We start from the raw sequence: 57,671 nt of genomic DNA, 5'->3' as shown, positions 1-57,671 counted from the left end.
TACAAGGTCGCTCACGTGCACATCGTTTTATGCATTTGTTACAAAATGAGATTATACCGAATTGTGACATTGTCACTGAAGATATGATTGCGAAATGTATCGTTAATGCTGGTCTTGATTATGATGTTTTCCAAGAAGATATCAACAATGGTAAGTTGCGTGATAGTTTGAAAGTAGACTTACACATCGCTCGTGAAATGGATATTGATATGGCACCATCACTCGTCTTTTTTAATGAAGATGTTCACGAAGAAGGTTTGAAAGTTGAAGGGTTATATCCATATCATATTTACACGTACATCATTAATGAAATGATTGGGACAACGATTGAAAAAAGTTTACCCCCCACACTTGCTGATTACATTCAGCAAAAGCAGTTAGTAACAGAAGAAGAACTTTTAACGATCTATGAATGGCCTGAACGTACTTTACGTAAAGAACTGAAAAAGCTTGCTTTACAACGCAAAATAGAAAAACTTAAATATCCTGAGGGTGAATACTGGAAGTCTCGTATATAAACACGCTCGTTATGATTAAAACCTCACCACAATCTTTAAAACTGATTGTGGTGAGGTTTTTTAAGCGTTAAAAAAGCATAAAAAAAACGCCGTGCTCTAACACGGCGCTAAACAAAGGGGATGGGAGAAATTTTTCACTTCAAACAAAGGGGTATGTTTGTTATGTGATTAATTTCATGTTCATAATATATCATGCTCATACCAAGGTTTCAACCCTTTAACTTGCAAAAATTAAACTTTTCACAAATCCGTCAAATTGTAAACGAATTCATTTTATAATGATTCCATCAATGCTTCAAAGGCATCTAATTTTTGTTCAAATACGTGCAATGCATCTTCAATTGGCTGTGGTGTTGTCATATCCACACCTGCATTTTTCAATAGTTCGATTGGATAGTTTGAGCTACCTTTTTTCAAGAACTCATTGACATATCTTTCTACTGCTGGCTCACCTTCTGTTAAGATTTGATGGCTTAAACTTTGCGCTGCACTATACCCTGTCGCATATTGGTAAACATAATAGTTCATGTAGAAGTGTGGAATACGTGACCACTCTTTGCTGATAAAGTCATCTGTTTCTACTACATCACCAAAATATTGACGATTTAATTGTGCATATTCTTGATTCATACGGTGTGCAGTTAAAGGCTCTCCTGCTTCTTCAATCGTATGAATTTTATGTTCAAACTCCGCAAACATTGTTTGACGGAATAACGTTGCTCTGAAGCGTTCTAACTCTTGGTTTAGTAACAATAAGCGACGTTTGTCGTCAAGATGCTGTTCCATATAATGACTTAATAATGCTTCGTTACAAGTAGAAGCAACTTCAGCAACAAAGATTGAATAGCCACTATATGTTGAAGATTGGTTTTCTCTACTGAAATAGCTATGCGCTGAGTGACCAAATTCATGTACCAATGTAAATAAATCCGAAACTGTATCTGACCAGTTTAATAAGATAAACGGGTTTGTTTGATGAGACCCTGAAGAGTATGCACCTGAACGCTTCCCTTTATTTTCATACACATCTACCCAGCCGTTATCCAAACCTTCTTTGATGACTTTTAAGTAGTTTTCACCCATTGGTGCTAATCCTTTTAACATCCACTCAACTGCTTCTTCATAGGGCATATCAAACTTAATATCCTTCACAAGTGGTGTATACATATCGTACATTTTCAAGTCATCAATACCTAATAACTTTTTGCGCAACTCAGTATATCTGTGAAGTAATGGCAAGTATTTGTGTACAGTTTTTACAAGATTATCGTATACTTCTTCTGGTATGTAATTGTTGCTAAGTGCCTGTTCACGGGCTGTTTTATAGTTATGAGCACGTGCATTGAAAACATGCTTTTTCACTTCTCCAGCTAATGTTGCACTTAAAGTATTATTATATGCTCCATATGCTTTATAGACGTTTTCATATGCTGACTGACGTAATTGGCGGTCATCTGACTCTAGATATTTAATGAATGTTCCTTGAGTTAATGAGTGTTTGTTTCCATCTTTGTCTGTTACATCTTCAAATGTTAAGTCTGCATTATCGAACATACTGTATACATTGCTTGGTGTTGATAGCGCATCTTGTGCTTCCGTCAATAATTTTTCTTTATCCGCATCTAAGACATGTGGACGTTTATGATTAATCATTTCTAGTGCAAAGGCATAATGTTTTAATCCTTCATGTGATGCTAAAAATGATTGAATCTTCTCTTCTTCAATTTGTAACAACTCAGGAACTAAGAAACTCCACGCCGAACTGAATCGGATGATTAATTGGTGCGCACGTGATTCTAATCCAGTATAGTGATCATTCCCTGTATCTTGGTCTTGTTTTAAATGTGCATAAACATAGACAGCTTCCAAATCCACTTCAATTTCATCTTGTAATCTCAGTGCCGCATAAAGTGTTTCCGCATCATCACCGAGATGTCCTTTGAATTGTTCTTCTTCACCGATACGGTTTGCTACTTGATCATAGGCTACTTCCCAAGCCGCATCATCTTTAAAAATCGTTGTTAAGTCCCATGTGTGCTGTGGAAATTTTTGTTCTTGTTCTGTACGTGTTCTTTGGTTCGTCATACTTTTCCTCCTTGATTTATGAGATGAGTTATACTATTTTCTCATTTTAAGTTTATTTTTGTCAAAAAATAGACATAATTTTCTTATAATTTTATAATCTTTCTATATCGCTCTACTAATTGTGTAATGATTTCGAGCGATGAATAGTTTCCTATTGCAAATTGACGCAGCTTAATACAACGCGCTAGTACATGGCATGGATCACGTTGATATCTCAGAGCTTCAAAAACTTTCAACTGCCATAACACTGGATGCGTATACACATGAATTTGTTCTGGAAATATAAACCCTGTCAGTTGAATAACTTGTGCTTCGGTCAATTTCATCTGATAGACCAGTGACAACACTGGGTCATGGACACTTCTTTTACGTCGACATTGTACTAAATATTGCATAATACGTGCCGTTGCGAGTTTGCGCACTGTTATCATCCCTACACTATTTCGTATGTCATCTGAAAGCAACTGTTCATATGCAATTGGCTCACAATCTGCATGAAATTGACGTGCGGTAAGACTCACCATATTGTTCAAACGATATAATTGATAGTTAATTGGATGAATCCCGTACATCTCACAGTGCAATGGATCAATACAATTTTGTTGTAGCTGGTTTAAATAGTAAACACCATGTCGATATCTTGGTAATGTTGTCAACCAGATAACACGATAACCAGCACGCACCAACCCTTCCGTTCTTTTATGCATTTGTTGGATAGGCAATGGACTCAATTGGACTTCAATCGCATATTTACCTACAACAATATCCGGTATTTGTTGAATATCCGATAAGTAAGGTTCGAGTTGTACATCATTATCATAATTTGACATTATATGAAATAGCAATAATTTTAACTTACAATGTAATAAAGTCTCGCCATTGGCATGATGCGCACACTGACGTCCATGCGCAAAATGTGCAATATTTTTATTGCCTTGCTTGAGAATCAGTTGTTCATGACATACAGGACAGTAATACGATGCATCTTTATGCGCATTACGTGCAAGCACACGTTCTTGTTTTTCGTTATAAGCTGTTAACATCCAATCACCTCAACTTATAACACGCATAGATTCCGTTATTTACTCATCACACTTTTTAACAAATAAAAAGCACACTGCTCCACTTTGATAAAAAAGCGGGTTGCAATGTGCTACTTTTTAAGATACTTATAATGTGAAATAACGTTTGACTTGTTCTGTCACGTTATAGCTCATTACAATCTTACCGTAATCATTAAGATATAATTCTGTTTTGTCACTCAATGATGCAAATTCTAACATTTGGCTGTAAAAGTCATGAATTTCATCTTCTGTCACACGTGCATCAAAATGAACAACGTAATAATATTGTTGGTCTAACATGTACAGTAAATCTTCAAACTGCGTCAATTGCTGATTATGACGATGTGCATATGCAATGACTGACTCTAAGTCGTCAAATTTGAAAATAGCTGTTGGTGTTAATGGTACATTACCACTTGATACACTTCTTTGTGCTTTTTGTTCTTTCTTTGTCGCATGATTTTGTGGTTCAGCTTCGTCATGCTCTTTGAATGACTGAGATAAAAGATCACTTAAATGGTTGTCGATTTCCTCAAAGGCGTTCATGTCCTCTGACATACCCATTTCTGATTCATTTTTAGATTTTGAAATCGTCACTTCCACACCTTTTTCAAAAGCATGAACTTGGATCCATAACGGACCTTCGACAACGAAGTCTTCTTCTTCATTGACTTCTTCCATAACTGACCAGAAGAACTCTTCTCCACGTTTACGATTCGTCCACAAATCTTCTCTTCTGAAGCCACGTGCCTCAATATCCGTATATGTGATAAATAATTTAACAGTCATATCATCAATGCGCTCTATTCTCATATCATCACACTCCCTTACAGTTGATGAATAGTATCCCTATTGTATGAAATCAACTTCAAAAATACAATTTTTTTGTTTACTACTTATTTATGATACTCATTTTTACATCTTTATTATAACATATTGTATTTTTTTCTAAATGATAATGCTTGCGTGTTCAACCTTAGAAACATCGCTCTAAAACGAGTCTCAACACGTGATTTTATAAAAGAAGATACAAAAAAACAGCACGCATGCGACGCACTGTTTCGTGTCTATTCACGGACGCAATCAACCATGAACAGTCAAATATTTAAATTAAAAAAGTGTCTTCAAAATTGAATTAGTCTACCATACGTTGTGCTTCAAGCAATTGGAACGTACGCACTTTGCGTGGTAGGAATCGGCGAATTTCATCTTCGTTGTAACCAACTTGTAATCTCTTCTCGTCTAGGATGATTGGACGACGTAAGATACCTGGGTTATCTTGAATGATTGTGTATAAATCTTGAAGTGGTAATGAATCGATATCCACATTCAACTTTTGATAAGTTTTTGAACGTGTTGAGATAATCTCATCTGTTCCATCTTCAGTCATTTTTAGAATCTCTTTGATTTCATCTAATGTTAAATGCTCAGAGAAAATATTTCGCTCCGTATACGGAATGTCATGTTCTTGTAACCATGCTTTCGCTTTACGGCAAGATGTGCAACTTGGTGAAGTAAATAATGTTACCATACATCTCACTCTCCTAGTTTAATGAATTTACATTCATCATCATTTTTAACGTTTCATGTTTGACTGCACAATATATGTCAAAACGTTTTAAAACTTTAGCCCTTGTCTTCTAACGTTATGATTTTATTATATGTGGTCAACATTAAAATTAAATGAGAAAATGCAATTAAAATATTTTTATTCAAATAATCAGACTTTAGTCGTATGAACTTGTCTAACCAATTGATATTTATACCTTATCACAAATTACAAACAATTAAAATACTGTTATAATAGGAAAAAGAATATACATGATAGAAAGTAGGCTTTTTAATGATGAAAACTTTATTTTCCGGCATTCAACCAAGCGGTATTCCTACATTAGGAAATTATATCGGCGCACTGAAACAATTTGCAGAAATTCAAGATGATTATAATTGCTTCTTCTGTATTGTTGATCAACATGCCATCACAGTCCCTCAAGACCGTTTGAAATTACGCAAACAAATTCGTCAATTAGCAGCAATTTATCTTGCATCAGGACTTAATCCAGATAAGATTACTTTATTTATTCAGTCAGAAGTCCCTGCTCACGTACAAGCAGGATGGATGTTAACAACGATTTCATCCATCGGTGAGTTAGAACGTATGACGCAATATAAAGATAAAGCACAAAAACAAAATGATGGGATCCCAGCCGGTCTTCTCACATATCCACCACTCATGGCAGCTGATATCGTCTTGTATAATACAGACATCGTACCAGTTGGCGATGACCAAAAACAACATATTGAGTTAACGCGTAACCTCGTTGATCGCTTTAACAGTCGCTATAATGATGTGCTTGTTAAACCTGAAATTCAAATGCCTAAAGTCGGTGGCCGTGTCATGAGTTTACAAGACCCTACTAAAAAAATGAGTAAGAGTGATGACAATCAGAAAAACTTTATCTCATTATTAGATGAACCACGCCTTGCTGCGAAAAAAATCAGAAGTGCAGTTACAGACTCTGACGGAATCATTAAATATGATAAAGAAAATAAACCTGGTATCTCTAACTTGTTGACCATTTATTCAAGCTTGACGGATAAATCAATCGCTACATTAGAGTCACAATATGAAGGTCAAGGATACGGTGCTTTCAAAGGTGATTTAGCAGATATCGTTGAGAAATTCTTAATCGACTTCCAAGAAAAGTTCAATACATTCTATGAATCAGATCGATTAGATGAAATTTTAGATGAAGGCCGTGATAAAGCACAACGCGCATCATTCAAAACATTGAAAAAGATGGAAAAAGCGATGGGCTTAGGCCGTAAAACAAAATAGAAAATAATCATAAAAGAGAGGTTAACTGTCACATTTCGACAGTCAACCTCTCTTTTTATATTTTAACCATACTTCGAAATCCTCTGGCCCCATAATAAGATTCTGCACCATTATGATATGTGAACACAGTACCGTATCTGTAATCACAGAACAATGCCCCACCTAAGTCACGAATATGATCAGGTGTCACAATCCAACTCGATGTTTTCTTATCAAAGATACCAAATGTCTGAAGATGTCGATATTGAGATTCTGTTAACATCTCAACCCCCATCTCTTCTGCCATTGCGATAGCACTTGTTTCAGGTTTATACTTCTTACGTGATTCCCATGCAGCTTGATCATAGCAAACACTTCTACGCCCTTTAGGACTTTCTGCTGAGCAATCTACAAATGCGTACTGACCATCTTCTAGCACAATAACATCTGGTTCTCCTTCAGTACGTTCCATTTCACTCACTGACCATAACTTTGTGTCAGATGCCAACAATTTTTGTTCTACCTCATCCCAAGTGATTGCTTCATGACGTTCTGGATATTTTTCAAAACGTGTTTTTAATATAACTAATAAAGCTTCTTTCTCTGTTTCTGTTATTTTAGTCATTTAGTTTCTCCTTAAACAATGATATTCATATGATAACAAGTCTTCCTTCAAATGGCGACACATTAAAGCAGAGCCCTTATATCTCAAAGGACTCTGTTCTCAATTGTTATTTCTCTTTCTTTTTACCTGTTTCTCGATCAATACTTTTATCAATATACACATATTTCAATGTCGTATCGCCACCGATATTATGATACTGCAAGTTTTTCACTTGTGGGTTTGTCAAATGGGCTTCCCCTTTTTGATAAATCGGCGTGATTGGTGCATTGTTCAATAGAAGTTCTTCCGCATCAATTAATGTTTGATTGCGCTCTTCTTCTTTTTGTAGTAATGCGCCATTAGAATCTTTCAACATCTTATCGTACTCTTTGTTGCCCCAACCAGTATTGTTTGATGAGTTACCAGTTGTCATGATGTTTAAGAATGTTAATGGGTCAGGATAGTCTGGACCCCAACCAGAAAGTGAAATATCATAGTTTTCACTTTGTTCTCGTGCAATACGCTGTTTGAATGGTAACTGTTGAATTTTAATCGTTACACCCGGTAAGTTTTTCTCAATTTGTGCTTTAATAAATTCGGCTGATACTTTTGATGCAGGTGTATCTTCAGTATTTAACTTAAATGTAAATGTATCTTCACCTAATGCTTCCTTCGCTTTTTCATAGTTTTCTTTCGCTTTTTCAGGATTATAAACTAGTGGTGAATCGATTTGATCCGCAAAGTCTGAATCATCCGGTGCTTTGGCAGTTGCTTTTGATGTAAAACCATCACTCGGTTCCGAACCGTTGTTTAACACGGCATTCACGTAAGCTTCCTTATCAACAGCTTGACCTAAAGCCAATCGCATATGCTTATCTTTAAATGCAGGCACAGTCCCTTGATTCAACTTCAAGAAAAATGTTGCCGCAAGAAGACGTTTCTTTAAAGCTGGATCATCTTTATATTTTTCAACTTGTTCTGCCGTAATTAATGTATCATCAACAGACTTCGTATCATACAATGACGCACCAGCTTGTTGATCTTTCAAGACTTTGTAGTTAATCTTGTCTAACTTCACAACATCTTTATCCCAATATTTATCATTTTTAACTAATAAAATTTTATCTTCTACTGCCCATTCTTTTACTTTAAATGGTCCATTGTATACTGCTTTATCTTCATTTGTACCATAGCGTTCGCCATATTTTTTCACGACTTTTTCATTTTGTGGCATAAATGTTCCAAAAGCGAGCATCTCTTTAAAGTATGGCAATGGTTTCGTTAATTCAAATTGTAACGTATGATCATCTAACGCTTTCACACCAAGTTCGTTTGGTTTCTTTTCACCTATGTTAATGTCTTCTGCATTTTTTAAGTCATACATAATATAAGCATACTCTGAAGCTGTATCTGGATCGACAACACGTTTCCATGCGAATTCAAAGTCATGTGCCGTTACTGGGTCACCGTTTGACCATTTCGCATCTTCTCTTAACTTCACAGTCCATGTCTTACCATCTTCAGAAATTTTCGGTTTCCCTTTGGCTACACCTGGCTGTGCTTTATCATTTCCATCCAAGACATACAATCCTTCATACACTTGGTTGAACGTGTCAAAGCTAACAGCATCTGTTACTTTCGCCGTATCTAGTGATGACATATCTTGTGGAATTACTTTACGAAAGACTTGTCCTTTATCATCATAAATCCCTTCGCCACTTCCACATGCTGACAGGACAAGTACGGCAGCTAAAAGTGGCGCAAATATTTTCAATGTTCTCCGTGTCTTCACTTGACATTCCCCTTTCAAAAATTATACACGTTCTTTTTGATAATCTGCCTGAAACTTTTCGAGTTCCTCTTCAGTCGCAAACACTAAATGATCAGGCGCCACTTCATGTAACTTACGCGCATCATTTTTGCTTGGATCATGCTTATAGGCAATACGCTTTCTTGTTCGCTCTGTTTCTGGATCAGGCTGTGGTACGGCTGATAACAATGATTGTGTATATGGATGCACTGGATTGTTGTAGATTTGATCTGCGGTACCAATCTCAACAATACGGCCAAGGTGCATAACCGCAATACGATCTGATATGTACTTCACCATTGAGAGATCATGTGCGATGAATAAAAACGTAATATTGCGTTCACGTTTTAACTTCTGCATCAAATTGACAACTTGTGCTTGAATCGATACGTCTAGTGCAGAAATGGGTTCATCGGCAATGATAAACTCTGGTTCAACAGCAAGGGCACGCGCAATACCGATACGTTGACGTTGTCCTCCTGAGAACTCATGTGGATAACGGTTGGCGTGACTTTTTCGTAATCCTACCGTTTCTAATAAGTCATACACACGCTTTTTTCGGTCTCGACGATCAGATGCAAGTCCGTGTATATCAATTCCTTCTGCAACAATATCCATTACTTTTAAACGTGGATTCAATGATGCGTATGGATCTTGGAAAATCATTTGAATCTTTTTATTAAACTTCAATAACTCTTTGCGGTTTTTGATTTCTTGTATATTAACCCCTTCGTAAAGCACCTTACCATCTGTCACAACGTTTAATTTAATAATTGCTTTTCCTGTTGTTGATTTCCCCGAGCCTGATTCGCCAACAAGGCCAAACGTTTCTCCTTTATAAATATCAAATGAAATATCGTCAATCGCACGTACTTCATTCGACTTACCAACATTAAAGTATTGTTTCAAGTTTTGTACTTCTACAAGTTTCTCCCTGTTTCCCATTTAAAACGACACCCTTTCTACACGTTCTGGTTTGTCGAAATTATTCGGCATCTCACGCTGTTTTCGTTTTACAATCGGTGGTGGATCAACGACTGGTGCGCGCTCATCCAGCAACCATGAACGTACAAAATGTGTTGGAGAAACACTAAACCATGGTGGCGCCTCTTTAAAGTCAATCGCTAATGCGTATTCACTTCTCGCTGCGAATGCGTCTCCCTTAGGTGGATGCACTAAGTCAGGCGGCGTCCCAGGAATCGCTAATAATTCCGTGTCCCCTTCTGTTTCTAAATCAGGCATCGATGATAATAAACCCCAAGTGTATGGATGACGTGGATCATAGAAAACCTCATCCACATTACCTGTTTCAATCATTTGTCCACCATACATGACAGCGACACGATCGGCTACATTCGCAACGACACCTAAGTCATGCGTGATGAATATAATCGCTGTATCAATTTTTTGCTGTAACTCTTTCATCAAATCTAAAATTTGAGCCTGCATCGTTACGTCAAGTGCTGTTGTCGGCTCATCTGCAATTAAAACCTTAGGCTCACATGCTAATGCTAAAGCAATAACAATACGTTGACGTTGTCCACCCGAAAATTGATGTGGATATGCATTGAATCGTTTTTCAACATTTTTTAAACCTACTAACTTCAACAATTCAATTGCACGTTTTTTAGCGTCTGCTTTACTGAGACCAATATGCTTAACAATCGGCTCCATCACTTGTTTGCCAATTTTCATTGTAGGGTTTAATGACGTCATCGGATCTTGGAAAATCATCGAAATTTCTTTACCACGTAATTTCATCAGTTCTTTTTCTGATTTCTGCGTTAAATCTTCCCCATCAAAAATAATTTGTCCTTTTTTAATTTTGCCAGTTGGCCCTTGAAATAGCTTTGTAATTGCTTTTGTTGTCACTGACTTACCTGAGCCAGATTCACCTACAATGGCTAGCGTTTCCCCTTTATTTAAATAAAAATCCACACCACGAACCGCTTGCACTTCCCCTGCCGTAATATCAAAGGAAACATGCAAGTCCTTCACTTCTAAAATATGTTCAGACATGGTATCATCCTCCTCTTGTCAGTGTTCTGGGAGCAGGGCTTTCGACAGAATTTCTCAGCTTTCCAAAATTTGAAAATCAACTTTGTTCATTGCTTACATTCTGCTCAATCCCTAAACGTTCCCTTCATACCTTCGTTTATTTACGCATTTTAGGGTCGAATGCATCGCGTAGACCGTCACTGAATAAATAGAAAAATAAAATTAATAAGCTTAAAACAAGTGCTGGAATAAATAATTCATGAGGGTGAATCAATAACATCGCACGACCTTCATTTACTAATGAACCTAGTGAAGATTGCGGTGCCGGTACCCCAATACCGATAAAGCTCAAGAATGCCTCGAAGAAGATCGCATTGGGTACTGTGAACATTGATGTTACGATAATCGCTCCTAATGTATTCGGTAAAATGTGTTTGAAAATCAATTTTAAGTCTGATGTTCCAAGTGTGCGTGATGCTAATACAAATTCTTGGTTTTTCAATTTCAAAAATTCTCCACGAACAACACGACTCATACCAATCCATCCAGTAATCGTCATCGCCAAAATAATTGTCCAAATTGACGGTTCGAAAATTAATACAAAGAGAATGACGACAATCAATGTCGGAATAGATGAAATAATTTCGATAATACGTTGCATGACATTATCTACACGCCCACCGAAATATCCCGAAATCGCCCCGTAAATTACACCAATAAAAATATCAAGTACTGCTGCTACAAAACCGATAAATAATGACACTTGTGCACCTTTCCATGTACGTGTCCATAAATCTCGACCCAATTGGTCTGTCCCGAACCAGAAGTTTTCTTTTACATTTGCTTTCTCGTAAGCATTCCCTTCAACTCCGGCACCGTCAAATGGTAAGAACGGTACTTTATCGAGTACTGCTACTTTTGGTGGTAAATTACGACGTTCTACATCTTGTTCAGCATACGTATAACTATTCATAAGAGGCCCAACTAATGCGAGAAATAAAATAAGTAGTAACCCAACCAAACCAACAACTGCCAGTTTATTATGTGTCAGTTGCGTCCATGCATCTTGCCAAAATGTACGTCCTTCCCGCTGTAATGCTTGTTGGTCAAGATCCGGTCTTCCTGTGCGAACAAAGTCTTCGTGCATAACGCCCGTCGTTTGAGCCATTGTTGCACCTGACGGATCGTCTTTTGGTAAACGGTGTAAGTCTTTCGTCATTATTTTTTACCCCCTTGTACACGAATACGTGGATCAATCAATCCATACAGTACATCGACAAGGAATATCGATACAATGAACAATGTACTAAACAATAATGTAATCGCCATAATGACAGAGAAGTCATTTGTTGTGATTGATCGTACGAATTGATCCCCTAATCCTGGCACACCGAAAATATTTTCGATTGTTAATGTACCTGTTAAGATACTTGCCAACATAGGAACAAGAATTGTAATCACTGGAATCAAGGCATTTCTCAATGCATGTCTAAACAAAACTGTATAAGTTGAATTCCCCTTTGCGCGTGCTAATAATATGTAATCTGAACTCAACACTTCAATCATCTCTGCTCGAATATAACGTGCCACTGTTGCCAGAACAACGGCTGACAATGCGAGTGACGGTAATACCGTTGTAGATAGACCTTCCCATCCTGCAACAGGAAACCATTGCAACTTCACTGCAAATACATATTGCAATAAGACTGCCAATACGAATGATGGGACAGATATCGCAATGACTGAGATAAGCGTAGCTAAATAGTCGACCCATGTGTTCTGCTTTGTTGCAGCAATCACTCCCAATATCACACCAAGTACAACTCCAATAGCCATCGCAATAAGTCCCATTTGAAATGATGGAATCAATCTCGGTTGAATCAATTCCCAAACAGGTTGCCCATCATATTGGAAAGAGTTTCCGAAATCTCCCTTCACAACATTTGTCATGTAGTTAATATATTGCACTGGTAATGGATCATTCAGTCCATATTTTTCATTAAGGACAATTTTTTGCTCTTCACTCAACTTTTCATCATTGAATGGAGAACCTGGCATTAATTTCATTAGGAAAAAAGTTATGGAAATAATAATCACTAATGAAATAACCATGTACAGCAAACGCTTAAGTGTGTATTTAAGCATATGTAGCTTCCCCCTTTGTTCAATTAACATTCCCTTCTAAATTTTCAGAAATATTAATGTTATTATAATCTTTCAATATTTTATATTCAATAAGTTTTTTTAATATAAATATTTTGAAGTATAAAGAATGTTATTGTAGCAACATTTCAAGCAATTTATTTTTAACATAAAACTTTTGAATTGTTGATGATTATAAAAAGTTAGCTTAAAATATTGTATAATTAGATTGACATTCTAACGATGGAGGAAACCAATGAATCGTATTAATTTGAACACGATAATATATATTTTTCTGACGCCTATCATCACTTTTTTTGTTTGGCTAGCAGGCGCTCACTCATGGATTAATTTCATCAATATCTTTTTTACAGTATCCATTATTATGATCATCATGCTCTTTATGTTATTACTCGTTCAAGAAGGCATATTTGATGTGACAAGTTACGGTTTTAGGAAGTTTCGTTATCAATTAATGCGTAAAAAGAACCGCGAAATGTATGAAGAAGATGAATTTTACAACCCTAAAACTCCAAAACGTGATAGTTATTTCGTTCAACCGTGGATTAAACCATCATTACTTATCAACGTTATATATCTTATTATTTCCTTTATATTTGCATTTATCGCAGCATAAAAAAGCGCGTACTTTCATAAACATTCAAACATGTTTACGAGAGTACGCGCTTTGTATATTACTTATTGTTCAAACTTTTTAAATACTAATACTGCATTATGACCGCCAAATCCTAAACTATTACTCATCGCATAAGTAATGTCATGGTCTACCGCTTCATTCGGTGTAATATCTAAGTCAATCTCTGGATCCATCGCATCTGCATGAATCGTTGGTGCAATCTTGCCATCACGTATAGACAACACAGAAAAGATTGTTTCAATCCCTCCTGTCGCACCTAGTAAATGACCCGTCATTGATTTCGTAGAACTAATTTTCAACTGATACGCTGCATCACCGAAAGTCGATTTAATCGCTTTAATTTCAAATAAATCACCAATCGGCGTACTTGTACCATGTGCATTTAAATACTGCACTTGATCCGGTGTGATGTTTGCATCATCCAATGCCATTTTCATCGCACGAGCGCCACCTTCACCGTCTGGACCCGGTGCTGTAATGTGATGTGCATCACCCGTTGAACCATAACCAACAACTTCAGCATAAATTTGTGCACCACGTGCTTGTGCCGACTCTAATGATTCCAATACAACGATACCCGCACCTTCACTCATAATAAAGCCATCACGTCCTTCTTGGAATGGACGACATGCAGTTTCTGGATCGTTATTTGTTGATAACGCACGGCTCGCACTGAAGCCAGCAATGGACATATTCGTAATCGGTGCCTCCGTACCTCCTGCAATCATTGCATCTGCATCACCACGTTCGATGAATTTAAATGCCTCTCCAATAGAGTTTGTCGCTGTGGCACATGCTGTTACAGTAGAACCATTCGGCCCTTTAGCACCTAAATCAATCGACACTTGCCCTGTTGCCATATCAGGAATTAACATCGGTACAAAAAACGGGCTAACACGTCTTGGCCCACGTTTTTTCAACTGTTCATATGACTCTTCGAACGTCTCCATACCACCGATACCTGAACCAATCCAAACACCAATACGGTCAGCGTTTGACTCATTAATGTCTAGCTGTGCATCCGCCACAGCTTGTCGTGCTGCCACAACTGCATATTGTGTAAAGCGAGACATTTTGCGTGCTTCTTTTTTAGGAATATGGTCTTCAATGTTAAAATCTTTCAGTTCCCCACCGATATGAACTTGAAATGGTTCAGTATCAATACGTGTAATCTTATCAATACCGTTCATACCATTTAATGCATTTTGCCACATTGTAGGAACATCATTTCCGATAGGTGATAACGCACCAAGTCCTGTGATTACCACTCGTTGTTTCTTTGTCATTGCGTTTCCTCCTCATTTATTTCCCCCAGCGAATAACCATTGAACCCCATGTAAGTCCGCCACCAAATCCAACTAGAACTAAAATATCATCGTCTTTAATACGATTATTCTTTAATTCTAAATCAATGCTAAGTGGAATTGATGCAGCAGAGGTATTTCCATATTTATCCACTGATACGCTCATTTTTTCTTTTGGTAAACCTAATCGTTGACGTGCTGATTCCATAATACGAATATTCGCTTGATGTGGAATAAACATATCAATATCGTCCGCAGTAAGTTCTGCCTTTTCTACTACTCGTGCTGAAGACTCTCCCATCACACGTACAGCAAATTTAAAAACTTCACGTCCATTCATACGAATCATGTCTGTTTCTTGTTCTTGATATAAGTACTTTCCGCCAATACCATCTGAACCCACTTCATAGCTTAGAATACCACGATTTCCAGACACTTCGCCAATAATAGCAGCCCCTGCACCATCTCCAAATAAAATGGCAGTGCCACGATCATTCAAATCTGTAATTTTAGATAACTTTTCTGCACCTACAACTAAAATATTTTTATAATCTCCTGATAGTATAAACGCTCTTGCAGTCACAATGCTATACATAAAGCCTGTACACGCAGCAAGTTGGTCCATAGACGCTACTTTAGATAATCCTAAGCGTTCTTGTAACTTATTTGCAACTGTTGGAAAGCGATGATCCCCCGTTGATGTTGCAACAATAACCATGTCCACATCTTCCGGTTGTATACCTGCATCTTTTATTGCCCTCACACTCGCTTCATATGCGAGATCTGATGTATCTTGTTCTTTATCCGCCCAGCGACGTTCTTTAATACCAGTCATTTGTGAAATCCATTCATCTGATGTATCAAGATATGCTTCAAAATAACGATTATCAACCACACGTTCTGGAACATAAGCGCCAAATCCTTTAATTCCTACATTCATGGTTTGAACACCTTCTTTTATTTTTTAATACCAGGTATTAATTTAACACAAGGTACTAAAAGTTGACAAGCGATACACATGGCGACACTATACAATTGCACAAAAGAGCTTTATAATAACACTATCAGCAAAAATGGAGGCGTGTACATAATGAAATATATCATTACGTTTATCTGGGCTGTTGTATTATTTGAGATGGTGAACTTCGTACTAAATAGCTTAGGCGGTGGCGGACCACTTAATGTAGTCACACCTATCGCATTAGCAGCTTTTGTTTTTGTCATTATCTTAATCTTAGATACAGTCGGATCAACACCAACGAATCAAGTAACCGACTCACATTAATGTTAAAAGCCATTGCGTTTTTCTCAACGCAATGGCTTTTTTAATAAATTATTTAACTGCACCTTGTTTCAACTGTTGTGTTTCTGGGTCAAAGTAAGTAATGGATGATTGACGTAATTCAGATTTTTGCTCAGCGCTGATGCTGTAGTCGTTGTTGTATAAAGTGGCTTCCCAACTACCGTACATTGGATTCGGGAAGATGATATATCTGCTACCAAAATCATCTTCATGTTGTTTTACGAATGTTTCACGTCCTTCAAGTGTCGCTACTTTCGGCTCATCAAAATCTAACAAGTTGTCACCGAATAATTGTACAAGGCGATATTCTGTTTTAATGCGATCACGGCGTTCTGTTTTGCCATGTTCCCCTTCTTTTTTAAGCAATACATGTGCTTCATCAGATTGTGGTAAACCTTGTTGTTTTAAGTTTTTAATCGTTGCTTGAAGGTCTTCTTCATGAGAACGATCTGAGACATAAAAAATTTCTACATCGTGCTCATCTGCATATTTCAAGAAATCTTTTGCCCCATAAACAGGTTTTGCTTGCGCTGATTGTACCCATTCATGCCAACCATCAGGGAATGATGCACCTTGCAATGTATTATATGCTTGATATGGTGAGTTATCTAATACCGTTTCATCAATATCTAAAGCAATGGCTAGCTTTTTCCCGCCTTTATGTTTTTTAATTTGTTCATCTAGTGCTTCTTTCGCTGAATTGTAACCTTGTGCATATAGTGCCTTAGCTTCAGCAGAATTTTGATACCAAGCCACGCCCATCATATTTTGTGAAGCTAATTGTGCTGTTGCATCTTCCTCAGTCATTTGCTGCTGTTGTACGGCGACATCACTTCCAGCTTGTGCATCATGTGGTACAGATGTTGTCACAAGACCTAACGCCAAAAGTACCGCTGAAGTTTTTGTCCATTGATTCATCTACATCACCCTTATATGTATATTTTGGGTTGAGTCAAAATATTATTTTAGAACATCACTAATAAGTTATTGTCCTGATAAAAATATATTTATATTTAACCCTGCTTGTTATTATAACATAACGAGTTTAATAAAAATTTATATACTAGAATAAGAATAAAGTTCGGAAACATTCGATTTCATATCATCACTTTAAACATTATGTATAAATTAAAATAATAACTCATTTCTTAAACAATACTATTCTTACTTACAAACACTGCTCAAATTTAATGATTTCATGACAGTAAAAAGACGTACACGATATACGCATACGCCTTTATTCTATTATTCAATTTCAGATGGTTTCTCTATGTCAAAATAAATAGCACTATCTTGTAAATAACCATGCACATGTGTACCTTCTTGCAAGTTGTCTTTAATAATTAGGCGTGCTAATGGTGTTTCCACATGACGTTGTACGAAACGTTTCAATGGACGTGCACCATATTCTGGTTCATAAGCTGTTTCACCCATCCATTTTTTCGCTTCATCCGTTAAGTCTAAGGTAATGCGTTGATCCATTAAACGCATATTTAAGTTTGTTAGGATTTTATCAACAATCATTTGCATATCATCAACAGATAATGGTCGGAATAATACGATATCATCCATACGATTTAAAATTTCTGGTTTGAAGTAAGCATTTAAACTTTGCATCACTGCTTTTTCTGTTTCTTCCGTAATGGCTCCTTCATTTTTGACATTTTCAAGCAGAATCTGTGAACCAATATTACTTGTCATAATGATAATGGTGTTTTTAAAGTCTACACTGCGTCCTTTAGAGTCAGTTAAGCGACCTTCATCTAATATTTGTAATAGAACGTTGAAAACATCTGTATGTGCTTTTTCAACTTCATCTAATAAGATGACTGAATATGGATTGCGTCTAACTGCTTCAGTTAATTGACCGCCTTCGTCATGACCAACGTATCCTGGAGGTGCTCCAATCAATCGAGATACGGCATGTTTCTCCATATATTCACTCATGTCAATACGAATCATATGTTTTTCAGAATCAAATAACGTTGATGCAAGTGATTTGGCAAGTTCTGTTTTACCGACACCTGTTGGCCCTAAGAATAAGAATGAACCGATTGGACGACTTGGATCTTTAATACCTGCTCTGGCACGTACAACCGCATCTGATACTAGATCAACAGCACGATCTTGACCAACCACACGTTGATGTAAAATATCCGATAAGTTCAATAGTTTTTCTCGTTCTGTTTCTACTAATTTGGATACTGGAATACCTGTCCATTGACTGACAATTTCTCCAATTTCTTCATCTGTTACGACTTCTCGGATAATACGATCATTGTCTTCACCTTGTGCTTCTTGGAAGGCGGCTTCCAGTTCTTTTAATTCTTTTTCTAATTGTGGGATTTTACCATGTTGTAACACAGCTGCTTTTTCCAAGTCATAATTATTTTCTGCATCTTCCAATGCTTTACGACTTTCATCTAATTCTGCACGTTTTTCTTGGACTTTCGCAATTTTTTCTTTCTCTTGTTCTACACGTGCTTGTAATTGTGCTTGTTTTTCTTTCTCTTCAGCGAGTTCTTCTTGTAGTTCTTGGAGACGTACACGGCTCGCTTCATCCGACTCTTTCTTCAATGCATTTTCTTCTATTTCCAGCTGCATCACACGACGATTTGCTTGGTCGAGTTCTGTTGGATTAGATCCCATTTCTGTACGAATCGTCGCCGAAGCTTGGTCTACTAAGTCAATCGCCTTGTCTGGTAAAAAGCGGTCGGTAATATAGCGATCAGATAATTCTGCAGCTGCAACCAATGCACGGTCTTGAATGCGAACCCCATGATGGACTTCATAGCGTTCTTTCAAGCCACGTAATATTGATATCGTATCATCAATGTTTGGCTCTTTCACATTCACTTTTTGGAAACGACGCTCTAAGGCAGAATCTTTTTCAATATATTCACGATATTCGTTTAACGTTGTCGCACCAATGCAATGCAATTCTCCACGTGCAAGCATTGGCTTCAACATATTCCCGGCATCCATTGCACCGTCAGTTTTCCCTGCACCAACGAGCATATGAATTTCATCAATAAATAATAAGATACGGCCATCTGAGTCTTTTACTTCTTTCAAAACGGCTTTCAATCGTTCTTCAAATTCACCACGATATTTTGCACCCGCAACTAATGCACTTAAATCGAGTTCAAAAACAGTTTTGTCGAGTAATGAATCTGGTACGTCTTTTTTTACAATACGTTGTGCCAATCCTTCAACGATTGCTGTTTTACCTACACCCGGTTCACCGATTAAAACTGGGTTGTTTTTTGTTTTTCTGCTTAAAATACGAATTGTGTTACGAATTTCTTCGTCACGACCAATAACCGGATCCATGTTGCCCTTACGTACTTCTTCTACTAAATCACGTCCATATTTTGATAATGCTTCATAGTTCACTTCAGGATTTTGTGTTGTCACATGGTTTCCCCCTCTGACTTTTTTTATAATTTCTTTAATCACTTGTTCTTTATATTCAACAAACGATGCGGTTGTTTCGTCTACTTCCATCGCAGCTAACAACATGTGTTCCATAGAGATGAATTGATCATCATATGCTTTCATCTGTTCTTCTGCTTTATTAAATAATGTATTTGTCTTTGGCGATAAATATTGCCCATACTGAACATTATCACCTGTTACCTTAGGATATTGTGTTAATTTTTTATCATACGCTTTGGCAAGTGCCTCTGTATCTATTTCTGCACGTTCTAAAATTGTTTTGTATAAACTCTCATCTGCTTCAAGAACTGCTTTCAGTACAGCTTCTGTTTCAATATTTGTTAATTGATAAGTTTGTGTTGATTCAATCGCTTTTTGTAAAGCATTTTGTATAGAATGCGTCATCTGATTAATATCCAAAATGCGTCACTCCTTTATTTCAAAATAGGTCAATTTGACTTTGACTTTCTTTGACCTTAACTATATTATACGCCCGATATTTTTAAAAATCAACAAAAAAGGATAGATATTAAAATGGAAAATCCACCTGATATCTATCCTTCTCAATGCTTATTTTTGATGTGCTTTTATTGTTTGAATGATTTCATCAATTAATGCTTTTACACCCTCTGCTTCCAAATGAATACCATCTGGCGCAAAATATTCTGTATGCTCTTGTGACCTCGCATGCCAATCAACAAGATGAACATTATCACGATTTTTCGCAGCTTGTTTAAGCAATTCGTTCACATGCGCTTGATAATCACGGGGCACACTTGTATTTACTAAATATATTTGAGACTCCCCTAAAAGATCTAACAGTGTATCGAGTTGCTCATCAGTAAAGTCTCCATTCGTTCCGAGTTGCAGGACGACCATATCATCTTTTTCTCGATAATCAGGGTAATCTTCTCGAATGAGTGGAATCGCTTGTACCAGTTGACGCCCTATCAGCCCATTGATGCTCGCATTCGCTACCTTTTCCTTAAAAGCATCACCGATATCTACCATAACAGAATCACCGATGAGTAGTGGTTTCCAGTTGGCATATGGTGAAGTCTGCCCTTTCACTTCTAATCCATCTATTTTCATATCACCTAAAGGAATCGGGACTGTCATATATTGTTTCATGTCTTCTGTATTAATCGCAGTCGTGTGTGTGTTGTCTTTAGCAAGTCCATTGAACACACCTGATAAAATTACCACTGATGGTACGAGTAAAATAATCATAAGCCATGCACGTTTCACGTTCAGCAAACGCCATTGTTTCAAATGACGGAAATCAAATATCTTGAACCCTGAACGACGGAAAGGTGTTTCGACATATCGATAAGAAAACTCTGCCATTATCACGATTAATAGTGCATCAATGACATATACAAACATAGGAATTTGTCCTTGCACAAAATGATGATGCATTAAGACAATAACAGGATAATGCCAAAGATATAAACTATATGACCTTGAACCAATGTATAAAAATAATGGATTTGCTAATCCTTTTGCAAAAAGGCCACTTGGCATGACTGCACTTGCAATTATGAAAAGCGTCAGTAAACTAATCAGCCCAAATCCACCAAAGTATAATGCGTTTTGTGATTCATTCACGAATCGAAAACAAAGAAACAAACCGACTAATGACAAGACACCTAGTCCGTCTATGATCATTCGAGGTTGTCTTGCTGTTTGCATACGCAGTTTAAATGCGGGCCAAACGAATGCCAGTATAACACCAAGTAACATTGTTTGTAAGCGTGTATCTGTTCCAAAATAAACACGTGCAACATTGCCATGTGGTTCGTATAAAATACCCATTGTGATGATTGACATTACGATAAATCCAATCATAGTGTATAGGATGGGTTTTAGACGTTTTACATAACGAAGTAACATGAAGAGTAGTATTGGGAAGAACAAATAGAATTGTTCTTCAATCGCTAAAGACCACAAATGTTTGAGCGGTGCGACTTCAAATTGGGCAAAATAGTCAACATCTTGGAAGATATACCACCAGTTACTGACGTAAAAAAGTGCCGCAAATGCATCTCCACGCACAGCTTTAATTTCGGAAGGTACTATCATTAAAGTCAGTATGAGTACAGACATTATTAAGAAAATAACTGCTGGTAACAATCTTTTTAAACGTCTCATCCAAAAAGATATAAGATCAATACGTTGTGTATTATGATACTCTGTCAACAACAGACTCGTGATTAAATATCCTGAAATGACAAAGAAAGTGTCTACACCTAAAAAACCACCCGGTAACCATTGCGGGTTGAAATGGTAGATAATGACTGCGACTACTGCAATTGCACGCAAGCCATCAAGACCCGGCATATAACGTGTTGAGAGTTGTTTTTGAGGCATTTTGGAAAAATTCCACATGTTGATCATTCTTTCTTAATTATAATTTTAATCTATTCATACTTTATACAATCTTGCAATTGATGATGATTAAGGTCATGAATAAGAGACGGCACTATTCCTAAAAAAAGAACTGAAACTTTTGTTTAAGTTCAGTTCTTCGCCAAGATTGTTATGAATGATTGAGTTATATTAACTATTAATTAGCTAACACCTAATGCAATTTTAGCGTAACGAGACATCATATCTTTGTTCCATGGTGGATTCCATACGATGTTAACTTCTGTTTCCTTAATCTCAGGTAACTCACCTAACGCTGTTTTAACTTGATCCACGATTTGTGGTCCCATTGGGCAACCGATTGATGTCAATGTCATTTCAACTGTACATAATCCATCATCGTTTAAGTCAACTTTATAAACAAGGCCAAGGTTTACGATATCGATACCAAGCTCTGGGTCAATAACGTTTTCCAATGCGCCTAAAATACTATCTTGTAATGCTTCTTCCATGCCTATTCACCTCTTTTTTTATCATTACTATCAATATATCAAAATCATTACATTTCTACAATAAAATGCTATGATATTCATAAACTGAACTTTAGAATTTAGGAGCATAACATGAAAAAACACTTAATTTGTTTAGATTTAGATGGAACTTTATTAAATGACAGTAAAGAAATTCCACCATATACATTTCGCGTATTAAAAACCTTACAAGCACAAGGTCATGCCTTAATGATTGCGACAGGTCGTCCTTATCGTGCAAGCAAGCTCTACTACGACCAGTTAGAACTAGACACCCCTATCGTCAACTTTAATGGGGCATATATCCATCATCCAGGTGATCACAACTTTCCAACTTATCATGAACGCTTAGATGAAGGCATCGCAACAAGTATTATTGAAACTTTAAAAAAAATGGACATTCAGAATATGATTGCTGAAGTAGGTGATCAAGTCTATATTGATCGCCCTGACAATCGCTTATTCGATGGCTTTAGTATGGGGAATCCGAATATCAAAGTAGGTGATCTCGAAACATTATTACACGAAGACCCAACCAGTCTCTTAATTGAAGCTGAAGAACATATGATTCCTCGTGTGAAGCAAGTTTTAACACGTTTTTACGCCGAAAATATTGAACACAGACGTTGGGGAGCCCCTTTTCCAGTCATTGAAATTGTTAAACGCGGTATTAGTAAGGCAGTCGGTATCGATATCGTACGCAAGCATCTCGGGATTGAGCGTAATGAAATCATCGCATTTGGAGATGAAGATAACGATCTTGAGATGATTAAATATGCAAAACATGGCATAGCAATGGGTAATGCCATCTACGACCTGAAAATCATTGCCAATGACACAACGCTTTCGAACAACGAAGAAGGTATTGGTATTTATTTGAATAATTTTTTCCAATTAAATATTCCTAAATAAGATATATAAGGAGGATGAACAGATGTCGAAACAAAAAATTATCGTTGTCGGCGCAGTTGCCGGTGGTGCAACAAGCGCTAGTCAAATTCGTCGTTTAGACCCAGACAGTGATATCACTGTCTATGAGAAGGATCGATATATGAGCTTTGTTAATTGCGGTTTACCGTATTACCTTGGGAATGTTGTCGAATCACGTGAACAACTCTTGCCGATGACGCCTGAAAAATTTAAACAAAAGAAAAATATTACTGTGAAACTACAACATGAAGTTGTTAGTGTTAACACGAAATCCCAAACCATCGAAATTAAAGACCATACAACTGGCAAATTGGTTAAAGATAATTATGATATTTTAGTGTTAAGTCCAGGTGCCCGAGCACGACATCTTGACTTCGATGTCCCACATCTTTTCACATTGCGTAATATGGAGGATACAGATGCAATTGAAGACTATATCACTACAAACCAAGTGAAAAACGTCTTACTCATCGGTGCAGGTTATGTAAGTTTGGAACTACTCGAAAATATGTATGAACGTGGCTTATCACCTACGCTCATTCACCGTTCTGAAGCGATCAATAAGTTAATGGATCAAGATATGAACGCAGTGATATTATCTGAACTCGATAAACGTAATATTCCTTATCGTTTGAATGAAGAAGTCGTTTCAATCAATGATCATACAGTGACATTCAAATCTGGTGCAGTAGAAGATTATGATATGATTATTGCCGGTGTCGGTGTATTACCTAATTCAGAGTTCATACAATCATCGGGTATTGAAATAGATGATAAGGGCTATGTTCCCGTCAACAATCGTTTTCAAACGAATATCCCAAATGTATACGCTGTGGGGGATATAGCGACCAACCATTATCGCCATGTCGACCTTCCCGCACACGTACCACTCGCTTGGGGAGCACATCGTGGTGCAAGTATTATCGCTGAACAAATTGCAGGTAACAAAGATGTTGTTTTTCAAGGTTTTGTCGGTGCAAGTATTGTAAAGTTCTTTGACTATACATTAGCGAGTTCTGGCGTATCCCTGAAAGACCTAGAACAGTTTGACTATGACATGGTTGAGGTGAAAAACGGTACACACGCCGGCTATTATCCGAACAATACATCAGTCCATTTACGTGCATATTATGATAAAACATCACGTCGTCTCTTACGTGCTGCAGCTGTTGGAATAACCGGCGTTGATAAACGAATTGACGTTTTATCGATGGCGATGATGCATCGAGCAACAATTGATGATCTCACTGCTTTTGAAGTTGCATACGCTCCTCCATACAGCCATCCAAAAGATTTAATCAACATGCTTGGTTATAAAGCACGACAATAAACATTAAAAAAAAACGTCATTTAGTTCGTTCTTTCAACAAGAGCGACTAAATGACGTTTTACTTTTTAGTGGAACAATGCAGTAATTGGTCCCCAAGGTAAAATTGTACCCAAGATTGCTGTTATCACAACAATAACCCACGTCCAAATAAATAATGAACGGTTTGAAACTTGTTTCTTCTTACGTGCAATCGTTACTTCCATCAAACCGATGATGCTCAGACCACCGACCATTTTCAATGTCAATAGCATGTGACTTGCATCTGCACTTGTAAATGCTTTAGCGATAAGCCAAAAACCTGTAATCAACACGAAAACCATAAATAAACGCATTGTCATATGCAATGATTTAAATAATGGTGTCGGTCCTTGTTTGTTAGAAAAGTTTTCATATGTTGCATAAAATAGTATCAATAGCATAATAAAACTAATAATGTGCAAGTTAATTAGTACCATAAATATATCCTCCTATTATAAATCGACTTAGATATCATAACATATCCTTTTTACGACAAACATCGGAATGCTTGAAATATGATGATTTATTAAGAATTTAACAAATTCATTTACTTTTCTTTATATGCTAAAGCACGCCCTATGATTAACCCTGCTGCCAGATATCCTAATGGTCTAAAGATAGAATCTCCCAATCCAACTTTGAAATAAAACATTGCAATAAATAGTAGAATACCAACCAAAAATAAACCTTTGTATTTGATATACAACATATAATCAGCCCTTCTTTTGTGGTACAAAAAATAGGGCAAAATCCCTTTGCCCTATTTTTATAAACAAGTATATTAGTCTTCGATAAATGTCGTTAATGTACCGATATTATCGATTGTTACTTTTACTTCGTCTCCCGGTTGTAAGAACTTCGGTGGATTCATACCTGCACCTACGCCAGCTGGTGTACCTGTCGCAATAATGTCACCTGGATGTAATGCAACATATTTTGAAATTTCTTCAATTAATTCGTCAATTTTTAAGACCATTTGTGACGTATTACCGTCTTGACGAATTTCGTTATTTACCTTTGTTACGATATTTACATTTTCAGGTGTTGGTAATTCATCTTTTGTAACGATATAAGGTCCCATTGGGCAGCCACCTGTTAAACTTTTAGACAAGAATGCTTGATCGTGTCCTTTTTGTGCTGCACGGTCTGTAATATCATTGATGATTGTGTAACCATATACATAGTCAAGCGCTAAGCCTTTAGGAATCTTCTCACCTGATTTACCAATTACAACGCCTAACTCACCTTCATAATCTAATTCATCTGTAATATCTTTGTGATTTGGAATTGTTGCTTCATCACCTGTTAATGAAGATGCCGCTTTTGTAAAAACATATAAGCGATCAACACCATGATTTAACTCTTCAGCATGTGCTTTGTAGTTACGACCAAATGCAATCACATTATTTGGTGGTGTGACTGGCGGTAAAAATTCAATATCTGTATATTGCACTTTATAGTCAGCTGAGTTGCCACTTTCTTCTGCTGCTACAACTGCCTTTCTTACTTGCTCTTGAAATTCTAATGTTTGATTGTGTTGCAATCCTTCTAACAATGTTTTCGGTTGGAATTCTGCTTCGCCAAAATCAGCAAATACTTTTCGTAAATCCCAAGCCGCTTCTTCTCGCTTAACTTTAACACCGTATGATGTTTCATCATTGTGTTTGAATGATAAGAATTTCATTCACTATCAGCTCCTAACGTATATCTTATAGCCATTATAACGAAAATTTTAGATAAATCACAAATTTTTATCATTCTCTGATTTAAATTGTAATCTCACCAAATTTAAAGAAATATAACGAACCGGATACTTTTTGCTTTAATATCACTTCTAACGCTTGTTGATAATATTTCATTTGAATGCGATACTTCTCTTTCAATTGCAGACCGAGTTCTTCATCCGTCATGCCTCTTCGTCGAACGAAAACATCTGTTTTATAGTCAACGAAATAATAATGACCGTCTTCTTCAAAAACAAGATCAATCATCCCTTGAATAATCGCATCTTCTCTGTCTTTTGACTCAACAGCATTTTGATTCACGATAAATGGTAACTCACGATAAATCGAATCACTTTTCGCTATTCGCAAGTACAAGTCACTATCTACAAATCGCTTCACTTCTTCAATATTAATATCTTGAATTGCTTCTTCATCAATAATTGCTTGTGCCACTAACCGATCAATGTAAGCATACAATTCTGGCTCTGTCAGTCGCTCTTCCTTAAACGGCAAATGCTGCATCACCGTATGCATTAACGTTCCTACTTCAGCAGCATTTCGCTGTTGCTCCTGCATAAAAATAGGACGTTCATATGTGACAGCGCCAAGACGATATTGACGGACACGTTCATAATTCGTATCTGCTTGTTCCGTTTCTAATTGACGTTTCAGTTCAGAAACAGATTGTTTTGACGGATGTGTCACAGCTACTTGATGTGGATATTCAAACAACAATCGTTCTTTTATCTCTTCCGCTTCTTTTGATGTCATATCTGCATTTTTCAGACGTTCATTTAACAATGTCACAGATGGTGTTTTGGCATCAGATATCTCATCATCTATTGAGATAATATCTTGCGCTTCCACATGCTGAATCTTGACAGTTGGTTGTAGATAATTCGGTAACTCATCGATTGTTTGGGAAAATCGTTGTTTTGGTAATAAATGTGTTGCCTTATGCTTACTCAGTACACTGTATATGAGTTCAAAAGCACTTTTCGCTGTAAAACGTTGAATCGTTCCAAGTCGATTGTCAGTCACTGACCAAGCTGTCAATTGCTCTAATACATCTGTATCATCCACTGTTCCAATTAGATATAACTGTTCTTTTGCACGAGTTAACGCTACATAGATTAAACGCATTCTTTCCGAAATAAGTTCCTTCTGATTGATTAATTCAATACTCATCGATATTAATGATGGATAGAACAGACTATGCTCTGTATCATAGTATTGAAGACCTAAACCTTCATATTGATTCAACATGACGGGTTTTTGCAAATCTGTCTTATTGAATTCTCTACTAAGTCCTGAATAGATGACAAATGGAAATTCTAAACCTTTACTGCTGTGTACTGTCATCCATCTCACCACATCATCATTTGGACCAATCACATTTTCTTCTCCAAAATCTTGATCGCGGTCTATCATTTCATCAATGAAGCGAATAAATTGAAACAACCCACGATAGCTTGAATTATCAAACTCAATCGCCTTATTGAATAGACCATGTAAGTTTGCACGGCGACCTTCTCCACCGACTAAACCACTAAAATATTGTGGAATATAATGATCATTAAAGAGTTTATCAATCAATTGATAGACAGGATGCGATTGACTGTAACGGCGATAAACATTTAAATCTTGTAAAAAGCGTCTCACCTTTTGTTGCAATTCAGATGATACATCATCTGCTTCCAAATATTGTTGCATTGTTTGATAGAAATAATCTTCATTTGGTGCAACAACTCGAATCTGTGCTAACTCAGCTTCAGTAAATTGATAAATCACTGAACGCATTAACCCGACAAGATAAATATCTTGTAACGGATTGTCTATCGTTCTTAAAAATGACAACATCAAGCGTACTTCTGTTTGTTCAAAATAACCATCTTTACTTTTCGCATAAAATGGAATGTTTCTATCTTTGAACACTTGTTGAATGTTTCTGAGATTAGACGTGTTTGATTCTAAAACGACGATATCTTTATAAGTCGCTGGACGATAATCTTTTGAATCAAAATCATATACTTTTTGTGTTTCAAGAATTCTCTCTACTTGTTGCGCAATGAGCGCTGCCTCTTGTTCACCTTTATTCAAATCAAGCGAACTATCTTTCAGTAAAGTTGTTAAATGAACAGGATGTGTCATATCATCAAATGATGCACCATCATATAAACTCGCCGCTTCATCGTAATCTATTTCACCGATTGCTGGGTCCATCATATGTTTGAATAAATAGTTTGTCGTTGCTAATACTTCTTTACGAGAACGGAAGTTTTGAGACAAATCAATGCGCTTCCCACTCGATTGTTCAGGTTGATTAAATCGCTCATACTTCTCAATAAAAAGGCTGGGATCGGCTTGACGGAATTTATAAATCGATTGCTTCACATCACCAACCATAAACAAGTTACCATTCGACTCATTGCCACGCTTAATACTTGAAATAATCGCCTCTTGTACACGGTTCGTATCTTGATATTCATCAACTAATATTTCATCAAATTGCTCACGATATGCGTCCGCAATTTCAGAAGGCGTGCCATCTTCATTTAATAAAATACGCAATGCCATATGTTCATAATCGGCAAAATCAACAATATTACGTGCACGCTTTTCCAATTCAAACTTTTGTATGACATCTTTCGTCAACTCTGCAAGGTATGCAACACGTGGTGCTAAGTCTGTCAATTCTTGTTGTAACGTTTGACGATCACGTCCAACAAACTGTTTAACTCTCTCTACATATGATTTATAACGTTTGAATGTTTTTTCGAAAAATTTATAAGCATCTGCAAGCTGTGGATCTTCTTTCACTTCAGCGGGTCTGTTAGGCATTCTTCCGTACTTAAATGATCTGATTTTGTCTTGATCAATGATAGCTTCAGACAAAAGTTGACGGAAAAAGTCACGATGTTTATTGATCAGATCAATATGTTCCTCACAAAAACCTATCAATTCCAATTGTTCATACAACTGATCCAAAGTATCTTGTGCTGCTTCTAGATATAATTGAATATATTCATCTAATATCTCAATATAATGTTGTTGTGCATTATTATCACGATACGGTTTGTCTAAAGCATTTAACCACACAAAGGGTTGTGGATTGGCAATACTAAAGTAATACATCTTTTTAACAATCTCTCTCAAGCTTTCATCACTTCTATCTGATGATAAATGCTCTGTCAATGTAATAAACTGAGGATCCAAACGTTTATAATGATCCTCAAATACGTCATCAATCGCTTGATTGAGCAACAATACATTTTCTACTTCACTTGCAGTTCGGAAGTTTGGGTCCAATTCAATTTGATCATAATGCTGTTGAATCAACTTCAAACAAAAACTATGCAATGTTGATATATGTGCTTGGTGAATTTTAGCACGCTGATTTTTCAAATGTTGATTCGTCGGATTCTCTATTGAAGCCTTTTGAATACTTGCTTCAATACGATGTCTCATTTCTCGTGCACTTGCATTCGTAAAAGTTACAACCAGTAGGCGATCAACATCGATATCATCTCGTAATATACGTTGAATGATTCGCTCGACTAAGACCGCAGTTTTCCCAGATCCAGCTGCAGCTGCTACTAGAATATCTTGGTCTTTAGCATAAATACTTTCCCATTGCGCATCCGTCCACTGTACATCTTTTGGCTTTGTTGGAATCATCGTGTCTCCTCCCCTTCCTCACTTGACGCAAGAATATCTAATGGTTTAATCTTTTCATCCACTTGACGATATTTCGCACTATCAATCAAGCTATCCACATGACATACTGATTTGTATTGACAATAACTGCATGGTAGAACATCTTTATACTTCAACGGGGCTACTTCAGTATGCCCATCCATAATTTGTGAAGCAGTATACACAAAGTTTTCTTTGTTTCGCTCTATCAGTTTGTATATCATTTCTTCATCGATAACTTTGCTGTCTCTTTTATTAAAATCACCTTTTTTAGTGAGTGCTACGGGAACAATATCTGAACCTACTCCGTTTTCTAAGCGACGGTCATAGCCTTCTATCACATCTGGATCACTATTTAAGAAACCATTCAGTTTATATGATTTCAAAAATTTAGCTTCATAATCGTCTGGATTTACTTTATCCCATGCCCGTTTCTTATCTTTGAATTTATGCACATGCATATATAAAAAGCCACCCGGTTTTACATCATCTTTCAATCCTAAGCGCACTTTATTTTGTAATGCAATATCCATATATGTCATCATTTGCATTTGTAATCCGTAATACACTTTTACCAAGTCCAGCTCTGAACTTGATTCAGAAGATTTATAATCAATAATATTAATGAAACTTTTACCATGATTATGGTAAGCATCAATTCGATCGATTTGCCCACGTATATTAATCGGCACGCCTTGTGTTGTTGTCAGAGTTGACGCAATTAACTCTTCATCAGAGTGTGGCTTCTTTCGAAAAGATTTTTCAAATGCAATCGGCCGGAACTTGGAATACTCTGCTTGATAACGTAAAGCTTCAAGTGTTGTTTGAACAATTTCACCAATCCGTTGTGATAGATACTGATAGTATGACGTAGCATTTAGAAGATTAAACTGTACTTTTGGTAAATATTCATTTAGCGCTTGTTTTGTTAAATTTTGAATCTCGTCGGATGTTAATGTTTGGAAACTACCCTCAATTTGTTCTGCAATATATCGTAAAACATCATGGAATATCGTTCCAAGTTCAAAATTCTGCAACTCATACTTTGTGCGCTCATTCAATTTCAAGCCGTGTGATACATAGTGTTTAAACGGACAATTGTTGTAACCTTCAAAACGTGACACACTTGCGTTAATTGTTTTTCCATACAATGCAAATGTTAAATCTTGATCTAATTGCATCGTTTCATTACGATAATCTAGCGCTGTCGTTAAGTGTGTCATGCCTGTCTGCAACGACGGGACTTTTGACATTACTTCATATGCTGTAAACCATGTGTCTGAAACCGGTTGCCCATCTATCCACGTGCGGAGTGATTCAAATAAATGAACTTTCGTTTGGTGTGGATGAACGATACGGCGCATTGCTTCTTCTCCGTTGCGTTGTGCAATATTTTGAATTTCTACTGATGGTAAAATATTTTTTACATCATTTAAATAAGGACTGCCTTCTTTTTCTGATCCACTACTATCCATTAAACTATATGTCATCGTCAATCGTTCACACGCACGTGTCATTGCAAAATATCCAACAAAGGCTTCATCCATTTGTAAAATATCTGCTGTTGGGCTTAACTGCATACCTGTATGTGCTTCGAATTGCTTTTTCTCTTCATCAGACATCAAGCTCTTTCCACTGATAGGTTGTGGTAGCACACCATCATTCATACCGATTAAATAAACATGACATTTATTATCAACTTTTGCTAAATCCATAGAACCAATTGTCACTTGATCCATTGTTTGTGGAATCATTGAAAATTCTAAACCTTTTAAACCAACATCTAGTAATTCTAGAAAATGTGTATAGGTCATTTCTTTTTGTCCAAACACTGAAACAATTTCATCTAATATGCGAATAAATCCTTTCCAGATTTGGTCTAATTCTTCCGCTTTTTCATGTTTCTCATTCGATTCTAATGCATCGCGGTAACTCATAAGTTGAGACGGTAGTTCAAATGATTCCAACACTCCATATAACGCTGTCGCATAATCAACTGCATGTTTGCCTTCTTTTAGCTTGTTTCCTAATCGTTCAAGCTTTTGTAACACCGAATCCTTCATAGATATGACACGTCGAAATGTTTCTTCTTCGTCTTCAGTTCGTGTACGATGACGTTTAATCCCCATTTTTTTAAAGCTATCAAGTTGGAATTTGCTGTCGTCAAACCAATTTGCCCCCTGAATCCCACGTTCCAGCGCATAGTTTTCCAGTAAATCTATTAAGTAACGACTGTTTTCAATGTTTTGTGTGAGTACATTTGTTTTAAACAAGCGCATCATCGGTTCAAATTTCCAGCCTGTTTTTAAAGATTCAATCATACTAACAAACATTTCCATAATCGGATGATGTGCCATTGAACGCTTCACATCTATGTTATATGGAATATCGTACTGTGCAAAAATTGATTCTAATAAATATGCGTAATGTGGATCACGATATAAAACAGCAATATCATGATACCGATATCGATTATCTCTGACATCTGCCAAAATTTGTCGTGCAACTTCATTCACTTCTTCACGTGTTGATGTCGCTTCGAATATTCTCACTGCACCATCATCCGACTGTGTCGGTGTTGGTTGTAAAGCATCGAACTCTGATGCTAACACTTTTATACTTATCTGTTTAAAACGATACACATCATTAAAATGTTTAATCTCTAACGTTTCATTTAGATTTTCTGCAATTTCGTGAAGATGTGTGAGTGATTCCGACGGCTTACGAAACATACTTAATGGATCCATATCTCCATTTGTTGTTAGCAAGACTGTAACGGATTTCGCATGTTGTACGAGTACTTCTATCACTTGATATTCTTGTGTCGAAAAGTTGTGAAACCCATCGATATATATATCTGCTTTACAGAGCCACTCAGACTTCGGAATCACCGATATGAAGCGCTGCATCAAACCTTCTCCCGTTAGATAATCAGAGCCCATACGTGCTTGCAAAGTTTCATAAACCAATCCCATATCATGTAACTTATCTTGTGTTCTTTTAGATAATTGTGTGTTTTTTGCACTGTTCACAACCACTTCTGGTGTCACTGCATATTTTTCAAAATCTTGAATTTGTTCACGTACTTTTGTACTAAACCCTAAATACTTCACTTGTGATTGATACAGCTTCAGCTTTGTGCGAACATCTTCTAAAATATGATAAATCATCATTTCAATTGATGAAGTTGATAGACGTGTTTCATGTACACCCCCTACTTCTTGAAACACACGATGACTGAGCCTGTCGAAGTGTAGCACTTCCGCTCGCAAACTACCTTGTAATGATGAATCACTGACAAAAGCTTGTTCATATAAATACGTTCCTTGCATCGGTGTTACAACGACAATCGGATCTCCTAAAGGTGCTTCTTGTATCTTATGTTTAATCTCATTCATCATCGCTGTACTCTTACCAGTGCCTGCTTTTCCTATATAAGCGCGAAACATACAACTCCCCCTCACTGTTGAATAGCGTTATTTCCATTATATATGCTTCATAAAAATAACTAAAATGTTTTATTTATATTTATTGTGCTGAAATAAACTGTCAAAAAAAGTCTAGCAAGTAGCATCTACTACTCACTAGACTGATATTCATATTATGGTGTTTCTTCTGTATGATCTGGGTTGAAGTTGACTTTGAATTCACTTACCGGCCAATATCTTAATGAAACCTTACCGACGATTTGGTCTTTATCAATCAAGCCAATCGTACGACTATCTTTGCTAACTTCACGATTATCCCCTAACACCAAATATTTATCTTTTGGTATTTGATATTTTCCATTGCTCCCTTGTAAATCTTGAGAGTTAACAGGTCCAGTAATTTCATCGTATGACTTATGTTTTAAGTTATAGTCAAGATAAGGTTCATGTACTTTCTTACCATTTAAATACAATTGATCGTTTTTGTATTCTACATGATCACCGGGTTTTCCGATAATACGTTTTACATAGTCTGCTGATTCGTCAGCATGGAATACAATAACATTCCCATTATCCAGATGACCTAACGTCTTACCAATTTTATTCACAATTAAACGGTCTCCGTCTTTTAATGTAGGATGCATTGAATCCCCTTGTACGTTATATGGTTTAATTACAAATGTATAGAGTAATCCAACGATAAGGAGGGCTAGTCCTATCGAAATAATCCATTCTATCGTTTCTTTTTTCACTATTGACACCTCTTAAAGATAAAAATATCTGACGCAAGATGTAAAAATAAGCTATCTCATTCTACATCATTGATACGCCTTTATTAATTCGTCTGAACTGTACTTTTCATCATATCATATAACTAAATCAAAGGGTTAATGTTTTCTATATCACACACATTTCAAAACAGTGACAGCAAAACACACACTAAACTACATCCCATTACTATATTTCAATAATTCACAGTGTTTCTTCCACCATTTTTAATATCTAATTATTTGATAGAAATTGTTTAAAAATGTATGAAAAGCAATGAACATTCTGTAAAAACACTTAAATAAGTATGCAATAAATATAGTTGAAACTGTAAATTAACCACTTCCAAATATATGACTATACGTTATATTAAAATAACACTTCCACTTGAAAGGAGGTGCGTACAGATGATGGTTGTATTTGTAGTAACAACAACTATCATTTGCCCAGTCATTACTGGTATCATTGCAAATTATTTGTATGATAAATTCAAATGCATATGATAGCACAAGAAAACCCCCACATTGCTTTAGACGGCTGTGGGGGTTTTTGTACAGATGTAGTTGTGTTCTATATCAATATAATATTCTAACTTCTACTATTTATCAAACCATTCATAACTTATATTTAGTTAAAAATAGCTGAAATACAAGGAGTTTGTATCCTGAAAAACCGTTAAATACTGAACAAAAAAAGGGCTTTTCGCTCCCAATTTTATTTACCCAGAACTCACTAGTATCATTACACATGGATTGTATGATAAATTCAAATGCATATGATAACACAAAAACCCCCACCGACTGTGAGAGTTTTTGTACAGATATCATTATGTTCTATATCAATAGAATTGACTATCTCCTACTGCTTATAAATTTTTTATACAATTATAAACGTGCTTCTAAATCTTTTTTCTTATCTTCAAAGCCTGGTTTACCAAGCAATGCAAACATATTTTGTTTATATGCTTCTACACCAGGTTGGTTGAATGGATTCACACCTAATTGGTAACCGCTCATCGCAACAGCCAATTCAAAGAAGTAAACCAGATAGCCGTATGTTTCAGCATCCAATTTTGGTAATGTAATAACCAAGTTCGGTACGCCACCATCTGTATGCGCTAATAACGTTCCTTCAAATGCTTTGGTATTCACTTCATCAACTGTTTTACCAGCTAAATAGTTAAGACCATCTAAATCGTCTGCGTCTTCTTCAATTGTAATATTATGCTTTGGTGTATCGACTTTTAAAACTGTTTCAAATAGGAAACGACGTCCTTCTTGAACGTATTGACCTAATGAATGTAAGTCTGTTGTAAAGTTTGCACTTGATGGATAGATACCTTTCAAGTCTTTACCTTCTGACTCACCAAACAGTTGTTTCCACCATTCATTGAAATATTGTAATGATGGCTCGTAGTTAATTAACATTTCAGTTGTATAACCTTTGTTGTATAACACATTACGAATTGATGCATATTGATAAGCAATGTTTTGTGATAAATCATCTGATGACAATTCTTCACGCGCTTTTGCTGCACCTGACATCATAGCTTGAATATCAATACCAGCGACTGCAATTGGTAATAGACCTACTGCTGTTAATACAGAGAAACGTCCACCGACATCATCAGGTACTACGAATGATGCATAACCTTCATTTGTCGCAAGTTGTTTTAAAGCACCTTTTTCTTTATCTGTTGTCGCAAAAATACGTTTTACCGCTTCTTCTTTACCATATTTTTCTTCTAATAATTGTTTAAATAAACGGAAGGCCACAGCTGGTTCTGTCGTTGTTCCTGATTTTGAAATAACATTCACAGAGAAATCTTTGCCCTCTAAATAATCAATTAATTCTTGTGTATAAGATGAAGAAAGATGATGACCTGCAAAAACAATTTCTGGTAAATCATTATTCTTTTTAAATGCGGGTGTCAACATTTCAATCGCTGAACGTGCACCTAAATATGAGCCACCAATACCAATGACAACGAGTACATCTGAATGTGACTTAATCTCTTCTGCCGCTTTTAAAATGCGATCAAATTCTTCTTTATCATAGTCAACCGGTAAATCAACCCATCCTAAAAAATCATTGCCAGCGCCTGTTCCTTCATGGATTGTGCGATGAATCAGCTTCACTTGATCTTGCTGTTGTTCTAATTCATGCTGCCCGAAAAATTGTAGTGCCTTTTTGTAATCAAACTGGATATGTGTCATGCACTTTGCCTCCTAATTTAACTGAACTCATCTTTATTTTACTAACATATATTGTGAAATTCAATTAAGGTGAATAGTTCGAAAAATAATACAAATCAATTATGTATATTTATTTAAATACTTGCATAATAACTCATTGCGTGTTAGTATACATATTAAGCAAAAACATTAAAACACGAGGTGACAGTTTTATGAAACAGAAGGTAGTATTAGCATATTCAGGTGGTTTAGATACAAGTGTGGCCGTGCAATGGCTGATTGAACAAGGATACGATGTTGTTGCATGTTGCCTAGACGTTGGTGAAGGAAAAGATTTAGACGTTGTATATCAAAAAGCTTTAGATATGGGGGCCATTGAGTCTCACATCATTGATGCAACGAAAGAATTTGCAGAAGAATACGTGGGTTATGCCATTAAAGGTAACTTAATGTATGAACAGACGTACCCACTCGTATCTGCATTGTCACGACCTTTAATTTCAAAAAAACTCGTCGAAATTGCACATAAAACAGATGCGGTTGCGATTGCACACGGATGTACAGGTAAAGGAAATGACCAAGTGCGTTTCGAAGTAGCAATTAAAGCATTAGACCCTAGCTTAAAAGTAATTGCACCAGTTAGAGAATGGGGTTGGAGCCGTGAAGAAGAGTTAGAATATGCCAAAAAACATAACATTCCAGTACCAGTTGGCAAAGATTCTCCATACTCAATTGACCAAAACTTATGGGGCCGTGCCAATGAATGTGGTGTGTTAGAAGACCCTTACGTTGCCCCCCCTGCCGATGCCTATGATTTAACAAATGAATTAGAAGATACGCCTGATGAAGCGGATGAAATAATCATTACGTTCACTGAAGGGCTACCTACACACATCGATGGTAAGGCTTATGAATTAGATGATATGATTCTACATTTAAATGATGTCGCAGGAAAACATGGTATTGGAAGAATTGACCACATTGAAAATAGACTTGTAGGTATCAAATCAAGAGAAGTCTATGAAGTACCTGGTGCTGAAGTGATCTTAAAAGCACATAAAGGTTTAGAAACAATCACACTTTCTAAAGACGTCGCACATTTTAAACCAGTTGTTGAGAAACAATTATCCGAAATGGTCTATAACGGTTTATGGTTCTCTCCACTTACAGATGCCCTAAAAGCATTTATTGATCATACACAAAAATTTGTAACGGGTGATGTCAGAGTTAAACTTTTCAAAGGCCATGCTGTTGTTAATGGTAGAAAGTCAGACTATACACTTTATAATGAAAAATTAGCAACTTATACAAAAGAAGATGCATTCAATCAACAATCAGCTGTTGGCTTTATCGATATTTTCGGTTTACCAACACAAGTAAATGCAATGTTACACGGAGGTTATGCAGATGAGTAAAAAAGCATGGGGCGGTAGATTTGAAGAAAAACCAGAAGATTGGGTAGATGCGTTTAATGCATCTATCCATTTTGATAAAAACTTAGTAGATGAGGATATTCAAGGAAGTATCGCCCATGCTACAATGCTCGCAAATCAAGGCATTTTAACGCAGGACGAGGCTTCCACGATCATCTCAGAGCTTAAAGTTATTCAACAAGATATCCATGACGACAAAGTTCCTTTACAAGAGTCTCTCGAAGATATCCATCTCAACATCGAACATGAACTCATTCAACGTGTTGGCTCTGTCGGTGGTAAATTGCATACAGGACGAAGCCGTAATGATCAAGTTGCAACAGATATGCATTTATATACAAAAAAAGAAGTTCAAAATATCATCACAGGTATCACTTCTTTCCAACAAACAATTGTTACATTAGCAGAACAACATATTGATACGATTATGCCTGGCTATACACATTTACAACGTGCCCAGCCTATCTCATTTGCACATCATATCATGACTTATTTTTGGATGTTAGAGCGTGATAAATCGAGATTTACAGATGCATTAAAACGTATTGACTTATCTCCATTGGGTGCTGCTGCGTTAAGTGGTACAACATATCCAATCGATCGACATGAAACACAATCCTTACTTGGGTTTGGTGGTATTTATGAAAATAGTTTGGATGCCGTTAGTGATCGTGATTACATCGTAGAAACATTACACAACATTAGCTTAACCATGGTCCACCTTTCACGTTTTGCAGAAGAAATTATTTTTTGGTCATCTGAAGAAGCGAAGTTTGTCACGCTATCAGATGCGTTTTCAACAGGTTCATCTATTATGCCACAGAAGAAAAACCCAGACATGGCTGAACTCATTCGAGGTAAAGTAGGCCGTACAACAGGACATTTGATGAGTATGCTCATGACACTAAAAGGTTTACCATTAGCATATAACAAAGATATGCAAGAAGATAAAGAAGGACTATTTGATGCTGTTCATACACTGAAAGGTTCATTGAAAATCTTTGAAGGTATGGTAGCAAGTATGTCCGTCAATACAGACAGATTGGCTACAACGATCAGACAAGATTTTTCAAATGCAACTGAGTTAGCTGACTACCTCGTGATGAAAGGCATTCCATTCAGAGACGCACATGAAATTGTTGGTAAACTCGTACTCTGGTCTATTCAAAATAATTTATATCTTCTTGATGTACCGTTAGATGTCTATCAAGCACAAGCACCAGAAATTGATGAAGATATTTACACATATCTCCAACCAGATGAAGCAGTTAAACGTCGTAAAAGCTATGGTGCAACAGGTCAAGATGCGGTTAAACACCAAATCGAAGTTGCAAAACAACATTTATAATTAATTGAACAGGGATAAGATAAGTATATAAAGCAGCACATCTAAAGGCTTCTTTATATTCAATATACTTATCCCCTTTTTATATATTTTTGAAGTCTCAATTTGACACACATCACACTCATTAATAAACATGGTAAAAATAAATCATCCTAAAAAATCCTCATCCCTTTTTACCAAGCGAAATAAAGATTTCTTTTTAATTTAAATATACCTTCTCATTTCAGAATATTCTAAATATAATATTGTAACATCAGGAAAGGAGATACACCATGAAACACTTAAAAAATAAAGACTTTTTAACATTACTAGACTTCTCACAAGATGATATACAATTTTTGCTTGATTTATCTGCAGAGCTGAAATATGCAAAATATACAGGAATAGAGCAACAAAAATTAAAAGGTAAAAATATTGCGCTTATTTTTGAAAAAGACTCAACCCGTACACGCTGTGCATTCGAAATAGCAGCATATGATCAAGGTGCACATGTCACTTATCTTGGACCAACAGGCTCACAAATGGACATAAAAGAATCTATCAAAGACACCGCTCGTGTATTGGGGAGCATGTATGATGGCATTGAATATCGTGGCTTTTCACAACAAGTGGTGGAAGACATAGCAAAATATTCTGGTGTTCCCGTATGGAATGGTTTAACAGATGACGATCACCCTACACAAGTACTTGCTGACTTTTTGACAGCTAAAGAAGTTTTAAAAAAACCATACAATCAAATGCACTTCACCTACGTTGGCGACGGACGTAACAATGTAGCAAATGCATTAATGCAAGGGGCTGCAATTATGGGCATGACATTTCACCTTGTATGTCCTAAAGCTTTAAATCCCACAGACGATCGATTAAGACAATGCAAAAATATTGCTGAAAAAAATGGTGGTAAAATTCTTGTAATAGATGATATCGATAAAGGTGTAAAAGGTTCTGATGTCATTTATACAGATGTTTGGGTATCTATGGGAGAACCTGAAGAAGTTTGGGAAAAGCGTATCAAATTGTTAGAGCCCTATCGTGTGACTCAAGCGTTAATGAATAAAACCGAGAATCCAAATACTATTTTTGAACATTGCCTACCATCATTTCATAATACGGAATCAATCATCGGCAAACAAATTTATGAAAAATATGGACTCACTGAAATGGAAGTTACAAACGAAGTATTTGAAAGTAATCAATCCGTTGTCTTTCAAGAAGCAGAAAATAGACTCCATACAATTAAAGCTGTCATGGTAGCAACGCTAGGAGAATAGAAGAAAAACAAACTAGCAAATACGATCGCAGTTTTAGTTCAATCGGCAGCTGTCCTTTTTTAAGTCTTTGTAAATATTATAAATTTTCAATTAATTCACTTGCAGTTAATAATATAAATTTTTAACTTAGTAGTATATTCCATTTTAAGGAGGCATTTTAATGAAATATACTTCAAAAGTTCTTGTATCAGCTGGATTAACTGCTTCACTATTAGTATCACCACTCATTACTTCAAATTTTGCTCATGCAAACGTAATGAAAAATAGCCATAACAATCAGCAAGCTTCTTATCTTTCTCCAAGTCATCAAAATGTACTTAACAAATCACATGTGAATATTGGACATCGTGGTGCAAGTGGTTATGCACCAGAACATACATTTACAGCATATGATAAAAGCTTGCGTGAAATGGGTGCAGACTATTTAGAAATTGACCTACAAATGACGAAAGATGGGCATTTAGTTGCGATGCACGATGAAACAGTTGACCGTACGACAAACGGAACAGGCCGTGTGTCTGATTATACACTTGATGAATTAAAACAACTGGATGCCGGTTCGTGGTTTAATACAGCATACCCGGATCAGCAAAATCAAGATTACGTTGGTCAACAAGTACCGACTTTAGATGAAATCTTTTCCCGATATGGCACACAAACGAACTATTATATCGAAACGAAGTCCCCTGATGTCTATCCAGGAATGGAAGAAAAACTATTGTCAGCACTTAAAAAGCATGGATTAGATAAGAAAAATCATCTGAGTAAAGGTAAGGTCGTCATTCAATCATTTTCTCAAGAGAGTTTATTGAAATTACACAATTTGTATCCTAACATTCCGCTCGTTCAATTAATGGATGTTGGTGAATTGCAACAATACAGTGATAATGACCTTGCATACATTAGTAGCTATGCGATTGGTGTCGGACCCGACTATAAAGACTTAACAGCACAAAATACACAACTATTACGTCGTCACGGTTTTCATATTCATCCATATACCGTTAATGATGCCGAATCAATGAAACGCTTAAATGATTATGGTGTAACAGGTCTTTTTACAAACTATCCCGATATTTACAGCAACATCATCAATGAATCCTAAAAAATAGAGAGTGGGACATAAACTTTTTCTCTATAAAAAATTATGTCCCACTGGCATGATTTTAAAAACGCATTTTCACTTCAGACATCTACTGAGATTATACTTATTTCTACAACTTAAAACAGGAGCTGCCACATAGCGCTCAGCTCCTGTTTTAAAAATTTATTATTTTATGCCCAACCACGATATCTTGCTGCTTCAGCTGTGCGTTTAATACCTACAATGTATGCGGCAAGACGCATATCGATTTTACGGTTTTCTGCTAAGCTGTAAATTGTATCAAATGCCGTTACAAGTTTTTCACGTAACTTTTCGTTCACTTCTTCTTCAGACCAGTAATAACCTGTGTTGTTTTGAACCCACTCGAAGTATGATACTGTTACACCACCCGCACTCGCAAGTACGTCTGGTACTAATAAAATACCACGTTCAGTTAAGATTTTTGTTGCTTCTGGTGTTGTTGGTCCGTTTGCTGCTTCTACAACGATGTCTGCTTTAATGTCACCAGCGTTATCCGCTGTGATTTGATTAGCAATCGCTGCCGGTACTAAAATGTCACAATCTAATTCAAACAATTCTTTGTTTGTAATTGTCTCTTCGAATAAGTTTGTTACTGTACCGAAACTATCGCGACGGTCTAATAAGTAGTCAATATCCAAACCTTCAGGATCGTGTAACGCACCGTAAGCATCAGAGATACCTACAATCTTAGCACCTGCATCATTTAAGAACTTAGCTAAGAAACTACCTGCATTACCAAATCCTTGAATCACAATACGTGAATCTTTAATTGTTTTACCACGGCGTTTCGCAGCTTCTTCAATCGCAATAACAACACCTAATGCTGTTGAGCGGTCACGACCTTGTGAACCACCTAACACGATTGGTTTACCTGTGATAAATCCTGGAGAGTTAAATGCATCCATTTGGCTGTATTCATCCATCATCCAAGCCATGATTTGAGAGTTTGTGAAAACATCTGGTGCTGGGATATCTTTTGTTGGTCCTACAATTTGTGAAATCGCACGTACGTAACCACGTGATAAGCGTTCCACTTCATGGATGCTCATTTGACGTGGGTCACAGATAATGCCCCCTTTACCTCCACCATATGGAAGGTCAACGATACCACATTTTAACGTCATCCACATAGACAATGCTTTTACTTCTTCTTCATCTACATCCGGGTGGAAACGAACGCCACCTTTAGTTGGTCCAACAGCATCATTATGTTGTGCACGATACCCTGTGAAAGTTTTAACAGTTCCATCATCCATTCTTACTGGAATACGTACTGTTAAAAATCTTAAAGGTTCTTTGATCAACTCATACATTCCATCATCAAAGCCCAATTTGTGCATCGCTTCCTTAATGATACCTTGCGTTGACGTCACTAGATTATTTTTTTCAGACATGATCCATCTCGCCTCTTTTTCCTACTTTTGTTTTCGCTTACATGAGTATTGTAACATATGCCAATCTTTTTTAAAGTCTTTTATTTATAATGATTCTTGTTAATTACTTAGATTGTGAAAAGACCTTTTTCACTTTTTCAATCGCATAATCTAACTCTTCTTTAGTGATGATCAATGGTGGTGCAAAACGAATCACTGTATCATGAGTTTCTTTACATAAAATACCTTCTTCTTTCAAGCGTTCACAGTATGGACGTGCATTTTCATGTAACTCAACACCGATAAATAAACCACGACCACGAACTTCCTTAATTGAAGGATGATCAATTTCAAGCAGCGCATTTTTGAAATATTCACCAAGTTCTTGTGAACGTCCTGGCAAGTCTTCATCCACAATGACATCTAGTGCTGCAATTGAAGCAGCACATGCGAGTGGGTTTCCACCAAATGTAGAACCGTGAGAACCTGGTGTGAAAACATCAAGTACTTCCTTATCCGCTAATACAACAGAAATCGGGAATACACCGCCACCAAGTGCTTTACCTAAAATATACACATCTGGCTTCACATTATCCCAATCAGTGGCAAACAACTTACCCGTACGTCCTAAACCAGCTTGAATTTCATCCGCAATAAATAGGACATTGTGTTCATCACACAACTCACGCACTTGCTTTAAATAACCTTCAGGTGGGATATTAATCCCTGCTTCACCTTGAATCGGTTCAATTAATACTGCTGCAGTATTTTCATTAATTGTTTCTTTTAAAGCTTCAATGTCACCGAATGGCACATTTTGAAACCCTTCTAACAATGGGCCATAGCCACGTTGATATTCTTTTTCTGATGAAATTGATACTGGTGCCATCGTACGACCATGGAAGTTCCCCACCATCGCAATGATTTCCGCTTCATTCGGCTTAATACCCTTCACTTCATACGCCCAACGACGTGCCGCTTTTAATGCTGTTTCAACAGCTTCTGCACCCGTGTTCATAGGAAGTGCTTTTTCTTTACCTGAAAGTTTACAAATTTTTTCGTACCATTCCCCTAAGTTATCACTATGAAATGCACGAGACACAAGTGTTACTTTGTCAGCTTGATCTTTGAGTGCTTGTACAATTTTCGGATGACGGTGTCCTTGGTTAACCGCAGAATAAGCAGCTAACATATCCATATATTTTTTACCTTCTGGATCTTTTACCCATACACCCTCTGCTTCTGAAATGACGATTGGCAATGGTAAATAGTTGTGTGCACCGTAATGATTTGTTAACTCAATAATTGACTCTGATTTGTTTGTCACGTGTATTCTCCCCTTTACTTCTAAATCTATATAAATGTAGGGTATATCATTCACAGCTCAAAAACGTCCTCATTCGTTTTAAATACTCTGTAAAGACATACCCTCATTTCATATCATCAACATCGGTTGAAAACAATTGTCAGTGTTGCTTGAAACACACATCTGAATGAACAGCATTCAAAACACTAATCACTTTATTTCAGACCGTTGACTTTTTTATAAATGTTCAGAAACTGTGCGACCTTGCATATGAAGTACTAAGTAGTCTGGTCCACCCGCTTTTGAGTCTGTACCTGACATTTTGAATCCACCGAATGGTTGGTAGCCTACGACAGCACCTGTGCAACCACGGTTAAAGTATAAGTTACCTACCATGAAATCACGACGTGCCTGTTCTAACTTCATTCTATTGTTAGAAATAACGCCACCTGTTAATCCGTATTCTGTATCGTTAGCGACTTGAATTGCTTCATCAAAATCTTTTACTTTTGTGAATCCAACAACAGGTCCAAAGATTTCTTCTTGCATGATGCGAGAGTTTGGATCTAAGTCTGCAAAGATTGTTGGATGTACAAAGTTACCTTTTTCTTCATCAGTGTTACCACCTGTTACAAGGCGACCTTCTTCTTTACCAATTTCAATATATTTTTTGATTTTGTCTAAAGATTTTTGATCGATAACAGGACCCACATAAGTATCTGGCTCTGAAGCGTTACCTACTTTGATTTTTTCAGTTTCTGCTTTCACACGTTCTAATAATTCATCATAAATATCTTGGTGTGCGATAACACGTGAACATGCCGAACATTTTTGTCCAGAGAATCCAAATGCTGAGTACACAATTGCATCTGTCGCAACTTGAAGATCTGCTTCACTATCAACAACAAGTGCGTCTTTACCACCCATTTCAGCAATCACACGCTTGATGTGGTTTTGACCTTCTTGGATAACCGCAGCTTTTTGAATAATTTCTTTACCGACATTTTTAGAACCTGTGAATGAAATTAAGCCAACATCTTTATTTTCAATTAAGAAGTCTCCAATTTCACTAGAAGAACCAGGGATCCAGTTTACAACACCTTTTGGTAAACCAGCTTCTTCTAATACTTCCATAAATTTATAAGAAATAATTGGTGTGTTTGATGATGGTTTTAATAATACTGTGTTACCAGTTACAACCGGAGCAACTGTTGTACCAGCCATAATTGCATATGCAAAGTTCCATGGTGAGATAACAACACTTACACCTACTGGAAGATAATCGAATTGGTTATATTCACCTGGACGGCTGTTTACTTGCTTGCCATCTTTTAATTCAAGCATTTGACGGCCATAGTATTCCATGAAGTCAATTGCTTCCGCTGTATCCGCATCTGCTTCTTTCCAAGGCTTACCGCCTTCTTTAGATAACAATGCCGAAAATTCATGCTTGCGTTTTCTAGTGATTGCAGCCGCACGGAATAATACATTCGCACGTACTTTTGGATCAACATTTCTCCATGTTTTAAACGCTTCTTTTGCCGCTTCTAATGCTTGTTCAGCATGCTCTCTTGACGCTTTAGAAACATAACCAATTGTTTCTTCTCTATTTGATGGGTTGTACACACGTGTTGTATCGTCAGTGTACACACGTTCGCCACCAATAATAAGTGGGTACGTTTTGCCTAATTCACTTTCCACTTTTTCAAGGGCACGATAATAGGCAGTACGGTTCTCCTCTTTTGTGAAATCTGTAAATGGTTCATGTTTATATGGAATCATTCAAAATCCTCCTTTGTTTTTGAGAAAGCTATACACTTATCATGACATATTTGATGATTATTTGTAAAAGAATATTCAGTCTTTACAGAATAATCTTAACAAAACATTTTCACTACCATTATACGTCAGTCAAAATCCTTGCTTCCATGATTATTACCATCATATAAAAGCGCTTTCATTTACAAGCATTATAGCCATAATTTAGACAAAATTCAACTATTAGAGAACTTATTTTTGAAAAAACATCGTTATCTATCACCTCATATATCATATATAGTATAAAACCTCCCAATTTAAAAATGAGAGGTTTTAATGCAATACATAATAAGCTAATGATCGTTTACATATTCTTTTGCACATATCACTTTGTTATAATCTTGTAAATTCACTTTTAAAATTAGGACTTCAACTGTCCATTTTCATCAAATGCTTCAAGCTTCGGATACTCAATGCGTTTTATTTGCTCAATATTTTTTAATTTTTCCTCAAATTCTTTAAGATAGTTTTTACGATCTTCTTCGCTATGACTCACTGTGTAAGCTACAAATGGTTCTAATGGTGTCATACCAGTAAAATAAAACATCCCATGATTGATGTGAAATAATATCTGTTCATGGATATCCCCAGAAAATCCATTGGATGCGTAACTTCCTTCTGGTGAACCTGTTGTTGTACTAATCATCGCAAGTTTATCCGTCAGTCTTGCTTCGTTATATCTACCATACTCTCCCCCATATACGCCACTGAATAATAAAACTTTATCAAACCAGCCTTTTAGAATAGCCGGTACACTAAACCACCATAAAGGAAATTGAAAAATAACGAAATCTGCCCACAATAATTTTTCGAATTCTTCTTTTATCACAGGATTTAATGTATCGTTCTGATAACTATGTTGTTGCTCTTTCGCATATTTAAAAAATGCTTTATCACTTAACTCTGTGAAATCTTCTTTTTGTGCGACTGGATTAAAATTCATCTCATAAAGATCAGACACTTTCACTTTATGACCTTCTTGCTTTAACGTTTGAATCGCTGTGTCTTTTAAAGCAGCATTAAACGACTTGGGTTCTGGATGTGCATAAACAATTAACACTTTCATATGTTTCCCCACCTTTATTTTATAATTTAAATTAATTATATCTAACTATATGAATAATGTTGAGGCATCGCTCTAAAACATGTCGATATCAGTACGAATTCACATACAATTTCCCTTAGTTATTTATTTAAATTATGCACTCTTTAATTAGGATAATTTTCTGAAATATGCTATTATAAATATGTTAAATTTTAATCATATAAGGGGTTATGCATGTTGAAGAAACAGTATCATGTCGGTCAACATATCAAGGTGCGTGTGACTGGTATTCAACCCTACGGCGCTTTTGTTGAAACCCCTGACAATACTGAAGGATTAATTCATATATCTGAAGTCATGAATGATTATGTCCATAATTTAAAAAAACTTTTAACCCCCGGTCAAATCGTTAAAGCAAAGATTATTTCAATAGATGATGCTGGGAAGTTAAACCTATCACTAAGAGACAATGATTATTTTAAGAATTATGAACGTAAAAAAGTGAAACGTTCAGTATTGGATGAGATTAAAGAAACTGAGAAGTATGGGTTTCAATCTTTAGCAGAACGGTTGCCAACTTGGGTGGAACAATCTATGAACCGAATTGAAGATTCATCTAAGTAAACACGTACATAAAAACCTAGATGCCAAAGACACGCATCTAGGTTTATTTATTTTCTATATCAAATTTTACAGTTTGTCAGTTACTAACAAATATTTAAAAACGATCATCTAGTTTTCTTGCAATTTTTGTGCAACCGAATATCGCATGTCAGACTTTATTTCACTCGCTAAAACATGTAATTCTGGGAAATAATTATTTGCAAAACCAATGATGATTTTATTTTTTATAAATGTATTTAGTTCCCTATCTTCTGGGATTGTATTATCTATTAAATTTAAAAGTTCTCCATGACTAATGTCTTCTATCTTCACTTTGTCTATATATCTCGAAAATGCTAAAAATAATGTATCAAAAACTTCATGCTTAAAGTCAAAATCTAACAGCAACAAACTAATTGAGTTTGTTTCTAACGGATCATCATTCATTCGTTCCGATAATTCTTTAATTGATTGGTAAAGTAATCGAAAGCTCTCTTTGTTCGTAAGCATGTAACCTCTCCTTGATAGTCATTTTTCCTAACAAAAAATACGCAGATCCTACACAGTAGAATTTGTGTTAATCTTTTTTAATGCTTTTCGTAACACAACAAGTTCTTCATCATTTAGGGTAGCAAATACTTTTTCGATTGTTTGAGCGTGTTGTGGAAAGATTTCATGCATTAATTCATGTCCTTTTTCCGTCAAAACTGCATATATGACACGTTTATCTTTAGGATTTTGTCGACGAATGACATAACCTTTCTTAACTAGTTGATCGATGACATATGTTGTACTGCTACTTGCGATAAGAATACGATCTTTGACTTTCTGAATAGGTTGTTCACCTTTGTGATATAAAAGTTCCATAACTGCAAATTCAGTCACATTCAAACCATAGTTTTTCATATCTTGCTTAACTATTCGGTCTAACATATCATTTGTACGTTTAATACCTACAAACGCTTTTAATGATTCTTCTACTCTATCCACATCTTCACCCAGCTTACTATTATTTCGATTTCGAGATAATTATAGCGTGATTAAAAATCGAAGTCAATCACTACAATTTAAAAATGATACGATACTACATATATAACCCCAGACATTGCGACTCACGCTACATCTGGGGTTATTATTTTAAATCACTTCACAAGATTGTTGTAATTGCACGGCTTCTCTTGCTTTTTGTAAGCATGCATCTTTTGGAAGCGACACTTCAAACGAAAACTGAAAGATTTGTTGAAAGGCTTCTGCAATTTCAGTCGGTTCACCATAGTGATGAACGGCATCCATCATTTCATAAACCTCTGCATCTCCCATTGTTGGATCATCAAAGTTCATCGGATTCCATGCTGCCAACAGCTGATATAAGTGAATATTTAATTCGTTGTTAGACATGATGCATACTCCTTATCACTTCTTATTCTTCAATATCAATTGATTCAATCACAACGTCATACATTGGTTTGTCTTGTGGACCCACTTTTACACTTGCGATATCTTCTAATGTATCTTCACCTTCAATCAGTTGACCAAATACTGTATGTTTTTGGTCTAACCAAGGTGTACCACCTTTTTCACGATATGCTTCAGCAATTTCTTTAGGCCATCCACCATTTTCTAGTTGATCAGCCATTTGTGCTGGAATATCTTTCATTTGCACAATAAAGAATTGTGAACCATTTGTACCAGGACCCGCATTTGCCATTGATAGCGCACCGTAGATATTAAAAACTTCCATAGAGAACTCATCTTCAAATGGTCCGCCATAGATACTTTCACCACCCATACCAGTTGCAGTTGGGTCGCCACCTTGAATCATAAAGTCATTGATAACACGGTGGAATGTAATGCCGTCGTAGTAACCTTTTTTAGAAAGTTCCACGAAGTTTTTAACAGTTTTTGGTGCAATCTCTGGGAATAATTTTAAAGTCATATCCCCTTTATTCGTATGCATAACTATTTTAATCTCGTTATCTTGTATTTCTTTTGTTAATTGTGGATAGTTTGTCATTTTAATGCTCCATTCATGATAAAATTAAATATACTCTATATTTTAACATATTTAAGAAAGGATGGAATTAACATGCTTTATCGTTTTGCACATAAATCTGGTGTTTATGCTGTGGAGGTTGTTGATGATACAAGCGATCAAGTGTTAGTTAAGGTTGTTCAAGTCATCAAACATCCTAAGCAAGGGGATTTACACAGCCCAAACGAAGTAGAAGGTGTGTTCTTTCATGAGCGCAAAGCATTAAGCCTTTATGAAAAACGTTACACAACACAAAGTAAACTAAAGCCGTTTGAAGGTGAAGTCCAAGACTATACTGTTTCACTTCAACAAGCGTTAACAAAGTTAGAACACGACTTACAAGAATCAGATACGGCTTATTCACGTGCGGCATTACAATGTCTGAATAATTTAAAAGTTGATTACACACGACAATACAAAGTTGATTTTAAATAAATTTTTCTGTATTTCTTCTTATTTAAAAGCGACGGAAACATGCATATATATGCGACCTGTCATGTTTTTCACACTATTCATTATCATGTATAATAAGCATATCGTATTATTTTTTAAGGAGGACAATTTATGAGTTGGTTACATATTGCGGTGCTGTTACCGCTGATATCTGCACTACTCATCCCTGTCTTGTATCGCTTTTATAAGCGGATTCATTTGGGGTGGTTTGTGTTACCGATTCCTTTTGTGTTGTTTATATACTTTTTATCGTATATCAAACCTACTATGTCCGGACAATATACAGAACAGTCCGCTGCATGGATGCCACAAATCGGTATGAACTTTGACATTTATGTAGATGGGCTTGGCCTTTTATTCAGTTTGTTAATAACTGGTATTGGAAGCCTTGTCGTGCTCTATTCTATCAGCTATCTTAGTGAAAAAGAGCAACTTGGTAACTTCTACTGTTACCTTTTAATCTTTATGAGTGCGATGCTCGGTGTCGTTCTTTCAGATAACCTTTTAGTTTTATATTTTTTCTGGGAATTGACATCATTTTCTAGTTTCTTGCTCATCTCATTCTGGCGTCACAAAGAAAAGTCATTGTATGGTGCGATGAAGTCAATGATGATCACTGTTTTTGGTGGATTATCATTACTCGGTGGCTTTATCTTATTGCATCAAGCAACAGGATCTTGGCGTATTCGTGAAATCATTTCACAAGTTTCTGACATTCAATCATCACCTTTCTTCGTGCTTGCAATGGTATTTATTATTCTTGGTGCGATGACAAAATCTGCACAGTTCCCATTTTATATTTGGTTACCTGATGCGATGGAAGCACCAACACCAGTCAGTGCTTACCTTCACTCAGCAACAATGGTTAAAGCTGGTATTTATTTAATCGCACGCTTAACACCTATTTTTGCTGTGTCACAAGGTTGGATTTGGACGGTCACAGCGTTTGGTCTCGTAACACTTTTCTGGGGATCACTCAATGCAACAAAACAACAAGATTTAAAAGGAATTCTCGCATTTTCAACTGTTTCACAACTCGGTATGATTATGTCAATGCTCGGTATTGGTGCTGTCAGCTACCACTTTGAAGGTGCAGACAGTCAGTTGTATGTCGCAGCATTTAGTGCTGCCGTGTTCCACCTGATCAACCATGCTACATTCAAAGGTGCATTGTTCATGATTACGGGTGCAGTTGACCATGCAACTGGAACACGTGATATTAAAAAACTAGGCGGTCTGATGACGATTATGCCAATCTCATTTACGCTATCAATTATCACATCACTCAGTATGGCGGGGGTTCCACCATTTAACGGTTTCTTATCAAAAGAACAATTTTTAGAGTCAATGATTACCGTTACTGATTCTGGCATTTTTAATTTAAGTTCGATCGGTTTATTATTACCAATCGTAGCCATTGTTGGTAGTATGTTTACATTTGTCTATTCATTTAAATTTATCTCTGAAATATTCCTTGGTGAATACACACCAGATAAGTTACCTCATAAAGCACATGAGGCATCGATTTTAATGAATATATCACCAACAATCTTAGCTACTTTGGTTATCGCAATTGGTTTATTCCCTAGCTTGGTATCTGCACCATTTGTCGAACCAGCTGCGAAGGCAATTGCAAACGTCGATACGGTACATGCAGAATTTCATATGTGGCACGGCTTCACGCCAGCATTTTTTGCGACACTACTCATTTATATCATCGGTGCAGTCCTGTTACTGACGTTCAACAAATGGGTACCTGTTTTACGTAAATTACCAACAGCGATTACATTAAATCACTGGTATGATCAAACAGGTCGTTATACACCGTACTATGCGACACAAATTACACGCACATATATGACAGGCTTTATTCGTAATAATCTCGTTATTATTTTCTTTATGATGATTGCTATCACATTTGTGACACTCATCTTTGTACCGTTCTCCCTCGATTTTGTGAAGGTTTCACCGGTACGTCTCTACGAAATGATTTCTGTTATTACAATTATTGTCGCAGCAACTATGATTATGTTTGCGCGCTCTCGTTTGTTCAGTATTATCATGTTAAGTGCGGTCGGCTACTCAATGGCGATTTTCTTCATTTTCTTCAATGCACCTGACTTGGCATTGACACAATTCGTCGTTGAAACCATCTCAACTGCATTGTTCTTATTATGTTTCTATCACTTACCAAATATGAGTCGTTATAACGAAACGACATCATATAAAGTAGGAAATGTTTTAATTTCAATTGGTGTCGGAACTGTCGTAACAATTTTAGGATTAATTGCATACGGTAACCGTCACTTCGAATCAATCAGTAGTTTCTATAAAGAACATGTATATGATCTTGCAGAAGGTAAAAATATGGTTAACGTTATCCTCGTGGACTTTCGTGGTATGGATACATTGTTTGAGTCTTCAGTACTCGGTATCGCAGGAATGGGTATTTACACGTTGATTAAGCTACGTGCGAAACACAAAAATGGTTATGAAAGGGTGGAGAAAATTGAACAGGCAAAAAAATGATTTGATATCTCAATATTCAGCACTGATTATCTTTTTCTTAATCATGATGTTCGGTTTCTCACTTTTCTTAGCCGGTCATTATACTCCAGGTGGTGGCTTTATCGGGGGACTTCTCGTCTCAAGCTCACTTGTCATCATAGCGGTGGCATTTGATGTGAAGACCTTGCGTAAAGTTTTTCCTTGGGATTTTAAAAAGTTAATCGCACTCGGTTTGACGTTTTGTGTGATTGCACCAATGTTGAGCTGGACATATGGTAAAAACTTCTTCACACATACGTCTGTTGACATTCCCCTTCCCCTATTAGCACCGATGCACCTGCATACAGCTGTTATCTTTGATACAGGTGTATTATTAGCAGTTGTGGGAACTGTCATGACAATAATTCTAACGATTGGAGAGAATGAGTAATGGAAATAGTATTAATTTTTGTTTGTGGCTTCTTAACTTCTATTAGTGTTTATCTCATTCTGTCTAAAAGTCTTATCAGAATTATTATTGGAACAGCATTGCTATCTCATGCCGCAAACTTATTTATTTTAACTATGGGTGGATTGAAGACAGGTCGCGTTCCTATTTATGAAAAAGGCGTAAGCAATTATGTCGATCCAATCCCACAAGCCTTGATTTTAACAGCAATCGTTATTTCGTTTGCTGTTACAGCATTCTTCTTAGTTTTGGCATTTAGAAGCTATAAAGAACTTGGCACAGATAACGTAGAACGTATGAAGGGGGTACCACAAGATGATGATGAATGAGAACTTACTTGTTATGGTACTCGTTGTGCCAGTTATTACAGCAATATTGTTGATTTTCATCGGGTTACGCCCTTACATTAAGCGATATGTTGCCTTAACAGGTATACTTGTAACATTAGGGTTTGCTTTGTGGAACTTGTACAATGTATGGCAAGCTGGACACCCGATTGTATTGGAACTCGGTTCATGGAAAGCACCGTATAGTATTGTGTTTGTGCTCGATCTATTTAGTGCTTTACTTGTAACAACTAGTGTAATTATTACACTCTTAATCATTTTATTCTCATATCAGTCTATTGGATTACACCGTGAAACTTATTACTATTACTTTACTGTGATGTTCATGTTAACAGGTATTAACGGGGCCTTTATTACAGGCGATATTTTCAACCTGTTCGTCTTTTTTGAAGTCTTCTTAATGGCTTCATATGGATTAATGGTGATTGGCGGAACTAAGATTCAACTTCAAGAAAGTGTCAAATACTTACTCGTTAACGTTGTTTCATCTGCATTTTTCGTCATGGCTGTTGGGATTTTATACTCAGTTGTTGGCACATTAAATATGGCAGATATTAGTGTTAAATTGAATGAAGTTTACCAGTCACATCCTGGACTTGTGAGCATCGTCTTTATTTTATTTATTTTCGTGTTCGCAACAAAAGCGGGGGCATTCCCAATGTATGTTTGGTTGCCAGGTGCGTACTATGCACCACCATTTGCGATTATCGCATTCTTTGGGGCATTACTCACAAAAGTTGGTGTTTATGCGATTGCACGTACGATGAGCTTGTTCTTCCATGACACATTGACATTCTCTCACTACACAATTCTTGCACTCGCCTTATTAACTATCATTTTTGGCTGTGTGGGGGCTGTTGGCTTTAGAGATACAAAACGCATCATTTTATACAACATTATGATTGCGGTCGGTGTCATTCTTGTTGGTGTGGCAATGATGAATGAAACGGGTATCGTAGGGGCAATCTACTACACAATTCATGATATGCTTGTGAAAGCAGCATTGTTCTTCTTAATTGGTATTATGTATAAAATTACTAAAACAACAGATTTGCGTGACTTTGGTGGGTTAATTCATCACTATCCGGTACTCGGATGGACGTTCTTTATTGCTGCATTAAGCTTAGCTGGTATCCCACCATTCAGTGGCTTCTACGGTAAGCTATACATCGTCCAAGCGACGTTTGAACAAGGCTTTTATGTCAGTGGTATTATCGTGTTGTTATCGAGTCTTGTTGTTCTATATTCAGTGATTAATATCTTCCTGAAGGGCTTTTTCGGTAAAAGTTATGGTTATGTTTATAACCCTCACTTACATCACAGAGGATTGCTTGCAGTATCGATTTTAGCAGTTGTCATTACAGTTGCTTTTGGATTACTTGCTGGTGAACTTTATCCGATTGTGGCAGAAGCAGCGAAGTCATTCTACCAACCAGAAACGTATATCAATAGTGTATTGGAGGTGAAATAATATGGCAGTACAAATCGTTGTCAACTTAGCACTCGCTATCTTTTGGTTGTTTCTATCAGGTAGCTACACGATGAACTCATTCATACTTGGTTATTTATTCGCAATGGGGCTTGTCTTTCTCATGCGAAAGCTACTACCAGGTCGCTTTTACGTCATCACGCTTTACAACGTAATCAAGCTCGTCTTCGTTTTTATCTCAGAATTAATCAAGGCGAACATTGGCGTATTGCGTATTATTCTTCAACCTCAAATCAAAAATGAATCAGCATTTTTTGTCTATGAAACAGACTTGAAACATAAATGGGAAGTTGCGTTACTTTCTAACTTGATTACTTTGACTCCAGGAACTGTTGTTATTGGTGTCAACGATGATATGAAACGCCTGTATATCCATTGCTTAGACTTCTCGACGAAGGAAGAAGAAGTCGCTGCAATTAAAGGGTCGCTTGAAAAAGCGGTCAGAGAGGTCGGTGAATATGATGAACTATGATATTTTTATAATTATTGCACTTGTCATTGTCGTACTCTCTATTTTAGCCATCCTTGTACGCGTCATCATGGGGCCATCATTGCCTGATCGTGTTGTTGCACTTGATGCTATCGGTATCCAATTAATGGCAGTCATTGGCCTGTTCTCCATCATTTTAGGCACACGATATATGATCGTTGCTATCTTGCTGATTGGTATCCTTGCCTTTTTAGGAACAGCAGTTTTCGCAAAATTCATGGATAAAGGAGAGGTGATTGAACATGACAGAAACAATCGTGATTAGTATCGGCCTTATCCTTGTTATGACTGGTGCGTTGTTCAGTGCACTTGCTGCAATTGGTATGTTGCGCTTAGACGATGTATATTCTCGTGCACACGCAGCAGGTAAAGCAGCAACACTTGGTACCATGTTGTTGCTCACTGGTACATTTATTTATTTTATCGGTAAAGAAGGCTATGTGAACTTCCATCTGTTGATCGGGATTGTTTTCGTATTCATTACGGGACCTATTGCCAGTCACATGGTACTAAAAGCCGCATATAATCTTAAAACACCTGCTTCCAAACGATTAAAGTTGGATGAAGTCAAAGAAGATCTTAAAGGTATCAAACTATAAAACAAAAACGGAAGTCCATTTTTTGTGGTGGGCAGATAATTTAAAGTAACTAATTTTATATTTAACTTAATCATAACACGTAGTAATCATTACATTCATTTAAGCGTACAGTTATTCATTAATTGTACGCTTTTTGAGTACTATCATTTCTTTAATACTCACTTGCCAAGGCGCCTCACTTCAACTAATTTTGGCTTTATTGAATAAGTGAAGCCAAAATGGATTTTCAGTTCGGCTTGTTGCCTTAGGCGTCTCGTATTAGAAATGATTTTACACTATACAGTTATATGAGTGTTTGTGACATGTTAAGTTGTGATTACTAGGTAATCTTTATGCAACACAGTTTAATAGCCCTTGCTTTTTAGAACGTTGATACAGCTTAAAAATGATGAGTATTCTCGCTTTAAAGTTATTAAAGTTGCGATAGCCATATGATACACGTTTAATAAGCTTAATTTTATTATTGATACCTTCAATCGCTCCATTGTTAAACTTCGGGTACTTGATTGTTGAGTAAAGGACATACTCGTATTTCTTATAGAATCGAATGATACGCCAAACACCACGTGATACATGCTTCTTTTCGACACCCATTAAAGTTTCTTTGAAACGTAACCAGTCACATTGTTTCAATGCTTCACGAAGTTGATGAACTAACATATAAGTGTCATAGAGCTGCTGATCAAGACTTAGTAGATATGTTAAAACATCTCTTGATGTTGTGTACGTTTTGAAAGACTTCGACCAAAAGTATTCATAACTATTAATATCCTGCCTGTCAGAAAGAAAGAGTTTCCAGTGCTTTTTCATTTTCGTGTAATCTGTTGATGATCGATAGCGATAAGCATTCATTACAGAAATACGTTGCTTATTTAATTCACGATTAAGGTGCTGAACAATGTGAAAGCGATCAAAGATCAAAATCGCATTTGGAAATACTTCATGAATGAAGTTGATGTATGGTTCATACATATCAGCAGTTACAGTTTTAACAGCTAATCGTTCACGTCGATCAAAGCGATAGAAGTACTCTTTGAGTTTATGAATACGTCTATCTTCTAAGATATCAATAATCTGATTCGTTTCATTATCTATAAACAAAAAACTCATCGCTGTTGTCACGTTCTTAACGCTTTTAAACTCATCTATGGAGATATGTTTTGGCAATCCAGATGAAGGTTTGACTATTAATGATTGTGAGAGTTGATGAATACATCTTTTAACTGTACTCGGTGAAACACTACAATCATGAGCGAT

General features: G+C 36.5%; 51 protein-coding genes (2 of these 51 only partly in view). 19 read left to right on the top strand and 32 right to left on the bottom strand.

Features of this window, described 5'->3' with window-relative positions:
* A protein-coding gene (yjbH, locus tag C7J88_RS10285) for a protease adaptor protein YjbH (RefSeq protein WP_095115963.1) crosses the window boundary here: on the top strand, positions 1-518 show its 3' portion. Its footprint begins 277 nt before the window's first position; only the last 518 of its 795 coding nucleotides appear in the window; the start codon falls outside the window, past its left edge; it ends in the stop codon at positions 516-518.
* A 273-nt stretch (positions 519-791) separates the two neighbouring features.
* Here yjbH and pepF read toward each other — a convergent pair whose 3' ends face one another.
* The 4 genes from pepF to spxA all read right to left on the bottom strand — a co-directional run bounded on the left by pepF (position 792) and on the right by spxA (position 5,198).
* The gene (pepF, locus tag C7J88_RS10280; RefSeq protein ID WP_095115961.1) at positions 792-2,603 is read right to left on the bottom strand and encodes an oligoendopeptidase F; all 1,812 of its coding nucleotides are present in this window, start codon (positions 2,601-2,603) and stop codon (positions 792-794) included.
* Between the two features lie 83 nt (positions 2,604-2,686).
* Positions 2,687-3,646: a competence protein CoiA gene (locus C7J88_RS10275; protein ID WP_095115959.1), complete on the bottom strand. Its 960-nt coding sequence runs from the start codon at positions 3,644-3,646 to the stop codon at positions 2,687-2,689.
* Between the two features lie 126 nt (positions 3,647-3,772).
* Positions 3,773-4,480: an adaptor protein MecA gene (locus tag C7J88_RS10270; protein WP_095115957.1), complete on the bottom strand. Its 708-nt coding sequence runs from the start codon at positions 4,478-4,480 to the stop codon at positions 3,773-3,775.
* Positions 4,481-4,802: 322 nt separating this feature from the next.
* Positions 4,803-5,198 (bottom strand): transcriptional regulator SpxA, encoded by a 396-nt coding sequence (spxA, locus tag C7J88_RS10265; RefSeq protein ID WP_044360477.1) that lies wholly within the window; start codon positions 5,196-5,198, stop codon positions 4,803-4,805.
* Between the two features lie 315 nt (positions 5,199-5,513).
* Here spxA and trpS point away from each other — a divergent pair, with 315 nt between their 5' ends.
* The gene (trpS, locus tag C7J88_RS10260; protein ID WP_095118116.1) at positions 5,514-6,506 is read left to right on the top strand and encodes a tryptophan--tRNA ligase; all 993 of its coding nucleotides are present in this window, start codon (positions 5,514-5,516) and stop codon (positions 6,504-6,506) included.
* A gap of 55 nt (positions 6,507-6,561) precedes the next feature.
* Here the strand turns inward: trpS and C7J88_RS10255 are convergent, their stop codons facing one another.
* The 6 genes from C7J88_RS10255 to opp3b form a co-directional block, all read right to left on the bottom strand.
* Positions 6,562-7,110, bottom strand: coding sequence for a DUF4256 domain-containing protein (locus C7J88_RS10255; RefSeq protein WP_095115955.1), 549 nt, complete (start codon positions 7,108-7,110; stop codon positions 6,562-6,564).
* A gap of 106 nt (positions 7,111-7,216) precedes the next feature.
* Positions 7,217-8,881, bottom strand: coding sequence for a peptide ABC transporter substrate-binding protein (locus C7J88_RS10250; protein ID WP_095115953.1), 1,665 nt, complete (start codon positions 8,879-8,881; stop codon positions 7,217-7,219).
* A gap of 21 nt (positions 8,882-8,902) precedes the next feature.
* A complete protein-coding gene (locus C7J88_RS10245) occupies positions 8,903-9,844 on the bottom strand; it encodes an ABC transporter ATP-binding protein (protein WP_095115952.1) in 942 nt (313 codons plus the stop codon).
* Entirely contained in the window at positions 9,845-10,918 is a 1,074-nt protein-coding gene (locus tag C7J88_RS10240; RefSeq protein ID WP_095115951.1) for an ABC transporter ATP-binding protein, read from the bottom strand. It lies immediately after the preceding gene.
* Positions 10,919-11,054: 136 nt separating this feature from the next.
* Positions 11,055-12,116 (bottom strand): oligopeptide ABC transporter permease, encoded by a 1,062-nt coding sequence (opp3C, locus tag C7J88_RS10235; protein ID WP_095115949.1) that lies wholly within the window; start codon positions 12,114-12,116, stop codon positions 11,055-11,057.
* Positions 12,116-13,042, bottom strand: a complete 927-nt coding sequence (opp3b, locus tag C7J88_RS10230) for an oligopeptide ABC transporter permease (RefSeq protein WP_095115947.1) — start codon at positions 13,040-13,042, stop codon at positions 12,116-12,118. Before opp3b ends, opp3C begins: the two co-directional genes overlap by 1 nt.
* 253 nt (positions 13,043-13,295) lie before the next feature.
* Between opp3b and C7J88_RS10225 the strand changes: the two genes are divergently transcribed.
* Positions 13,296-13,676 (top strand): DUF3899 domain-containing protein, encoded by a 381-nt coding sequence (locus C7J88_RS10225; protein WP_095115945.1) that lies wholly within the window; start codon positions 13,296-13,298, stop codon positions 13,674-13,676.
* A gap of 62 nt (positions 13,677-13,738) precedes the next feature.
* On the opposite strand, the gene fabF is transcribed toward C7J88_RS10225, so the two are convergent.
* Both fabF and C7J88_RS10215 read right to left on the bottom strand, forming a co-directional pair.
* Entirely contained in the window at positions 13,739-14,983 is a 1,245-nt protein-coding gene (gene fabF, locus C7J88_RS10220) for a beta-ketoacyl-ACP synthase II (RefSeq protein ID WP_095115943.1), read from the bottom strand.
* Positions 14,984-14,999: 16 nt separating this feature from the next.
* Positions 15,000-15,941: a beta-ketoacyl-ACP synthase III gene (locus C7J88_RS10215; RefSeq protein WP_095115941.1), complete on the bottom strand. Its 942-nt coding sequence runs from the start codon at positions 15,939-15,941 to the stop codon at positions 15,000-15,002.
* 150 nt (positions 15,942-16,091) lie between these two features.
* On the opposite strand from C7J88_RS10215, the gene C7J88_RS10210 reads away from it, so the two are divergent.
* On the top strand, positions 16,092-16,286 hold the full coding sequence (locus C7J88_RS10210) for a DUF2929 family protein (RefSeq protein WP_095115939.1): 195 nt from the start codon (positions 16,092-16,094) through the stop codon (positions 16,284-16,286).
* A gap of 48 nt (positions 16,287-16,334) precedes the next feature.
* Here C7J88_RS10210 and C7J88_RS10205 read toward each other — a convergent pair whose 3' ends face one another.
* The 4 genes from C7J88_RS10205 to C7J88_RS10190 form a co-directional block, all read right to left on the bottom strand.
* Complete coding sequence (locus tag C7J88_RS10205) at positions 16,335-17,222, bottom strand: 5'-nucleotidase, lipoprotein e(P4) family (protein WP_095115937.1); 888 nt, start codon at positions 17,220-17,222, stop codon at positions 16,335-16,337.
* Positions 17,223-17,549: 327 nt separating this feature from the next.
* Positions 17,550-20,162, bottom strand: a complete 2,613-nt coding sequence (gene clpB, locus C7J88_RS10200) for an ATP-dependent chaperone ClpB (RefSeq protein ID WP_095115935.1) — start codon at positions 20,160-20,162, stop codon at positions 17,550-17,552.
* Between the two features lie 150 nt (positions 20,163-20,312).
* Complete coding sequence (locus tag C7J88_RS10195; RefSeq protein WP_229709409.1) at positions 20,313-22,112, bottom strand: acyltransferase family protein; 1,800 nt, start codon at positions 22,110-22,112, stop codon at positions 20,313-20,315.
* Between the two features lie 200 nt (positions 22,113-22,312).
* On the bottom strand, positions 22,313-22,621 hold the full coding sequence (locus C7J88_RS10190) for a metal-sulfur cluster assembly factor (RefSeq protein ID WP_095115933.1): 309 nt from the start codon (positions 22,619-22,621) through the stop codon (positions 22,313-22,315).
* A 111-nt stretch (positions 22,622-22,732) separates the two neighbouring features.
* Between C7J88_RS10190 and C7J88_RS10185 the strand changes: the two genes are divergently transcribed.
* Positions 22,733-23,551, top strand: a complete 819-nt coding sequence (locus C7J88_RS10185; protein WP_095115931.1) for a Cof-type HAD-IIB family hydrolase — start codon at positions 22,733-22,735, stop codon at positions 23,549-23,551.
* Between the two features lie 22 nt (positions 23,552-23,573).
* Positions 23,574-24,899 carry a CoA-disulfide reductase gene (locus C7J88_RS10180; protein ID WP_095115929.1) on the top strand — a complete coding sequence of 442 codons (1,326 nt, stop codon included), beginning with the start codon at positions 23,574-23,576 and terminating at the stop codon, positions 24,897-24,899.
* A 65-nt stretch (positions 24,900-24,964) separates the two neighbouring features.
* Here C7J88_RS10180 and C7J88_RS10175 read toward each other — a convergent pair whose 3' ends face one another.
* The 7 genes from C7J88_RS10175 to C7J88_RS10145 all read right to left on the bottom strand — a co-directional run bounded on the left by C7J88_RS10175 (position 24,965) and on the right by C7J88_RS10145 (position 36,749).
* Complete coding sequence (locus C7J88_RS10175) at positions 24,965-25,354, bottom strand: YisL family protein (protein WP_095115927.1); 390 nt, start codon at positions 25,352-25,354, stop codon at positions 24,965-24,967.
* A 110-nt stretch (positions 25,355-25,464) separates the two neighbouring features.
* Complete coding sequence (locus C7J88_RS10490) at positions 25,465-25,626, bottom strand: hypothetical protein (protein ID WP_157728671.1); 162 nt, start codon at positions 25,624-25,626, stop codon at positions 25,465-25,467.
* 72 nt (positions 25,627-25,698) lie between these two features.
* On the bottom strand, positions 25,699-26,601 hold the full coding sequence (locus C7J88_RS10170) for a fumarylacetoacetate hydrolase family protein (RefSeq protein ID WP_095115925.1): 903 nt from the start codon (positions 26,599-26,601) through the stop codon (positions 25,699-25,701).
* Positions 26,602-26,683: 82 nt separating this feature from the next.
* Positions 26,684-30,319, bottom strand: a complete 3,636-nt coding sequence (addA, locus tag C7J88_RS10165) for a helicase-exonuclease AddAB subunit AddA (RefSeq protein WP_095115923.1) — start codon at positions 30,317-30,319, stop codon at positions 26,684-26,686.
* A complete protein-coding gene (gene addB / locus C7J88_RS10160; RefSeq protein WP_095115921.1) occupies positions 30,316-33,786 on the bottom strand; it encodes a helicase-exonuclease AddAB subunit AddB in 3,471 nt (1,156 codons plus the stop codon). Before addB ends, addA begins: the two co-directional genes overlap by 4 nt.
* A gap of 152 nt (positions 33,787-33,938) precedes the next feature.
* A complete protein-coding gene (gene lepB, locus C7J88_RS10155) occupies positions 33,939-34,517 on the bottom strand; it encodes a signal peptidase I (protein WP_095115919.1) in 579 nt (192 codons plus the stop codon).
* A 900-nt stretch (positions 34,518-35,417) separates the two neighbouring features.
* On the bottom strand, positions 35,418-36,749 hold the full coding sequence (locus C7J88_RS10145; RefSeq protein ID WP_095115915.1) for a glucose-6-phosphate isomerase: 1,332 nt from the start codon (positions 36,747-36,749) through the stop codon (positions 35,418-35,420).
* Between the two features lie 191 nt (positions 36,750-36,940).
* Here C7J88_RS10145 and C7J88_RS10140 point away from each other — a divergent pair, with 191 nt between their 5' ends.
* From C7J88_RS10140 to C7J88_RS10125, 4 genes are all read left to right on the top strand, one after another.
* Entirely contained in the window at positions 36,941-38,143 is a 1,203-nt protein-coding gene (locus C7J88_RS10140) for an argininosuccinate synthase (protein WP_095115913.1), read from the top strand.
* Entirely contained in the window at positions 38,136-39,509 is a 1,374-nt protein-coding gene (argH, locus tag C7J88_RS10135; RefSeq protein ID WP_095115910.1) for an argininosuccinate lyase, read from the top strand. The genes C7J88_RS10140 and argH overlap by 8 nt, the downstream gene beginning before the upstream one ends.
* Before the next feature lie 269 nt (positions 39,510-39,778).
* Complete coding sequence (gene argF, locus C7J88_RS10130; RefSeq protein ID WP_095115908.1) at positions 39,779-40,777, top strand: ornithine carbamoyltransferase; 999 nt, start codon at positions 39,779-39,781, stop codon at positions 40,775-40,777.
* Between the two features lie 160 nt (positions 40,778-40,937).
* On the top strand, positions 40,938-41,882 hold the full coding sequence (locus tag C7J88_RS10125; RefSeq protein ID WP_095115906.1) for a glycerophosphodiester phosphodiesterase: 945 nt from the start codon (positions 40,938-40,940) through the stop codon (positions 41,880-41,882).
* A gap of 170 nt (positions 41,883-42,052) precedes the next feature.
* On the opposite strand, the gene C7J88_RS10120 is transcribed toward C7J88_RS10125, so the two are convergent.
* From C7J88_RS10120 to C7J88_RS10105, 4 genes are all read right to left on the bottom strand, one after another.
* Complete coding sequence (locus C7J88_RS10120; RefSeq protein WP_095115904.1) at positions 42,053-43,297, bottom strand: Glu/Leu/Phe/Val family dehydrogenase; 1,245 nt, start codon at positions 43,295-43,297, stop codon at positions 42,053-42,055.
* A 103-nt stretch (positions 43,298-43,400) separates the two neighbouring features.
* Complete coding sequence (locus C7J88_RS10115) at positions 43,401-44,603, bottom strand: ornithine--oxo-acid transaminase (protein WP_095115902.1); 1,203 nt, start codon at positions 44,601-44,603, stop codon at positions 43,401-43,403.
* Between the two features lie 216 nt (positions 44,604-44,819).
* The gene (pruA, locus tag C7J88_RS10110) at positions 44,820-46,364 is read right to left on the bottom strand and encodes an L-glutamate gamma-semialdehyde dehydrogenase (protein ID WP_095115900.1); all 1,545 of its coding nucleotides are present in this window, start codon (positions 46,362-46,364) and stop codon (positions 44,820-44,822) included.
* A gap of 397 nt (positions 46,365-46,761) precedes the next feature.
* Entirely contained in the window at positions 46,762-47,466 is a 705-nt protein-coding gene (locus tag C7J88_RS10105) for an NAD(P)H-dependent oxidoreductase (RefSeq protein ID WP_095115898.1), read from the bottom strand.
* A gap of 213 nt (positions 47,467-47,679) precedes the next feature.
* Between C7J88_RS10105 and ygs the strand changes: the two genes are divergently transcribed.
* Complete coding sequence (gene ygs, locus C7J88_RS10100) at positions 47,680-48,069, top strand: S1 domain-containing post-transcriptional regulator Ygs (protein ID WP_095115896.1); 390 nt, start codon at positions 47,680-47,682, stop codon at positions 48,067-48,069.
* A gap of 108 nt (positions 48,070-48,177) precedes the next feature.
* Here the strand turns inward: ygs and C7J88_RS10095 are convergent, their stop codons facing one another.
* From C7J88_RS10095 to C7J88_RS10080, 4 genes are all read right to left on the bottom strand, one after another.
* Complete coding sequence (locus C7J88_RS10095) at positions 48,178-48,558, bottom strand: hypothetical protein (RefSeq protein ID WP_095115894.1); 381 nt, start codon at positions 48,556-48,558, stop codon at positions 48,178-48,180.
* A 48-nt stretch (positions 48,559-48,606) separates the two neighbouring features.
* Complete coding sequence (locus tag C7J88_RS10090; RefSeq protein WP_095115892.1) at positions 48,607-49,038, bottom strand: MarR family winged helix-turn-helix transcriptional regulator; 432 nt, start codon at positions 49,036-49,038, stop codon at positions 48,607-48,609.
* A 147-nt stretch (positions 49,039-49,185) separates the two neighbouring features.
* The gene (locus C7J88_RS10085; protein ID WP_095115890.1) at positions 49,186-49,446 is read right to left on the bottom strand and encodes a DUF1871 family protein; all 261 of its coding nucleotides are present in this window, start codon (positions 49,444-49,446) and stop codon (positions 49,186-49,188) included.
* A 22-nt stretch (positions 49,447-49,468) separates the two neighbouring features.
* Positions 49,469-50,062, bottom strand: coding sequence for a peptidylprolyl isomerase (locus C7J88_RS10080; protein WP_095115888.1), 594 nt, complete (start codon positions 50,060-50,062; stop codon positions 49,469-49,471).
* A gap of 72 nt (positions 50,063-50,134) precedes the next feature.
* On the opposite strand from C7J88_RS10080, the gene kapB reads away from it, so the two are divergent.
* The 8 genes from kapB (at position 50,135) to C7J88_RS10040 (ending at position 56,414) form a co-directional block, all read left to right on the top strand.
* Positions 50,135-50,515: a sporulation phosphorelay system protein KapB gene (kapB, locus tag C7J88_RS10075; protein WP_095115886.1), complete on the top strand. Its 381-nt coding sequence runs from the start codon at positions 50,135-50,137 to the stop codon at positions 50,513-50,515.
* A 129-nt stretch (positions 50,516-50,644) separates the two neighbouring features.
* Positions 50,645-53,062, top strand: coding sequence for a Na+/H+ antiporter subunit A (locus C7J88_RS10070; protein WP_095115884.1), 2,418 nt, complete (start codon positions 50,645-50,647; stop codon positions 53,060-53,062).
* Positions 53,025-53,471 carry a Na(+)/H(+) antiporter subunit B gene (locus C7J88_RS10065; protein ID WP_095118114.1) on the top strand — a complete coding sequence of 149 codons (447 nt, stop codon included), beginning with the start codon at positions 53,025-53,027 and terminating at the stop codon, positions 53,469-53,471. Before C7J88_RS10070 ends, C7J88_RS10065 begins: the two co-directional genes overlap by 38 nt.
* Complete coding sequence (gene mnhC1, locus C7J88_RS10060) at positions 53,471-53,818, top strand: Na+/H+ antiporter Mnh1 subunit C (RefSeq protein WP_095115882.1); 348 nt, start codon at positions 53,471-53,473, stop codon at positions 53,816-53,818. Before C7J88_RS10065 ends, mnhC1 begins: the two co-directional genes overlap by 1 nt.
* On the top strand, positions 53,808-55,307 hold the full coding sequence (locus C7J88_RS10055) for a Na+/H+ antiporter subunit D (RefSeq protein WP_095118113.1): 1,500 nt from the start codon (positions 53,808-53,810) through the stop codon (positions 55,305-55,307). The genes mnhC1 and C7J88_RS10055 overlap by 11 nt, the downstream gene beginning before the upstream one ends.
* A gap of 1 nt (position 55,308) precedes the next feature.
* Positions 55,309-55,797: a Na+/H+ antiporter subunit E gene (locus tag C7J88_RS10050; protein WP_095115880.1), complete on the top strand. Its 489-nt coding sequence runs from the start codon at positions 55,309-55,311 to the stop codon at positions 55,795-55,797.
* Complete coding sequence (locus tag C7J88_RS10045) at positions 55,787-56,080, top strand: Na(+)/H(+) antiporter subunit F1 (protein WP_095118112.1); 294 nt, start codon at positions 55,787-55,789, stop codon at positions 56,078-56,080. The genes C7J88_RS10050 and C7J88_RS10045 overlap by 11 nt, the downstream gene beginning before the upstream one ends.
* Positions 56,058-56,414, top strand: a complete 357-nt coding sequence (locus C7J88_RS10040) for a Na+/H+ antiporter subunit G1 (protein WP_095115878.1) — start codon at positions 56,058-56,060, stop codon at positions 56,412-56,414. Before C7J88_RS10045 ends, C7J88_RS10040 begins: the two co-directional genes overlap by 23 nt.
* Positions 56,415-56,744: 330 nt before the next feature.
* On the opposite strand, the gene C7J88_RS10035 is transcribed toward C7J88_RS10040, so the two are convergent.
* Positions 56,745-57,671: the 3' portion of an ISL3 family transposase gene (locus C7J88_RS10035; protein ID WP_095115876.1), read on the bottom strand. Its footprint extends 384 nt past the window's final position; 927 of the gene's 1,311 nt are visible here — the last part of the coding sequence; its start codon lies beyond the right edge, outside the window; it ends in the stop codon at positions 56,745-56,747.

It is taken from the genome of Staphylococcus muscae, assembly GCF_003019275.1.
In the GTDB taxonomy this organism is placed as follows: Bacteria; Bacillota; Bacilli; order Staphylococcales; family Staphylococcaceae; genus Staphylococcus; species Staphylococcus muscae.
Note: the sequence above shows the minus strand (reverse complement) of the source record. Positions and strands in the feature narration are given on the sequence as shown.

What these genes read in the sequence shown, in the direction of transcription:
- pepF (WP_095115961.1), bottom strand. Translation starts at nt 2,603, where the DNA reads ATGACGAACCAAAGAACACGTACAGAACAAGAACAAAAATTTCCACAG.
- C7J88_RS10275 (WP_095115959.1), bottom strand. Translation starts at nt 3,646, where the DNA reads ATGTTAACAGCTTATAACGAAAAACAAGAACGTGTGCTTGCACGTAAT.
- C7J88_RS10270 (WP_095115957.1), bottom strand. Translation starts at nt 4,480, where the DNA reads ATGAGAATAGAGCGCATTGATGATATGACTGTTAAATTATTTATCACA.
- spxA (WP_044360477.1), bottom strand. Translation starts at nt 5,198, where the DNA reads ATGGTAACATTATTTACTTCACCAAGTTGCACATCTTGCCGTAAAGCG.
- trpS (WP_095118116.1), top strand. Translation starts at nt 5,514, where the DNA reads ATGAAAACTTTATTTTCCGGCATTCAACCAAGCGGTATTCCTACATTA.
- C7J88_RS10255 (WP_095115955.1), bottom strand. Translation starts at nt 7,110, where the DNA reads ATGACTAAAATAACAGAAACAGAGAAAGAAGCTTTATTAGTTATATTA.
- C7J88_RS10245 (WP_095115952.1), bottom strand. Translation starts at nt 9,844, where the DNA reads ATGGGAAACAGGGAGAAACTTGTAGAAGTACAAAACTTGAAACAATAC.
- C7J88_RS10240 (WP_095115951.1), bottom strand. Translation starts at nt 10,918, where the DNA reads ATGTCTGAACATATTTTAGAAGTGAAGGACTTGCATGTTTCCTTTGAT.
- opp3C (WP_095115949.1), bottom strand. Translation starts at nt 12,116, where the DNA reads ATGACGAAAGACTTACACCGTTTACCAAAAGACGATCCGTCAGGTGCA.
- opp3b (WP_095115947.1), bottom strand. Translation starts at nt 13,042, where the DNA reads ATGCTTAAATACACACTTAAGCGTTTGCTGTACATGGTTATTTCATTA.
- C7J88_RS10225 (WP_095115945.1), top strand. Translation starts at nt 13,296, where the DNA reads ATGAATCGTATTAATTTGAACACGATAATATATATTTTTCTGACGCCT.
- fabF (WP_095115943.1), bottom strand. Translation starts at nt 14,983, where the DNA reads ATGACAAAGAAACAACGAGTGGTAATCACAGGACTTGGTGCGTTATCA.
- C7J88_RS10215 (WP_095115941.1), bottom strand. Translation starts at nt 15,941, where the DNA reads ATGAATGTAGGAATTAAAGGATTTGGCGCTTATGTTCCAGAACGTGTG.
- C7J88_RS10210 (WP_095115939.1), top strand. Translation starts at nt 16,092, where the DNA reads ATGAAATATATCATTACGTTTATCTGGGCTGTTGTATTATTTGAGATG.
- C7J88_RS10205 (WP_095115937.1), bottom strand. Translation starts at nt 17,222, where the DNA reads ATGAATCAATGGACAAAAACTTCAGCGGTACTTTTGGCGTTAGGTCTT.
- C7J88_RS10195 (WP_229709409.1), bottom strand. Translation starts at nt 22,112, where the DNA reads ATGCCTCAAAAACAACTCTCAACACGTTATATGCCGGGTCTTGATGGC.
- C7J88_RS10190 (WP_095115933.1), bottom strand. Translation starts at nt 22,621, where the DNA reads ATGGAAGAAGCATTACAAGATAGTATTTTAGGCGCATTGGAAAACGTT.
- C7J88_RS10185 (WP_095115931.1), top strand. Translation starts at nt 22,733, where the DNA reads ATGAAAAAACACTTAATTTGTTTAGATTTAGATGGAACTTTATTAAAT.
- C7J88_RS10180 (WP_095115929.1), top strand. Translation starts at nt 23,574, where the DNA reads ATGTCGAAACAAAAAATTATCGTTGTCGGCGCAGTTGCCGGTGGTGCA.
- C7J88_RS10175 (WP_095115927.1), bottom strand. Translation starts at nt 25,354, where the DNA reads ATGGTACTAATTAACTTGCACATTATTAGTTTTATTATGCTATTGATA.
- C7J88_RS10490 (WP_157728671.1), bottom strand. Translation starts at nt 25,626, where the DNA reads ATGTTGTATATCAAATACAAAGGTTTATTTTTGGTTGGTATTCTACTA.
- C7J88_RS10170 (WP_095115925.1), bottom strand. Translation starts at nt 26,601, where the DNA reads ATGAAATTCTTATCATTCAAACACAATGATGAAACATCATACGGTGTT.
- addA (WP_095115923.1), bottom strand. Translation starts at nt 30,319, where the DNA reads ATGATTCCAACAAAGCCAAAAGATGTACAGTGGACGGATGCGCAATGG.
- addB (WP_095115921.1), bottom strand. Translation starts at nt 33,786, where the DNA reads ATGTTTCGCGCTTATATAGGAAAAGCAGGCACTGGTAAGAGTACAGCG.
- C7J88_RS10145 (WP_095115915.1), bottom strand. Translation starts at nt 36,749, where the DNA reads ATGACACATATCCAGTTTGATTACAAAAAGGCACTACAATTTTTCGGG.
- C7J88_RS10140 (WP_095115913.1), top strand. Translation starts at nt 36,941, where the DNA reads ATGAAACAGAAGGTAGTATTAGCATATTCAGGTGGTTTAGATACAAGT.
- argH (WP_095115910.1), top strand. Translation starts at nt 38,136, where the DNA reads ATGAGTAAAAAAGCATGGGGCGGTAGATTTGAAGAAAAACCAGAAGAT.
- argF (WP_095115908.1), top strand. Translation starts at nt 39,779, where the DNA reads ATGAAACACTTAAAAAATAAAGACTTTTTAACATTACTAGACTTCTCA.
- C7J88_RS10125 (WP_095115906.1), top strand. Translation starts at nt 40,938, where the DNA reads ATGAAATATACTTCAAAAGTTCTTGTATCAGCTGGATTAACTGCTTCA.
- C7J88_RS10120 (WP_095115904.1), bottom strand. Translation starts at nt 43,297, where the DNA reads ATGTCTGAAAAAAATAATCTAGTGACGTCAACGCAAGGTATCATTAAG.
- pruA (WP_095115900.1), bottom strand. Translation starts at nt 46,364, where the DNA reads ATGATTCCATATAAACATGAACCATTTACAGATTTCACAAAAGAGGAG.
- C7J88_RS10105 (WP_095115898.1), bottom strand. Translation starts at nt 47,466, where the DNA reads ATGAAAGTGTTAATTGTTTATGCACATCCAGAACCCAAGTCGTTTAAT.
- ygs (WP_095115896.1), top strand. Translation starts at nt 47,680, where the DNA reads ATGTTGAAGAAACAGTATCATGTCGGTCAACATATCAAGGTGCGTGTG.
- C7J88_RS10095 (WP_095115894.1), bottom strand. Translation starts at nt 48,558, where the DNA reads ATGCTTACGAACAAAGAGAGCTTTCGATTACTTTACCAATCAATTAAA.
- C7J88_RS10085 (WP_095115890.1), bottom strand. Translation starts at nt 49,446, where the DNA reads ATGTCTAACAACGAATTAAATATTCACTTATATCAGCTGTTGGCAGCA.
- C7J88_RS10080 (WP_095115888.1), bottom strand. Translation starts at nt 50,062, where the DNA reads ATGACAAACTATCCACAATTAACAAAAGAAATACAAGATAACGAGATT.
- kapB (WP_095115886.1), top strand. Translation starts at nt 50,135, where the DNA reads ATGCTTTATCGTTTTGCACATAAATCTGGTGTTTATGCTGTGGAGGTT.
- C7J88_RS10070 (WP_095115884.1), top strand. Translation starts at nt 50,645, where the DNA reads ATGAGTTGGTTACATATTGCGGTGCTGTTACCGCTGATATCTGCACTA.
- C7J88_RS10065 (WP_095118114.1), top strand. Translation starts at nt 53,025, where the DNA reads ATGAAAGGGTGGAGAAAATTGAACAGGCAAAAAAATGATTTGATATCT.
- mnhC1 (WP_095115882.1), top strand. Translation starts at nt 53,471, where the DNA reads ATGGAAATAGTATTAATTTTTGTTTGTGGCTTCTTAACTTCTATTAGT.
- C7J88_RS10055 (WP_095118113.1), top strand. Translation starts at nt 53,808, where the DNA reads ATGATGAATGAGAACTTACTTGTTATGGTACTCGTTGTGCCAGTTATT.
- C7J88_RS10050 (WP_095115880.1), top strand. Translation starts at nt 55,309, where the DNA reads ATGGCAGTACAAATCGTTGTCAACTTAGCACTCGCTATCTTTTGGTTG.
- C7J88_RS10045 (WP_095118112.1), top strand. Translation starts at nt 55,787, where the DNA reads ATGAACTATGATATTTTTATAATTATTGCACTTGTCATTGTCGTACTC.
- C7J88_RS10040 (WP_095115878.1), top strand. Translation starts at nt 56,058, where the DNA reads ATGACAGAAACAATCGTGATTAGTATCGGCCTTATCCTTGTTATGACT.